Raw genomic sequence first — 49,449 nt, forward strand, 5'->3', positions numbered from 1 at the left:
GCAGAGCCCTATCCTCCCAGAGGGTAAGAGCCATTATAAGGTTAACCATTATTCAACGGAATTACCCATTTACACAAAATAATTTACACTCCCTTTTTTTTAGCTTCTGCAATAACTTTTTCAGCTATATTAGCCGGAACTTCTTCATAAGCGTAGAATTCCATCTTAAATTGCCCGCGGCCCTGGGTCATTGACTTCAAGTCATTGGCATATTTAAACATTTCTGATTGAGGCACGTGGGCTTTAATAGTGGTACCGTCTTCATTTTGTTCAGTTCCCAGCACCCGCCCGCGCTTGGTATTAAAGTCGCCCATGATATCTCCCATAAATTCATCCGGTACGGTAACCTCCACATACATTACCGGCTCCAGCAGTACCGGCTTAGCTTTGGGAATACCATTTTTAAATGCCAATGATGCCGCAATCTTAAACGCCATTTCAGAGGAGTCAACGCTGTGGTACGAACCATCGTACAGTGTAGCTTTTATACCAACTGTGGGATAACCGGCCAACACACCGGTTTCCATTGCCTCACGCAGTCCCTTTTCCACAGCCGGGAAGTAGTTCTTCGGCACAGCACCACCGAATATTTCTTCATGAAACTCAAAATCCCCTTCAGCCAGCGGTTCAAAGCGGATATACACATGCCCATACTGGCCGCGTCCACCGGACTGTTTCTTGTGCTTGCCTTCCGCCTCAACTTTGGCCCGAATTGTTTCCCGGTAAGGAACCTTGACATCCTCAGTGCTCACATCTACACCGTAACGATTTTTTAGTTTATTCATTACAATGTTCAGGTGCGCTTCACCCATACCGGTTAACAACGTCTGCTTGGTTTCAGTATTCTTTTCCATTTTCAGCGAAGGATCTTCTTCAATTAATTTGTGTATGGCATCGCCCAGTTTATCTTCGTCGTTTTTACTCTTGGGTATAATGGCCAGGGTATAGTTAGGTACAGGAAAATCAATGCCTTCCAGCTGTTCTTTGTGATCTTTATCGCACAGTGTGTCACCGGAAACAGTTTCTGTCAACTTAACAACTACCGCCATATCACCGCATGGTACTTCCGGTGTTTGCTCCGAATTTTTACCTCTTACATAGAGCACCTGGCCAACCTTTTCATTCTTTTCTTTATTCGGGTTGTACACCTGGGTATCCCCTTTAAAGGTGCCGCGGAACACCCGGATAAAGTTCATGCGACCGACATAGGGGTCTGCCAATGTCTTAAATACCAGGGCTGCCATTGGGCCCTCTTCGCACTTGGGTGCCGGCATGTATTGAGCCAAAAAGTGATCCAAATTATATACACCAATGTTTTGGATAGCTGAACCGCTGAATACCGGCACAGCTTTAGCAGCAGCAATGGTTTTCTGCAGGCCCATTTTAATTTCTTCCGGAGTTAATTCTTCCCCTTCCAGGTATTTTAAAGTAAGCTCGTCATCGCTTTCAGCAGCAGCCTCTATTAGCATTTCACGGTATTCATCCAGTTGATCTTTTAATTCGCCCGGTACTTCAATTTCTTTCGGCCTGCCGTCATTACCAAATTCATAAGCCTTTTGTTCCAGTATATCTACTATGCCTTTGAAATCCTGAGCTGCCCCTATGGGGAAGTTCACCGGTACAAAGTTGGCTTTGAACCTGCTCTTTAGTTCATCTAATAACTTGTTATAATCGGCATTTTCACGATCCATTTTATTTATAAATACCGCCCGGGGAAGGTCAGATTTTTCGGTCATCTTCCAAATAATCTCATGCTGTACTTGTATACCGTCTACCGCGGAAAAAACAAATAAGCAGCTGTCCGCTACCCGCAGGGCTCCTTTAACTTCAAAAATAAAATCGGAAAAGCCAGGGGTATCCAACAGGTTTAATTTTATGCCTTCCCATTCTATAGGTACTAAACTGGTGTGTACAGTTGACTGACGAGCTGTTTCTTCCGGATGATAGTCCGCCACCGTATTACCTTCTTCAACTTTACCCATCCGGGAAATCAATCCTGTGTTAAACGCCATGGTTTCTATCAGTGATGTCTTACCGGTACCACCATGACCCACCAGGGCAATGTTACGGATTTTGTCCGTTGAATAGTTTTTCAAGTCTACTCCCCCTTTTGTTTCTCCAATTTTTTACTAAATATTTCTCAATTACTTTCTTTATAGTATGACCAAAATTAAACAATTTTGGTATTTGCGTCCAAAATATTTTTTAGTTTTGCAATTTATTAAGTATTTAAATAATTGTACATGTGACATATTCTACAAACTCATATAATTTCCTTGTTTGAATAGAGAATTAATTTATTTATTTTCGACATATTCATCCACATAGGTGCCGCCGGTAAAGCATAGACATTTTATACAATATTGTACAAGGGGTTTAACTATGAAAAAGCAATCTTTTATTTACGGTGCTCTTGTATTGCTGATAGCCAGTATTTTTAACCGGGCCGTCGGTTTCGCCTATCAAATTATCGTTATTCGTTTAATCAAACCCGAGGGAGTAGGCTTATTCAATATGGTATACCCGGTATATGTAATGGTAATGGTTTTGTCCACAATGGGTATCCCGCTGGCCATTTCCAAGCTGGTGGCGGAAGAAATTGCCAGTAATAATACCCGGGGGGCATATAGAATATTTTATATCTGCCTCATTTTATTAATACTATCGGGAACACTATTTACCCTGGGCTTGTTTTTTGCCGCTCCATTACTTGTGAAATACTATTTTCCCAACCCCAAAGTTTATTATAGTTTCCTGGCCCTGATTCCCGGGATATTTATTGTATCCCTGTGCTCTGCCTTCCGGGGCTTTTTCCAAGGTTTACAGCAAATGACCCCCACCGCTGTAACTCAAGTAATAGAGCAGTTGGTACGGGTTACCGCCGGGTTAACAATTGCCTATTTTTTACTGCCCCGGGGAGTGGAATATGCTGCCATTGGTATATCACTGGGAGTGGTGTGCGGCGAAATAACTGGTTTTCTGACCATGTTATTTATATATCTACGTTCCCGCCCCCTGGCTCCCGGTTTCAGCGGCAGCTTTGAAACACTGGGCACATCTCTGCAGCGGATATTTTCTTTAGGTATACCGGTAACACTAACCAGGTTTGTCTCCACTGCACTAATGAGTATCGATGCGGTATTAATTCCCCACCGCCTGCAGGCGGGTGGGTTAACTTTACAGCAGGCCACCGCTTTATATGGACAGTTTGTAGGCATTGCCCAGACTTTACTGCTGACCCCGGGGGTTATTACAGCAGCGCTGGCCACCGCACTAATCCCGGCGGTTTCCGATGCTTTGGCCCAAAACAATATTAAATTGGTACAATCCCGTACTTCTGAAGCAATAAGGCTGACAAATATAGCTGCCTTCCCCTGTATCGTGCTGTTTTTATTTATACCGGAGGAATTATGCAGGCTGCTCTTCGGCTACCAAGAAGCGGGGCAAAGTTTGGCCATTATGGCTTTAGGAGGTTTATTTTTGTACTTTTCACAAACAACCACCGGTATATTGCAGGGCATGGGCGAAGCAATTCGCCCCTTTAAAAATTTGGTTATTGCATCTTCTTTCAAAATAGCGGGCATTTATTTTCTAACAGCCAACGCTGACTTGGGAATCAAAGGTACTTCAATGGCCATAGTGCTGTATTGTGTTATCATGGCCGGTTTAAATTATATTGACCTTAAAAAACTAACCGGTTTTCGAATGTATTTTGTAGTTTCAGTAATAAAACCATTTTTTTCTGCCGTGCTAATGGGTATTACCGTATGGTTTGTTAATAATAATATGTTTGCCATTAACAATTCACCTGCCCTGTCAACCCTCACCTCAATATTTCTAGGTATTTCAGTTTACGTATTATCTTTAATAATAATGGGAGGCGTACCTCCCCAGGACATTGCACGAGTGAAAAAATTTTTTCAAAAAGCATTATCCAGGTAACCCAACTTTTTGGTACTATAATCATTTATCAACCGCAGTATACTATTACAAAATAATATTAAATTTACTAGGAGGGGAAGTACCATGGCCCAATTCACAAATACCAATAAACTGCTGCCGGCTTCTGTCTTGGAGGCGTTTAAATATGAAATTGCCCAGGACATCGGCATAGATAATGAAATAAAAAATCGCGGTTGGGGCGGTATTTCTTCCCGGGACTGCGGCCGTGTAGGTGGTAAAATGGGCGGCAGTATGGTTAAAGTATTAATCCGCCAGGCTGAAGAAGCAATGGCCAATAACCAATTTTTAACTTAATATTTGCTTTAGACTTGAAACCTTATTATAATAAATAAAAATATAAAAAATACATTCCAGGTCAATGATGCCCTACACACTTGTGTACGGGCGTTTTTTTAACACCTGTGTAAAAAACTGCTCTGAAAGAAGGGAGAATATTTGAAAATAGCGCTGGCTCAAATGGAAGTTAGGCCCGGAAGGCCGGACATAAATACAAAAGTAATGTTAAACATGATCAAACGGGCCAAAAAAAACAAGGCCGACATGATTATCTTTCCTGAAATGGCCGTTCCCGGATACCTACTGGGTGATATTTGGGAACGCCAGTCCTTCCTTTTGGATTGTGAAAATTACGGTAAACAGGTTATTGATGCATCGGATGAATTAATAATTTTATTTGGTAATGTGGCTGTAGACTGGCAAAAAAGAGGGGATGACGGAAGGGTTCGTAAATATAACGCCTTTTTCACTGCTCAAAACGGGAAATTGGTCGGCGGTGATAACTTCCCCTACCCTTTTAGAATTAAAACACTGCTTCCCAATTACCGTGAATTTGATGATGAACGTCATTTTTACAGCTTAAGAAAATTGGCCCAAGATTTAGATTGCAGTCCCGAAGATTTATTGCGCCCGGTTTATGTTCAGTATAAAGGTAAAAAACTGGGATTGGGGTGCACCATTTGTGAAGACGGTTGGAATGAAGAATATTCCATTAATCCCATTTCTTTAATCAGTAAAAACGGAAAAACGGACCTGTTTATTAATATATCCAGTTCCCCTTTTACTTTGGGTAAAAACAACAAAAGACACCGCAACTTTTCCCGGCACGCCAGGGAAACCGGGGTACCGTTAATTTATGTCAACAACGTGGGTATTCAAAATAACGGTAAAACCGTATATACATTCGACGGGTCAAGCACTGTTTATAACAGCTGCGGTAATGTTGTTTATTTCTGCAGCCGCCCTTTTGAACAAAGTATGGATATTGTTGATCTGGATACAGCCACCGGTGCTGTAAATCTTCCCCGGTTGAAAGTGCCCAATGATGATAATATAACTTATATTTACCAGGCTATCATTTACGGTATTAAAAAATTTACAGCTTCAATTGGCGTCAGTAAAGTAGTAATTGGTATTTCCGGAGGCATTGATTCTGCTGTAACGGCGGCGCTGTACTGCCAGGCCCTGGGGGCCGGTAACATACTGCTGGTAAATATGCCCAATATTTATAATTCAAAAACCACTAGAAATTTATCCTTAAAATTAGCTAAAAATTTAAAATGTCTATATACCGTGTTACCAATCCAAAAATCAGTTGAACAGACTATTAAGCAAATTGAAAATACCCCGGTGATTAACTATCAGAATAATAAAAAAACATATTTTAAGCTTAACTCTCTGATAGAAGAAAATATTCAGGCCCGGGACCGATCTTCTCGCATTTTAGCCGCTTTGTCCGCTGCTTTTGGAGGCGTGTTTACCTGCAACGCCAATAAAGCGGAATTAACAGTGGGTTATTCCACCCTATACGGTGATCAGGCCGGTTTCTTGGCTGCCCTGGCAGACCTGTGGAAACATCAGGTATATCAACTGGCCGATTATATTAACGAAGAAGTTTATCAGCAGCAGATTATTCCTCAAGAAATTATAGATCTGCCGCCCAGTGCAGAACTCAGCTTTGCGCAGTCGGTGGACGAAGGTAAGGGGGATCCGATAATTTATCCATACCATGATTATTTATTCCGTTCTTTTGTAGAAAGATGGGATAGGGCAACCCCGGAGGATATTCTGGAGTGGTACCAGGCAGGAATACTGGAAAAAAAAATCGGCTGCAAACCCGGTTTGGTCGGGGAGGTGTTTGCCACCCCCGCTGATTTTATCGCCGATTTAGAAAAATGGTGGCGCCTGTATAACGGTATTGCACTGGCCAAAAGAATTCAGGCACCACCTGTCCTTGCCGTCAGCAGAAGAGCATTTGGTTTTGACCACAGGGAATCTCAGGTAGGTGAATATTACAGTCAACGGTATTACCGGTTAAAAGAAAAAATTCTTACTTATTAATGGGCCACTTTTTCAGTTCTTCCAGGTACTGGTAGCTGGTTACGTCTATCTGGATAGGCGTAACAGAAATATACCCTTCTTTCACCGCGTAAACATCGGTTTCCGGGTCATCTTCATCCAGGTTTTCCGGCTCTCCGGCCATCCAGAAGTAGGTTTTTCCCCTAGGGTCAGTACGCTTGTCAAAAACATCAATATAACGCCTGTAACCCAACCGGGAAACCCGGATACCTTTTGGTCTTATGCCATTGGGAATGTTCACGTTGAGCAGTACCCCCCGGGGCAGTTTGCGCTTTATTACCTCGGGTACATATTCCTTAATAAATTCAACAGCATAGGTATAGTCAGGATTTTCCCAGGTGTTTATCGATATCGCCATAGAAGGAATTCCGTTAATAATTCCTTCATAGGCTGCAGATACCGTACCAGAGTACAGCACATCGGTACCTAAATTGGGTCCCAAATTTATGCCGGATATTACCAAATCGGGGGCTTTATCCATTATTGCTTCCAGGCCTAATTTAACGCAGTCAGCAGGGGTGCCGTCTACTGCATAACCAATGGTGGTGCTGTTTTTATACTTAATTTTCTTGGTACGCAGCGGCCGGTACACAGTAATGCCATGGCCAGTGGCACTGCGCTCCCTATCCGGTGCCACCACTGTAACTTCACCCAATTCTTCCAGCGTTTTGCGCAGCACTTTAATGCCTTCGGCATAAATACCGTCGTCGTTTGATACTAAGAAACGCATATGACCTCCTAGGTTTCGTAAATATTTATTGTCATTTTTTCCTCATCTTTGGTTAATCCAAAGATGAGATTTTTTTCTTTCAGTGTTTTATTTAAAAAGTCAACCACTTTGTACATATCTTTATAATGGGAAAAGGACTTATGAGCTATTAGCTCCAGCTTGGGTTCACGTTTTTCCCCTTCAGACATTAAAGGTTCCCTCCTGTTCTACCCTGAAAAATGGTATCTTACTGAGTTCGGCAGCTGCTCACTTAAAAAATGTCCGCTAATGCAAACGGCTGCCGGGGTTCTCATCTCCTGTTGGTGCCATTTATGACACGAGTGTCTATCCTGAAAATAAACTTATCTTAAAATTAGTGAAAAGGCTTCTGCCCTGCTGGCCTGATTTTTTTCAAAAATCCCTCTTACTGCAGAGGTAACTGTTTTTGCTCCCGGTTTACGCACCCCTCTCATGGTCATGCACATGTGCTCTGCCTCTATCACCACCACCACACCATAAGGGTCCAGTTTAGTCATTATACCATCTGCTATTTGTGATGTTAACCTTTCCTGCAGCTGCGGCCTTCTGGCGTAACCTTCCACCACCCGGGCCAGCTTGGACAGCCCGGTTACTTTCCCGTTTCTAGGTATATAAGCCACATGGGTGCGCCCGAAAAATGGAATTAAATGATGTTCGCACATGGAATACAGGGGAATATCCCTTACCAGCACCATTTCTTCATGTTCTTCGGAAAATATTTTTTCCAAATGTTTTAAAGGGTCTTCACGCAGGCCGCTAAAAACTTCTTTATACATTCTGGCCACACGCTGGGGGGTTTCCTGCAAACCTTCCCGGTCCGGGTCTTCACCAATGGCCTCCAGTATCATTCGCACTCCTCTTTCTATCTTAGCCATATCAAATCTTTCAGTCACGAAATGCTCTCTCCTTTAACTGCTATGCTACCCTGAAAAATAGTATCCTGCTGAGCCGGCGCTCGGTCTGCCGGCTCCTATCCGTGTCCGTAAATTCAGATGCGGTGCCGCAGTGCGGCATGAGCAACTTAAAGCACGCCCATGGTCTTATGGGTTTGACCTATTACCCTTACGTCTTTAAGGTATTCCAACCCTTGCTCCTGCCAGTGCAGCAGCTGCTGTGAACTGGGCGGATTTATACCGTTGTGCGGGGTTACCGGTTGAATTACCAGCGTCACACCCGGTGCCTCTTCTTTTAACATCTGCCAAAGGATATTTAAATCTTCTCTGCTTGTTTTATCACTGACCACTACTTTTATATACAAATATATTTCTCTGGATAATGCAATCCTTATAAACTCCCGGTGTTCATTCCAACAAGGTTTAATATTGGCCACACTGGGCAGTTTTATATCCATGCTGATAATATTAACATAATCTATTACCTGCCGCAGTTGGTTGGGCAAAGTGCCGTTGGTTTCTAAAAATATTCCGTACCTGCTGCCCTTTAAGCGGGGCAGCATTTTTCGCAGCAGCCCGTGATGCTGCAGCGGTTCCCCGCCGGTAATGCTCACCGAGTGATGTTTTGACAGGTGATAGTATTTATGAATCGTTCTGACCACCTGTTCCAATTCCAGCGGCCACGGCAGGTATACAAACCGGCTGCTTCCAGAAACAGGTTCAATTTTACACCCTTTCTCACCGACATTAATTGGCGTGTCACAATAGCAGCAGTTAAGGTTGCAGCCGGCCAGGCGCAAAAAAATCTGCCGGCAGCCCAGCAGCGGCCCTTCTCCCTGTACACTGGAGAATATTTCTAACAGCGGTACATGCAACCTCTAATCAACTCCTCTTACTTTACACCGGGCCATTTTTATGCTGTTTATCTCTGCCACATAGCGGGCACATATTTCAGCCGCCAGTTCCTCACTGCGATCTTCCGGCCAGCCCAACTCAGAAATGCTAACCGTCGGTACCGGAGTGTTGTGAGATGATATGTTGATACCGGTATGAATCATTGTGGACACCGGGCTCAGTGTAGCTATGGACACTGAAAGTTTGCGGCTGCCCTGGTATAAATCGTCCCCCCGCCTTATCAGCCGGCAGCTGGTTTCTTCTTCCAATAGTTCTTTAATTATCGATATCAGCAGCCGCTGCCGGGTAACTGTCTTTTCCAGGTCCATATCGAAATGCTCGATTATAAAGTGCAGCATATCCTCACTGTATATGCTGTCTCCTGCCCGTACATCGGCCAGGTCCACCATGTGGGATAATTGAACATCACATGAGCCTCGAAAACTTATAATGCTGTCCCCTTGAATACCAAAATTTCTAAAGGCCCACAGCGAGCTAAGTTGTGAACCGTCATAATGGGTGATTTCTCTAACAAATTTATCAATCAATTTAAAGCCTCCAATAATTACTTGATTATTACATTGGCCTGTTCCAATCCCCGGTAAAAACGGCGGCAGCTTTCACACCGACCGCACATTTCCTCGCCACCGTAATAACAGCTCCACACATGCTGCCAGGGCACCCCCAACCTCTGCCCCAGCTGCACAATTTCTGTTTTGTTCAGCCGCTGGGTATAGCTTACTACCCGCACTCCGTTGGCAGTGCTGTAACTCAAAGCTTCGTTGGCCGCTATAACATATTCTGCACTGTTATCAGGAAATGCTGCCGCCTCTTCGGCATTAAATCCGGTTACCACCAGCTGGCATTTTAGCGTTTCCGCAAAGCCCGCGGCAATATTGATAAAAATACCGTTTCTGTTAGGCACCCAAACTGCAGCAGCAGTTTCCCTGGCCCTGGGCAGGCAGTCTAAACTTTCTTTTTCCGGTGCCGGTATCTGTACATTATCGCTAATTAAAGCACTGTTCTGAAAGTGCTTAAAAAAATCCAGCTTTAAAACCCTGTGCGTTACGTTGTAATGTTCAGCCAGGGCCCGGGCATGTTTTATTTCCTGTTTGGCTGCCCTCTGTCCATAATCAAAGGTTAGGCAGAGTTCCACTTTTGACTCTCTCACAGCCTGGGCCAGGCAAACTGTGGAATCCAGCCCAGCCGAAAGCAATACTATACTTTTCATTTTATTAATCCTCCCAGTAAATGGCACAAGCAGACGGAGACTCCCAAACTTTCACCCGGGACAGTTTTATTTCCGGGTAACTTTTGTTAATTTCATTTTTCACCCGGTTGTATATATACCTGGATAAGTTTTCGGCAGTGGGATTGCTTTCTTCTTTCCCGCCGGCAAAGGCCGGTAATTGGTTGATATAGTTATGATCCAGTTCATCAATTGTTTTTTTGACAATTTTTTTCAGATCTTTAAAATCCATAAGCATGCCGATGGAATTAAGCCTGCCTCCCGAAACGGCAACTTCCACCGTCCAGGTGTGGCCGTGCACCCTGGAGCAATCGCCTTGATAACCGCACAGTCTATGGGCAGCATCAAAAGTTGTTTTTATCAATAACTCATACATAAGGGTTCCTCCTTCAACAGTTAGTATGCTTCAACTGCCCAAGAATTACTATATTCTTCATATCTGCCAATTCTCCTTTTAATAAAATAGAAAACACAGCTATTTCAACACTAACTTTAAGTCGGACCTTATCTTAATTTGTTGGAAAAAAATAGTAATAATTAGCAGGAAAAGGAAGGCAAGGGCAGAAAATATATACTCAACTACGCCAGGAGGGAGAGATACCAGGTGTGGAAAATTGACAAAGCCAAACTACTGCAGGCATTATCTTATACGCTGGAAACATGCGGTGCCTGCCGGTTGGCACTTCGTTACATACAAAAGGCCATTGAAATAAGTCCCCACAACTTTGATCTGCACATGCAGGCCTGCCGGTTATATTTAAAGGGCGGGCAGTTAGATAGTGCTGCCCACCACTGCAAAAAGGCCAACATTGGCGTTGGGCCGGGCGGTTTCTTATACTGGCTGAACAAAGCCTGTAACGATGCATACCTGTCTTCACAAAATAACAATTCGGGTGCCGGTAAAGTTGTAAAAAAAGAAGACGTGGCCAGCACCTTCAATAACACCGGATTGTATTTATTGGAAAGCGGGCGGTACAAAGAAGCAATTGCCTGTTTTAAGCAGGCTATTAAAGCCGGCCGTAAAGACCCGGTGGTGCTTACCAACATGGGGCTTGCTTATACCAAAATGGGCAGCCACAGCAATGCCCTTGCCGTACTGGAACAAGCTCAAAAAATGGGCTACAGCAGTTTGGAATTATTAATTCACAAGGGGTATAATCTTTTCTATCTGAATAAACTGGAAGAAGCGGTTTCCTGTTACGAAAAGGCCAGGGAAATTTCACCTGCAGACCCTTCTGTACTTTGTAATTTGGGTTCCTGTTACCAGCGGTTGAAAAAATATACCGCAGCAGTGGAATGCTATAAAAGGGCCATTGAAGTAAGCCCCGAAGATGCTGCTTTATATAACAACCTGGCCCTGTGCCTGGAAAATCTTAATCAAACAGACGCGGCCATTGATAACTATATTAAAGCTGTGGAAAAAAACCCGGGCAGCGCCACCATCATTACCAATTATGCTGCCTGCCTGAGCAAATTAGGACGCTGCGAAGAAGCACTGCAGCTGTGCGATAAGGCTCTTCAACTGCAGCCGGGCAATTATGAAACATGGGGATTAAAGGGCAACCTGCTGATGGATATAGGTAAAGCGTCCGACGCGGCCGAAGCTTACACCCGGGCATTGGGGCTGGCCGGTTAAATGAAAAGCAATGACACCTTTTGGGCCCAGGTTACTGCCGCACTTCAACGGTTGAACCGTTTTCACCTTTGGTTACCACCAGCTGTACCGGAAAGGCATGTTTTAGTTCTTCAATATGGGTAATAACAATTATTTTTTCAAAGTCACCGGCGATGGCATTGATAGCCTGTACCAACTTCTCTTTTCCCCGGGCATCCTGGGTACCAAACCCTTCATCTATTACCAGGGTCTGCAGCCTGGCACCCGCCCGCCGGGCCAGCAGCCGCGACAGGGCAATGCGCAGGGCAAAGTTAACCTTAAAGGCTTCGCCGCCGCTGAACATTTCATACCGGCGGGTGCTGGACTCATCGGAAATATATATTTCCAGCGTTTCCACCACCCGTTTACTGCTTTTGGCCGCTTTTTGGGTCACCAGCGCCACTGTCAAACGGCCTTCTGAAATTTGCTGCAGTATCCGGTTGGCCTCCTGCTCCAGTTCCGGAATGGCATTTTCAATAATAATGGCCTGGATGCCGTTTTTACCAAAGGCTTTTACCAGCTCGTTATAATAGTTCCTTTCCTTCTGGGCGGTTTCCCTTTCTGCCGTTAACCGCTGTTTCTCCTGTTCCAGCCGCCGGCAGCGGTCTAATTTTTCCTGTACAATGCCCAGACTGCGTTCCACTTCAGAAATGCGCTTCTGCACACCGGCCATTTTATCTTCAGCCGCTTCTAAACTGTGCTGCAGGCCGGTAAGTTCTTTCAGCTTAACGGAATGCTGCTGTATTAACTCGGTTGTGCTGCCGGCAGCCCCATGTAATGAATGCAGGCTTTCTTCAAAATGCCGCAGGTTTTCCCTGCTGCTTTCCAGCGCCGCCCGGGCCCACTGCAGGCTTTGATACTGCTGTTCATAATGCTTTAATTCAGCAATTTGTGCTTGTATTTGGTTGTGTTCGGCGGTGGAATAATTAATTTTTCTAATCTGCTGCCGGAGGTCTTTAATGGCATTTTGCTGCTGCAGGGCAAAATTTGCCTCGTTCAAGATCGCCTGCAGTTTATCAAATTCCCTCTGCAGCTCAGCCTGTTTTTGGGCCGCCTGTTTAGATTCATTTAACCGGTGCTGTAATATTGAGTATTCCTTTTCCAGCCCGCGGCAGTTATTTAACTTATCCTCCACCTGTTTTAATTCATCCTGCGCCTGCCGGCACTTTTCATTCAAGCCGGTTATCTCCTGCCGCAGCTGCTCATGCTGTTCTTTTAACTGCTGCCCCTCTCGAATCATTTCATTTAACACCTGTTCCCGGTGAACGCCGGACAGCTCGGTGCGGCACAGCGGGCAGCTGGCCACCGGTTGACGCAGTAGGGAATACTTACCCCGCAATTCCGATATCTGCTCATTTATCCTGGCGGCCAACAATTCTTTAGCCTTTATCTCCTGGACATGGGATTGTACAGCTTCCTTTAATTCCTGCCGCCGTTCTTCCAGCTGTTTTAACCCGGCAAGCCCATCCTCCAGCAGGGCCAGTTCTTTTTCTAAACCTTTTCTTTGCTGTGAAAGGCTTTGGTAATGGTTTAGTTCACCCTGCAGCTGGACACATTGTTTTTCAATTTTCGACTGCTCATGCTGTACCTGCAGTTCCAGGTTCATCTTTTCTTCATTTAACTGCAGTAACCGGCGGGATTTTTCATTGTATTGTTTGTCCCTTTCCACCAATTGCTGCAGCTGCCGGTAATTGGATTCGATTTCACCGGCCCTGGCCACCAGTTCTTCGCCCTGCCGGAGCTGCTGCCGCAGTGATTTAACCCTCTCTTCTACGGCAGTAATCTGCTTTTGGTAGTCCTTTAACTGCGCTTCCAGTTCCTGCACCCTTTTCTGCACCTGCTGCAGTTCAGAAAGCCTGCTCCGTAAGCTGTCCACTTCTGACTGTACATCCTGGTATTCCCGGTACAGCAGGTTGTACTTTGCTTCCAGTTCTTTCTCCTGCTGCCGGTACCGTTCCATTTGGGAGAGTTCTTCAACCATTTCCTCCAGCTTGGCATCTATTTGGGCACACAGGGCCCCGGCTTTCCCGGCCTCTTCCCTGGCCAGCATTTCCAAGTCTCTGTACACAGATAACCCCAGTATCTCACCCAAAATCTTTTTCCGCTCCGCCGGTTTCATGGATGTAAAACTGTCCGCCCTGCCCTGCAGTATAAAGGATGAACTGGTAAAGGTGTGGTAATCCATGCGCAAAACTTGAATAATCTTTCGCTGGGTTTCACTGATACTGTCCGCCGTGATGGAACGAAAGGCATTCCCGTCGTATACTTGAAATTCCAAAGAGGATTTTTTCCGGCGCTTGTCCCGGCGGCGGCAAACCCGGTAGGTATTTCCTTCCAACAAAAAAGTAAATTCCACTTCCATATCTTCAGCCCCGGAACGTATTAGATCATCTACCCCGGCCCCCCGCTCGTCGGTTCCCCTGGCCTGGCCCCAAACTGCCCAGGTAATGGCATCCAGCAGGGCCGATTTGCCATTGCCGTTATCGCCGGTGAGACAGGCCACATTAAAACCGTCAAATCGAATGGGATCAGATTGTGCACCGTAACTGATAAAATTTCTTAATTTCAACTCCACCGGAATCATCCGTAAATATCCCTCTCTTTCAATTTACGGTATAGACTTTCAGCCCGCTGCACCAGTTCTTCTTTATCACCGTTAACACCGGCAGTTTCCAGGTACTCCTTAAAGGCGGCCAAAGGGTCCAGTTTCTCATTCAGATTGGGGTTGCGTAATGCACCGTCTTCACCAGTCAGTTCACGATTTATCGAAGCCAGGTAGTAATAGTGCCGGTCAATAAACCGGCGCACCTGCCGGTGGTTGATATTGGCATAATCAGCGGCAGTACATTCAATAATCAACCGCAGTATCGCCCGCTGATCGGCACTTTTTTCCACCCGTTCCAGTATTTCCGCTGTGGGGTCTTTGCCCTTGATTTTTACTCTAACGGTAACAAAGGGCCGGGTGGACAGGGGGTAAAAATTATAGCTGCAGCGTCCTTTTTCAACTTCCACCAGCACATAACCCTTTTTCTCCTTTTCTTCACCGAAATCTATGCGATCCAGGCTGCCGCTGTAAACCAGCGGCGGGTTTTCCGCCAGCACCTGCTGCCTGTGTATATGGCCCAGCGCCACATAATCAAATCCCCCCTGCTGCAGGGCAGAGGCAGGTACTGCCAGATCCCGCCCCACCATGATGCAGTGTTCCGAACCGGCCACCGCACCGGTTACCGTAATGTGGGCACACAGCACCGCCGGAATATCCGGTTCCAGTTCCGCAGACAACCGTCGGGCTAAACCGGCAACGTTGGCGGCCATTTCTTCCTCCAGCTGTTCCAAAGTTTTACCGCTATGCCCTTCCCTGCTCAACCACGAGCTGCGGGAAGGATAAGGAATGGCCGCCACCTGCACCGGACCGGATTTAGTATCAATTACGTACACCCGGGGATGGCGCCCCACCGTTATCCCCGGCACCTGCAGGGTACGGTAAATATCTAAAGCGTTAGATTTACCCGCAGCGTTGGGTAAATCGTGATTGCCCACCAGCATAAACACTTTAATTCCCGCATCCGAAAGCTTTTTCAGCCGCCTGGCCAGTGCATTTTGGTGTGTTTCAGAGGGCTCACGATTTTTAAAGGCATCGCCGCAAAAAAGCACCAGATCTACCTGTTTTTCTATGGCATCTTTAACCAGGCTGTCCAGCGAAACTAAAAAATCTCGCAGCCGGCTGTGCACACCGGTTTTGTGATCAATACGCCCGTAATTTTCCACCCCGATATGCCAGTCGGCGGTGTGTAAGATACGTATCATAGAATACCACCCGTTCTAAAAAACTTTTATTACAACTCCAGATCTTCACCGTACATGCCATCTACCATTTCTTTAAACGCATTATCATTCTCCGCATAATCCGTTTCCCCAATCTCATTATAGAACTGTACATCGTAATTCCTGGTTTTTATCACCACCGGCATGGGTACGGCATGTCCCATTATTAACGCCTGCTGCTTGGAATCCAGGCTGTACAGTATATTGCGCAGGTTTTTAGCATTATGTACCCCGGTTAAAAGGGCACTAACATCAGACTCATCGTCCAACTTACAGGCAATTTTGGTGCCAATTTGAGACATCACTTCACTGTCAATACCCGACGTGCGCTGGTCCACCAGCAGCAGCGTCACATTATACTTGCGCATTTCCCTGGCAATGGTGGCAAAAATAGTATCTCTGGAAAGTTCGGGACTTAAAAAACGGTGCGCCTCTTCAATGGTTATCACCAGGTGTGGGGGCTTGTTCTCCTTGGTGGCCTGGTATTTTTCCATCCGCCTGACATACTCGGCGTGAATGCGCTTGGTAAGTATATTGGTTACCAGCATGTAGCCTAACAGTTGGGTACTGCCGAACTCAATAACCACATGCCTGCCGCTGTGAAGATACTGCATTATTTTATCCACCGCATCAAAGGGTACTTTATCCCGCATAAAGGGCAGGTCGTAAACCCGTTTCAACTTTCGCTGCAGTGCCTGCAGCGCCCCCAGGTGAAGACCATGGTCTTCAGCATAGCTTTTTAATTCTTCAGCCCCCATTTCAATTAATAACTTAAACCAGTGCTGGGGGCCCATTTTACCGGACAGCAGGTGCATGGTTTCGGTGGCGGTGCTGTTTAAATTTAACTGGGACTGCAGCAGTAATATGTCCTCCGGGGTAATTTGATTGTACGCCAGGTGTATCTCATGGTCATACTTGGCCCCCCGGCGCCGGCTGGACTGGGAATCCAAAGTGAAAATAACCACCTGAGAAGAAAACAGCTGCTTTAAACCTTTAACATGGGATTCACGTTTTGTACCGTCACCCCGGTCTTCTTCCCTGGTGGCTTCCCAACCGTATTCATTGTGGGCATCAAAGATCAGGTTCACCGCCGCCCGGCTTTTAGTAATTCCAGCCAGTATCAGCCGGGTAAGAAAGGTTTTGCCGGTGCCGGCCTTGCCGAAAATGCCGGTACAGCGCTCCACCAGTTTGGGCAGATTGACACAAACCGGGGTATCCATTTCCAGGGGAGTACCCATGGAAAAGTACACTTTGTTGTCAGGGGCACCAAAAACACGGGCCACATCCTCACTGGTGGCAGTGCGCACCGGGGAACCGTGGGGGGGAATGGTGCGCACCGCCCGCACTTCCCCGGCCAGGTCTTTATCTGCCATCAGCATGGGATTTAAAGATATATTGCCAAAAATACTGTCCCCGATAATAATTTCCCTGGCCAGTTCATCATCCTCTTCGTCAAAGGAATCTACCAGCACAGCTGGGTTGGTGGAGTCTATTTTTACATCCGCCACCAGCGAAAAGTAGCGGTACTTCTGCCCTTCAATAACTGCAAAATTCCCCACTTTAACATCTTCCACGGTATAATGGGGATCTAATTTTACTTCCACCCCTGCACTTAACGACCCCCTGACAACTTTTCCCCTCACTGCCGAATCCTCCTTATGATGGATTTAAACCGCTCGTAATCTGCTGCCAAAAGCCGACGCAGTTCATTGCCCACCCGGCGGTGGTAACCAATGACATCATCCTGATAAGCACTGGAGCTGCGCACCACTGCCGCCACCAGTTCATCTCTGGGTTCACAACCGGAAGCTAAAATGGTGCTGATAAAATTGAGGTTTTGGCCTATCTGCCTGTACTGTTCGCCGGTGCACCGCCGGACAAAGGAATGAATCCGTGCCGGTTGAGGGGGAAGATATCCCAGATATTTATTGTTTTGATAATGTCCCACCACCAGCACATCGAAATAGGTGCGCAGCAAATAAAAAATTTGCGGCTGTTTGCGGCGCAGCTCCTCTTCCGGCTGCCCGTAAGCCATTGGTCTTCGGGCCGGGTCCGTGCTGGCGGTGGTGGTGTTAAACACCACCCCAACAATACCGCCTTCACTGCTGTCCACCTGTACAAAGGAACCAAAATCGGGAGCTTGATGCAGTTTTACCGCCTCACAGGTGAATTGGGTGGTTTTACTTTCTATTACTTCGCCGATATGGTCACTCATTACACCGGAACGCTCCTTTTGCGCATACTTTTACAGGTTATCTCTGATAACAAACCGCTTTCAATCAGTTTTCTATTAACCAGTTCATAAAAAACTTTACGATCGCTGCCGCTTACCACTGCCTGCCGGTGAGCCTCCGCCAGGCACACTGGGTAACCGCCGCCCTTTTGGGCTTGGTCTACCACAACGCTGTGTACAGTATTTATGTACTCGGTATCCAGCGCCACCCACCGGGGCACTTCCACCCGGATAATCTCCATGCCCACGTTAACATAAAAGAAATAAATCCTGTGCTCACCATATTTCTCCAGCACCTTGGAATTAGACTTAAAAAGCGCCGAACGCCGGCCGTACTCTAACCAACCAGCAAATAAAGCGGCATCCCGCAGGCCGGATACCGATTCACAGGGACTGTCAGGCTGTCCCCGGCGGGCACAGTGGTCGCAGTCCACCCGCAGCTGCGGGCACAGCTGCACCCGCAGCATGTTGATAACATCGGTACTGCGGCTCCCGGATATGTAACCGGCCAGCGGCACTCTTCTCTGCCGTAAACTCTCATAGCTGGACACTAACGCTGTTAAAAAATTTTCCGCCCACTTACCCTGCTGCTCTGCCGCCCACTGAATAAGGGTACCATCGGTTAGGGCCACCACGGTGCCTGCCTTACAGCGCCGGGACATTTTCACCAGTGCCTCTGCCTCTTCCAGGGTACGGAGAGCGGATACCCGCTGGCTGTCCACCAGCCTCTTTACTCCATCCTCTTCCATGTATAAATCTTCTTCACGATAATACAATTTGGGCTCGCTGTTTAGTTCCGCCCCGGGGTTATTCCCATATTCCAGGGCAGCGGTGCCAATATTTATTAAATAACACAACACCACCTCATGATGATCGGGAAAAAGCTGTGACCCGTCACTGGCTAAAACCTGATATTCGCCGGGAGGCGGCGGAAGTGGGTGAGTTACAGCCGCATCTTCTACGGGTTCAGCCACCAGCCAGGATGTTTTGCTCTCCTGCACCCGCTTCGCTATTTCTTTCAATCTTCCATTCAACTGGGACAGACTTTGGGCAGCTGCTTTTAACTTTTGTTTGTTATTATCGGCATTTGCCCGGCAATGTTTTACCATCGCCTCTATATGGGGAAAAAGGCCGGATAAATCAAGCATTTTCTAACACTCCCGATAAGCAGAACCATTGTTCGATATATAATAATTCGACGGGCAGCATCTTTTCCCTTCAATATGAGCTTTAAAACTTTAACCACAAATCCGGCCTATACGCGCCACCGCGTCTTCTATAATATATTTTTTATGGTTACCGCTTCCTTTTCCGGTATATGCTGAATCATCAATTTCAGTTCTGATAAATGCCCCAAAGAAAGGTCAATATTTTTTTGGGCAATGTATTCTTTTATCCTGGCCAGGTTAAACTCAATATTGTCAATTTCCTGGTGATCCAGGAACACCGGCCACCAGTTTGCTTTTTTACGCCAGCTGTTCTCCAAAGCCTTTGTTTCTTCACCGGCCCTTTGCCAATCCTCTTTTTCAGCAGCCGTCATTATTTGATCAATATTTTGGGCCAAACTTTCCGCCGCTGCGGCTATGGTATGGTTTGTCCAAATTCCCAGTACAATAAACAGCGCGAATATCACTCCCAAAACTGCCAGTAATCTCATAGCCAACCCTCCATAAACTTTACGCTAACCAACCTTGGATTTTTTCTGATAAAACAATCTACCCCCGGTATCTAAACTGGCAAAAAGCACATCCTTTACATCTTTTACCCCCAATTTTTCCAGTTCCGACTGCAGCCATTCTTCATTTAGGCTGCACTTAGCCAGATTTTCACGCAGTACTAAACCATCGATGATCAGTGTGGTGGGCAGTCCTTCATAGGTGGTGGATATATTCAAATCCTCCGGTATCACCGGCCTCTTTTGAGATTTGGGTATGACACTTAAATCCCCGCTGGTTTCTAATATGGCAAATTCAACGTCAGCAATGTTGGGTACATTTTTTACTCTCAATTGCTCCAATAAATCATTTATGTTGTATCTTAACCGCCGCAGTTCCTGATCAATAATTTTTCCGTTTTCAATTAAAACGCTGGGTCTGCCGCAAATTATTCCCCGGGCTCTTTCACTTTTCAGGGAAAGATACGACAATGTCACCTGAAAAAGTACTAGGGTAATAATGGCTACAATTCCACTAACCAGCGGTACCCCTATGTCTGCCATGGGAATAACCGCCAGTTCGGCCAATAAAATTATAATTACCAGTTCAAAGGGCTGCAGCTGCCCTATTTGTCTTTTCCCCATCAGCCTCAGTGCAACTGCTATCAACGAAAATAAAATTATTGTCCGTATAATTATCAGCAGCATGTATTTATTCCCCTAACCTTTCATGTCTTCGTTTATTTTATTAACTTTCTGATCTATTTTCGGCAGTGATAATTGCTTCCCTGATTTAATTTGTTTTTCTATCTGCTGCAGCTGAAAAAACAGCTTTTTATCCGCTGTCACCCGCACCGTATACCCTTTATTTATTTTTTTAATTTTGTCATGTACCTGCTGTTTTATTTTTTGCAGCCGCAGCCGGTCAAACCCGCTTACTTTAATGGCTGCGGAAATGTTTTTATTAACCACCACCGCTGTGCTGTCTGCCACACCATCCACCGTTCGGACCGTTTTTTTAACCTGCTCGGCCAGCCCGGGATCTACTTTAATCTCTTTAACCGGTACAGCCTGCTGCTGGGGCTTTTCAGCCGGTGCATGCCCCACGGCACACCCGGCCGTTATAAACAATAAAATCAGTAAAACAAGGGTTTTAAGGCTTTTCGCACTGAAGACAACCATAACATCCCCCTCATTCAAAACACATGGATGCTTTTACCTGCCGCTGATATAAAGCGGTAAAATTATCCCTTTGGCCTTACTAACAACGCGGCTATAAAGCCAAAAATTATGGCTGCAGAAATACCGGCACTGGTAACCTCAAAAATGCCGGTAAGAATGCCCACCAAACCGGTGGTTTCTGCTTCAGCCATGGCCCCGTGCACCAGCGAGTTGCCGAAGCTGGTTATCGGCACCGTTGCTCCCGCACCGGCGAAGTCTATTAATGGTTCATAGAGCCCCAGCCCGGACAAAACAGCACCCGATACCACCAGGGTACTCATGGTGTGGGCAGGAGTCAATCTAACCACATCTATCAGCAGCTGGCCGATAACACAAATAATTCCCCCCACCACAAAGGCCGTTAAATAACTCTCCAAGCTAATTCCCTCCCTACCGGTGATACTCTATGGAAACGGCATGAGCTATGCAAGGAATACTTTCCTTTTGCTGATACGATAAGGGTGAAAGCAGCGCCCCGGTGGCAACAATTAATATTTTTTTCAGTTCTCCCCTCTTCATCCTGTTTAATATGTGGCCGTAAGTAACGGCGGCGGAACAACCGCAGCCGCTGCCCCCGGAAAACACAGGCTGCTCGCCGCTGTAGATAAGTAAACCGCAGTCTGTAAATATCTCCCGGGGAATGTCTATATCATGTTTTGCAAACAGGTCGGCAGCAATTTTGTGCCCCACTTTTCCCAAATCCCCGGTGGCGATAAGGTCATATTCCCGGGCCGAAATGCGCAGATCCCTTAAGTGGGCGGTAATGGTGTCCACCGCTGCTGGAGCCATGGCTGCTCCCATGTTGAAGGGATCTGTCATCCCCATATCCACCACCCTGCCTATGGTGGCGGAAGTAACTTTGGGCCCTTCACCATGGGAACTTAACAGCCCCACTCCGGCAGCGGTAACGGTCCACTGGGCGGTGTCAGGCTTTTGAGCCCCGTATTCATTGGGATACCGGAATTGTTTTTCCGCTGCCGCGTTGTGACTCACCGCACCGCAGATAACTTTTTCGGCCGCCTTACTCTCTATCAACAAGGCTCCCAGGGCCAGGCTTTCCATTGAAGTGGAACAGGCGCCAAAAAGACCCAGGTAGGGAAGCGCCAGGGTTCTGGCGGCAAAGCTGCTGGAAACAATCTGGTTCATTAAATCCCCACTTAAAAAGAACTGAATGTCTTCTTTTTTTAACCCGGCCTTTTCAATGGCATTTTCGCAGGCTTCCTCCAGCAGCTTTCTCTCCGCTTTTTCATAGCTGTCCTGGCCGAGCCACAAATCACCGTGCAGAATATCAAAGTCATCGGCCAGCGGCCCTTGGGCCTCAAAGGGGCCTCCCACCACCGAAGAAGAAATAATGGTGGGCCGGTTTGCAAAAACCCAGGTTTGATGGCCGTGCAGCATATCAGGCTCCCCCCAACGCAGCAATGGTTGTCTTTATCAGCGCAACTACAAAGGCGGCAAACACACCATAAGTAATAACCGATCCAGCCAATTTAAACATATTGCCGCCCACTCCAAGCACATAGCCTTCGCTGCGGTGTTCAATGGCCGCCGATGCAATGGAGTTGGCAAAACCGGTTACCGGAACAGCAGTGCCCGCCCCGGCCCACTGGGCCAAGTGGTCGTATATACCTAAGGAAGTTAAAATAACGGAAATCAAAATTAAAACGGCCACCGTGGGATTGCCCACTGTTTTTTCGGTAAAATTAAAATTCCAAAGAAAAAAATCCGAGATTACCTGGCCGAGGACGCAAATCCCGCCGCCCACTACAAAGGCCTTTAGAGAATTTAATGCCAGCGGCCGCCGGGGTTCCCTTTCCTTGGCAAAGGCTTGATATTCCTGCTGTACCGGGGTTAACTTTTTCTTTTTTTTGTTGGACATGTGCAGCACCTCTTATTTCAGCAGTAAAGGTTTTAAATGCTCGGTTATCTCGCTCAACTCTTCAGCTGATCGGGCATACATTTTCTTAGCCTCAGCATCCTTAGTGCTCAGGGCGTAAATCTCACAGTCCGCCTGACATTTCTTTAATGTATAATAGGCCAGTTCCCTTGCTGTTGGTTTCGGTACTTTAACGGCATCATCAAACAGGTCCAAATAAAGCTGCCCCACAGAGTCCACCTGGGCGATAAAAACATTTTCCGGTGCCACCCCGGCCTTCTCCAGCTCTGTATGCAGCCAATTTCTGTTCAGTCCCATTGCCCTCAAAGGTTCATCCATGATAATTCCATCCAGCATTACCGTTTGGGGAACTGTTTCCTCAGCCACATTTATACCCATTGTTTTGGCATTCAAGGGCTGCTTATCTTTTTTCAGGTGTACACTTATATCTCCATTGGGCTCCAGCAGGGCAAATTCCACATCGGCAACCTGAAAGATATTTTTTTGGCGCAGTTTGCTTAATAAATCCTCCGGTGTAAGCCGGGCCTCCATCAGCTTGTCCTCCAGCACTTTACCGTGATTGATTAAGATTGTTTCCCGGCCCTGAACAATATCCCTGACGATCTTATATTTTAAAGATAACAGGGAAATTAATATGGGCAGAACTGTCCATACCGCCAGTGCCACCAGCCCCTTGGAAACAGAAATAATATTTAAAGAAACGGCCGCGGCCAGCACTCCCAGCACAATGGCCGTTACCAAATCAAAAAAAGTTAACTGCGCAGTCTGCCTCTTACCCATCAATCGCACCAGCAGCAGGGTCAGGGCAAATAAAGCAGCTGAGCGAATAAGCACATTTAACCATTCCGGCATAATCAATTACCCCTTATAACAAGCATCTAAAAACCTTTATATTGAGGTTCTTCAAATTCCAAAGTTTTCAACCGGTGCTGAAAATCTTCGATTATGTATTCCAGTTTATCTGCACTGTTTTTTAAAAGCTTTTGAGCCTGTTCCTCCTGTTCCACAGCAGCCATATTTTTCAGCGCCGCCTGGGTACCTTTTAAGCTGGCCAGTGTTTGTTTAACATGTGATGCCACCGTCATTACTGTCACCTCCATAAAAATATTGTGTATGTTTAACAGTGTTTTATACAAAAAACTAGCCGGAAATCAATCCGGCAAACATTACTGTGCCAGGCACTACATTAATTTGGAAATAAACATTGATGCCAGGCTGAAGTATATTGTTAAAGAAAAAATGTCATTCAATGTTGTAATTAAAGGGCCGGAGGCAACGGCGGGATCAATTTTAAAGCGATAAAGCAGCAGGGGAATAATTGTTCCGGCCAGTGTACCGATAATCAAAGTCATAAACAAAGAACACCCCACCACCAAACCGAGAACTGGGTTTCCCCGCCAGATATAAGCAATTACCGCAATCAGCACCCCACACACCATACCAATGATGGCACCGACGCCTATTTCCCTTAATATTAAGCGGGTTACCGTGTGGCGATCAATATCGTTAGACACCAGTCCCCGCACCACCACCGCCAGGGATTGTGTGCCGGTGTTGCCTGTCATTCCGGCAATCATGGGCATAAAAAACGCCAGGGACACCACTTTTTGCAGGGTATCCTCAAAACCGCTGATAATTCTTCCAGAAATGATGCCAATAAACAGCAGCAGTATCAGCCAGGGCAGGCGGCGCATGGAAGCGGTTAACGCCCCTGTCCTAAAGTCTATGGCCTTACCCGAGGCAGAAAACTTTTCTATATCTTCATTGGCCTCCTCTATTACCACATCAATAATGTCGTCAACGGTAACTATTCCCACCATGCGTTTCTGGTCATCTACCACCGGCACAGCAATAAAATCATACCTTTCAATTATCCTGGCCACTTCCTCCTGATCCATGTCAACGGGAACGTAAATTACCCGGCTGAACATAATATCCTCAATTTTATCCTCCGCATCGGCCAGCAGCAGGCCGCGATAAGATACAACACCAACCAGTTTTTTATTTTCATCCAGTACGTAAAGGTAGTATATATTTTCCGCAATTTTAGCAAAGGATTTCAGCTTGTCCACCGCTTCCCTGACGGTATAGTAGCTGCGAATCCACACGTATCTATTGGTCATAATGCCCCCCGCCGTGTCGGGGGGGTAATGCAGCATATTTTGCACCGTTTGAGATTCTTCTCGCTTCATCAGGTTAAGATATTCATCTTTTTTATTCACCGAAAGTTCACTAAGCAGATCTACCAAATCATCATTTTCCATCACATCCATCACGTGAGAAGATTTTTCTACTCCCAGTTTATGTAAAATGTCGATCTGCTTATCTTTTTCCAGCTCTTGAACTAACCTGGCGATCTGTACCGGCGTCAACAGCACAATAAATTTATACCGGTGCTTTTCCGGCAGGTTTATATACAGCTTGGCTATATCATAGGGCTGCAGCTCGTCAATAATATTCTGCAATTCACTTTTATTTTGTTCCTTTACGTATTTGATAACAAGCAGCAGTATTTGATTTTCCGTCATCTGATGAATCATACTTTCACCGCCCTGCATTACCGGTTTGTTAATTTAGTTTGTCCTGCAGAGCGGTAACTAGACAAATAATATTTGAAAAATTAAAAAGCACGGGAAGTATTAACTACTCCCTGTGCTTTTAAGCTGAAACACCTGTTTTTTTTTTAACGGTGCCGCTTTAGCGGCATGTTAAAAACTATACTACTTCGTATCCTTCCTCTTCAATGGCTTTAACAATATCATCCCTGGATGTTTGGCCCGGGTCATAGGTTACGGTAACATTTTTCTCTTCTAAATCAGCAACCGCCTTTTCCACCCCGGGCAGCGCGGTTAAAGCTTTTTCCACCGCAGCGGTGCAGTGACCGCAGGACATACCTTGAACGTTAATTTTTTCTTCAGTAACAGCCATGATAAGTACCTCCCGTTTTGAATTTTATTGTAATTTTACCTTCCTTAATCTTAAGGCATTGGATACCACGGAAACGGAACTAAAGGCCATGGCGGCACCGGCCAGGATGGGACTTAAGAACCCCAATGCCGCCACCGGAATTCCCACCGTATTGTAGACCAGGGCCCAAAAGAGGTTTTGCTTGATGTTGCGCATGGTGGCCCGGGATAATTTAATGCTGTTTACCACTCCCATTAAGTCGCCTCGGATCAGCGTTATGTCCGCTGCTTCCATAGCCACGTCAGTACCGGTACCAATGGCAAATCCCACATCAGCAGTGGCCAGTGCCGGAGCATCGTTTATACCGTCCCCCACCATGCCCACATGTTTACCCTGCTCTTTTAACTGTTTTATTTTTTCCGCTTTTTGATCCGGCAGCACCCCAGCCATTACATTGTTTATACCCACTTCTTTAGCAATTGCTTCAGCGGTGCGCCGGTTGTCCCCGGTAATCATCCATACTTCTATATTCATGTCCTGAAGTTTTTGAATGGCCTCCCGGGAATTTTCTTTTACCGTATCCGAAACGGCCACTATTCCCAGCGGTTGATTTTCCACCGCAACATACATGGCTGTTTTCCCTTGATTTTCTAAATCAAGGGCCTGTTCAACCAGTTCTGTTATATCAATTCCCTGTTCCGTTAACAATTTCTCCGTTCCTATTAGTACCTTCTTGTTCTGCACCTGTACCGATATCCCGTGACCGGGAATGGCCCGGAAATGAGCGGTATCATACAGCTGAATGTTCTGCTCTTCGGCAGCCCTGACAACGGCCCTGGCCAGCGGGTGCTCCGAGGGAGATTCCGCCGATGCCGCCAACCTCAGCAGCTCCTGCGCGCTGATACTGCCAGCGGTAATAATGTCTGTCAATGAAGGTTCACCCCTGGTGATGGTGCCTGTCTTGTCCAGTACCACGGTATCCAAGCGGTGGGCGTTTTCCAGGTGTTCGCCCCCTTTAATTAATATACCGTATTCCGCCCCCTTGCCGGTACCCACCATAATTGAAGTGGGTGTGGCCAACCCCAGCGCGCAGGGGCAGGCTATAACCAGCACCGCAGTAAAATTAATTAGTGCCCTGGTGAAATTACCGGCATCACCGAAGAAATACCACCCGAAAAAAGTCAGTACGGCAATACCCACAACGGTGGGTACAAAATAAGCTGAAATAACGTCCGCCATGCGCTGCACCGGTGCTTTGGAACCCTGGGCCTCCTCCACAATTTTTATTATTTGGGCCAGCGCGGTATCCCGTCCCACCTTGGTGGCTTTATACTTAAAAGTACCCAGCTTGTTTATTGTGGCACCAATAACTTCATCCCCCACGCTCTTATCCACCGGAACACTTTCCCCGGTAAGCATGGATTCATCCACTGTGGAATGACCTTCTTCCACCACACCGTCCACCGGAATCTTTTCTCCCGGTCTGACCACCAGTATATCACCCACAACTACTTCATCAATGGGCACTTCCTGTTCTCTGCCGTCGCGGATCACCCGGGCTGTTTTAGCCTTCAGTCCCATCAATTTGCGAATGGCCTCAGAGGTACGTCCCTTGGCCTGGGACTCCAGCATTTTCCCCAGCAGCACCAGCGTAATTATAATGGCCGCACTCTCATAGTATACCTCATGTATCCCCAACCGGGAGCCAAAGAAAGTTACCACCACACTGTACAGGTAAGCAGCACTGGTACCCAGTGCCACCAGCACGGACATGTTGGCACTGCCGCCTTTGATACTTTTATAAGCATCCCGGTAAAAATACCACCCGGGAATAAACTGTACCACCGAGGCAAAAACGAACTGCGCTTTGGGGTGAAAAATAACCAGCGGCATTAAACCGTGCAGTCTAAATACCATTACCAGCATATACAGGAAAAGCGGTGCAGAGAAAACAGCGGCAGTAATAAAATACAGCCGCTGGCGCTTTATTTCCTGCTGGCGTCGGGTCTTTTCCCGGTCTGCTCCTTCCCCATCATCAATATCTCCCGGTTTATAACCCAGCTGGCTGATTTTTCTTTTTATGTCTGCCGCCTCTAACTGGGCTGGACTGTATTCCACCATCGCTTTTTCCAGTGCCAGGTTAACCGCTGCATTAATTACACCGGGCATTTTATTCAAGCCCCTCTCCACCCGGGCGGAACAGGCAGCACAGCTCATCCCAGTTATCGTTAGCTGAATCTTGTTTAACTGTACACCAAACCCGATACTCTTAATTTTTTCTATAATCTCCCCGGGCTTGACTGCGCTTTCATCATATTCCACCACAGCCTTTTCCAGCGCCAGGTTAACCTGAGCCGAATGCACCCCGTCCATCTTAGCCAGCACCCTCTCCACCCGGGCGGAACAGGCAGCGCAGCTCATCCCGGTTACTTTTAGAGTTAGATTGCTCATATACTCCCCTCCATTATTGGGATTCCTACTTTATTCTATAACCAACTTTAACTCTGTATACAAAGTTATAGATAATGATATTCATTATCAATGTTTTACCAGTATTCTAGCACCTGCCATTTTTACTGTCAATATGTTTTAACTTTTTATCATGTTATCGCTTGAAGCCGGCCAAAATAACTGTAAATATTTCTAAGGAGGAGAAACTATGACCAAGAAAAAAAGAAAAATTGTGCATGGAGATCCTGCCAGGGGCAGTACCTGGGTACGTGAACCAACCGGCTCTGCCACCGCAGTAAATGTAGACGGCACAGAAGATCCCAACGATCGCACAAATCCGGGTAAGTTCAGTCATGAAAACAGTAAATAATAAAAGACACGCCCACTTCAAAAAACAGTAATGAAAACCCCGGCAGCCAATTTGCCGGGGAACAAACTTCTAGCCATTGCCGTAAAATTCCCGCACCCTAAACTCCACTTCCAGTTCTTCAGCTATTTTCCGGCAGGCCTCTATATCCACCCCCGGCCAGTTTACCACTGACAGCACCACTCTCGGTATATACTTTTTACACTGCCGGGCAAACTCCAACACCGCGCTGTAGGCTTCCTCGGGGGAATATTTTACAGGTTGACTCAGTTCCGCATAGGCACCAGCATTTTGAGCATTCAGGCTTATGGAAATCACATCCACCAGCCCCGCCAGTTCGGGCACCACGTTCCTTTGGTGAATTATATTTGCCTGGCCGTTGGTATTGATGCGAATTTGTTTTGCACCCAGTTTTTTAAATTCCGCCGCCGCTGCTATAACCAGTTCCAGTCTTATCAAAGGTTCCCCGTATCCGCAAAAAACCACCTCTTTATACCGGCCGGGATCTCCCACCGCTTCTAACAGTTCCTGCAGGTTGGGTTCACGGGAAAGCCAAAGATCATACCCCACACCTTCTTTGGTGCGGCGAATACAGAAAACACAATTATTGGTACAGCGATTGGTAATATTTAAGTACAATGATTGGCCTATTGTATAAGCTACTGTCATTTGTTTATCCACCTTAACTCTCCTTTGTACCATTATATTCATATTTTATCACAGAACCCCATATTGTTATATTAAAATTTATTGGGGGGTAAAATAAATGCGTTCACCAAAGAGGGAATCCAGTAACGGCCAGAATCCTTCCATCAGCTTTTCAGCCATTTACCAGGGTATACTGGTCTCCCTGGTTGTTTCCGCCGTTCTCAGCGTGCTGGCCGGCGCCATTTATTACTTAACCAGTATTTCTGAAAGCACTTTACCATGGACGGCCTCCGGTATATTATGTATCAGCATATTCACCGGCGGTGTCTTTGCTTCCCAACGGGTTGGGGCCAAAGGTTTATACCATGGATTGGGTATTGGCATCTTATATTTTATATTAATTTGGGTTGTGGCAGGATTTTTTTTACCCGGCCATGTATATTTAGCCGGTTTTGCCACTAAGTTTCTGCTCTCGGTAATGGCAGGCAGCGCCGGCGGAATACTGGGAGTTGGTTTAAGCACTAAGTAACTAATTTAACAGGCTCAAACTATTTGGGCCTATTTTTATTATTCTTTTCAGGAAGTCTTCTGCACCTGATTTATCACCGGCAAATAAACCGTAAAGGTACTGCCTTTATTCCTTTTACTCTTTACCGTAATATATCCACCATGTTTATTTACCACTTGATAGCACATTGTTAAACCCAGGCCAACGTTATCATTTTTACCGCTGTAAAAGGGATAAAATATTTTTTTCATGTCATCACCGGCTATCCCGGTTCCGTTATCTTTAAAGGTTATTTCAAATTCATTGGTTTGTTCATTGTAGGCTACATTGATAGTTAATACACCGCCGTTGGGCATGGCACCGATGGCATTAAGGGCCAAATTTAAAAAAACTTGCTTCATTTGGGTTACATCCATCACTGCCAGCGGCAAATTGGGCTGATAAATTCTCTCCATAGTAACGTTATTAAAAACCGCATCACTGTCAATCAACACCGAAACCTCATCCAGTACATTTTCTATCTGGGTAAAGGTTAGATTGGGTTTACTGGGCTGGGATAACAGCATCATCTCTTTAATTATTGAATTAATAATCTCTGTTTCTTTTAATGCTACCCTAATATGTTGATAAGCTGTTTTATCACCGGCAAAACGTTCAGCCAGCAGCTGAAGCAGTCCCCTGGTGGTGGTAAGGGGATTTTTAATCTCGTGGGCCACACCAGCGGCCAGTTCGCTGATCATCGAAATTTTTTCTGCCTGCTGCATTTGTTCATATACTTTTTTGCGCTCGGTAATATCATAAGCAATTAATACCGCCCCAATTATCCCGTCGTCTAAACCTGAAATTAATTCCGTATTGATTAGTAAAATTTTTTCTTCATCATCATTTAAGTAAAACTGGTATATATAATCTGTCAAAGGTTTTTTGCTGCTTAATGTCTCTAAAAGCAGTTGTATGGGACAGTTGTTTTTTTCATCCGGGGCTGATGGTGGACATTTGAGGCATTGAAAAACCCGCTTAGCTTCTGGGTTGCACATTATAATATCACCTGTACGCTCAACCACCATTACCGGCACGGGCAGTCTGCTGATAACCTGCTCCATAAGTATGTTTTTATTAACATTAAGCATTTTAAATAAATTAACTTCTATATTTTTCTTTTTCCATTCACTGTGTTTTGCAGAGATATAACAGCAAAAATCCAGGGGAAGCTTTTTTATTAACTTGTACAAAAAACCACAAGCCGCGGTCATTATTAATATGTTTATAAAACTGTAAATTAGGGCTGTGTTTTGCAAATATCCTTTCACCCAAAGAACAACGAAGCACATTATACTTATTAAGGCAGAAACAATACAGCAGTATAATAAAATATGTTTTAGATTTAGTCTTTTCAACACAACATACCTCCGCGCAGCAAAGCCTGCTTTAGTTTTGTTAAAATTCCGACTAACTGTTATTCAACAATAATTTACCAATTCCTGCCTTAATTTGGTAATTTTTTTGTCGAAAAAATACAGGGTGGTCAAAGACCACCCTGCCGAATGATAAGGTATATTTTTACTTGATTATTTTCATCAGCAGTGAACGTAAAAAACCGGGCAATTTTACATAATAAACGCGCAAGTCATATCACCCCTCCAGAGTTTTAGGTTACTTTATCTTATTATTGAGGGGTATGAAATGTGCATATGCATTTGAAAAAATTCTCACCTGCCCTGAAAAGGGACAGCACTTACCGCTTGCTGCTGAAAAACAAGAGTAAGGTTTACCGCATACCGGTTAAAATTTGGGCACTGATATTCTGCTGACCATTAAAAATGATAAACCAAGCATCAATACCAGCACCACTCCACCGTTTAAGTTCCTGTCCACCAGCATTAATAAAGCCATCAGCCCCCCGGCAACGGTAATGGGTACACCTTCGAATTTGCCGGAAAACGTTGTGGAATTAAAACGAGCCAGTCTTAGTGCACCGCACACCACAAAAATAATGGCTGCAGCCAGGCCGGGAATTCCCAGGGGCACCAGTGCCACCGCATAAGCTAATAAAGCCGGTGCCACACCAAAACTAACCAAATCCGCCAGGGAGTCCAATTCTTTGCCAAACAATGACGAAGCCTGCAGGCGCCTGGCTACCCTACCATCCATGCTGTCTAAAATTGTGGCCATCAACACCAACAGCGCTGCACCGGTGTAATTGTCCGCCATCAAAAATACCAGGGACAGCACACCGGCAGTAAGATTGACAGCCGTTATTAAATTAGGAATATATTTACTGCTCATCCGGGAGCCTCCCTATAACGGTTTCGCCACCCCGTACTTTATCTTTTTCCTTAACTAAAAGTTCTGTTTCCACAGGCAGATACAATTCCGTACAGGAACCAAATTTAATTAAACCAAATAACTCCCCCCGGCCAAGTTTATCTCCCACGTTGGCCCAGCAGACTATGCGCCGGGCTATAAAACCGGTTACCTGGGTTACCATAACTTTCCACCTGCCGGTGTTAATACCAATATAGCTTTTTTCATTTAATTCCGATGCATGTCCTTTAAATGCCGGCAGAAATTTTCCGGGGCGGTATGAGCGGTATTCCACTTTACCGGCCACCGGGGCTCGATTTAAATGTACATTAAAAATGGATAAGAATATGCTTACCCTTAAAGCTTTGCCCTTGATGTATTTATTTTCCTGTACTTCATTTATGGATAATATAACCCCGTCGGCAGGTGATGTCACTATATTCTCACCCTGGGGGATTCTCCGCTTGGGATTGCGAAAGAAAAATGCCACAAACAGAAATAACACGGCGGGAATAACGGATAAATACGGGTTAATTAAATAAAATATTACTCCCAGTGCGGCCAGCACTGCCAAGTACAGCCAACCGTCCTGGGCAATGGGATATACTTTTTTACTCATTTCTTTTAATATAAAGCCTCCTCAAATAATATCAATACCTACCTATTTTAGCATTAATAATAAAATCATTCTACTTTATAAAGCCAATTTTTTATGTTATTTAACATTTTAATCTTGTTTCCCCGCATGTGGCTGCTTACCGGAAGGGAGTTGAGAAACTTTTGACCGTACCTTTTATTTACTATCCGTTTATCCAGTATTATCACCGCCCCCCGGTCGTACCCCGTTCTAATCAGCCTGCCAAAGCCCTGCTTAAATTTAATTACCGCTTCCGGCAGGCTGAAATGGCGAAACCCGTCTTTATTTTCTTTAGCCAGCGCTTCCAGGCGTGCCTCTACCACCGGAACGTTGGGCGGCCAAAACGGCAGCTTTACCAGCACCACACAGGATAATGCCCGGCCGGGAATATCCAGGCCTTCCCAAAAACTGGCCGCACCAAACAGCACTGCCCGTTCACTTTCTTTAAATTCTTCCACCAGTCTTGTTCTTCCGCCATCTATGTCGTGGCCAAGGAGCAGTATATCCTGTTCTTCCAGCTGAGGTTTTAAACAATAGTACACCTTTTTTAAAACTTTATGCGCGGTAAAAAGCACCAGGGTACGGCCCCCTGAAACGGCTGCAATTTCACCGATCACCTCTGCTAAAGACTGTAAATATTCTTCCTCGGGTACTGTGCCGGGGGCGGGTAAATCGTTTAACACATACAACAGGCTCTGCCGGTCGTAGGCAAAGGGAGAATCTACCCGCAGCGTTTTTAGTTTATCAGGTTTTAGTAAATTAAGTCCACTGCGCTCTATAAAATGATCAAAGGAACCATCCACCGTCAGTGTAGCCGAGGTAAATATCACACAATTCTTCTCGCTGTACAGTGTGCTGTGCAGCAACTCCCCCACTTTAACCGGTACTGCGTGAATGGATATATGACCCGCTCCTTCTTCATTTACCTCGCCCTCTATCCAGTGCACCGTAATATCACTGTTACAATCACAGGTAAATGATATATCAGCCGCCAGTACTAATCCTGCTTCTGCCACCAACGCAGCTTCCCTGGCCACTTCACTTTCCCCGTCAATCATCTGACCTTCTATTTCTGCAGCCGTCTTTTGCAGGTGTTCAGACAGGGAATTGATACGCTGCACCAGGTTTTCAATTTCCACCTGCATAGATGAAAAATCGGTACCTTTTTTCAGCCGCACAGTGCACCTGGTTTGCTCAGGGTTCTGTTTTTTGGCAGCCAGGAAATGGGAAATACCGGCAAAAAATATTTCCGCCGCTTCCCGCACTTTATATTGTAATTCTTTTAAACCGGCCATATTTTCCAGCCACTGTCCCTGCTCCCCGGGTGCAGGCAGCTCTGCCAGCCTGGCGGTGATTTTGGAAACCCTGGTCAACCAGCGCGCTACCCCCGCCCTATTCACCTCTGTACCCAGGTGTTTGGTGGCAGCGTCTTCCAAATGGTGTGCTTCGTCTATTACCAGCACTTTATAAGCAGGTAATACCCTGCTTTCCACCGCAATGTCTGAAAAAACCAGTGAATGATTGGCAATTATTATATCCGCTTGTTCCGCCCGGCGCTTGAGCCGGTTAACAAAGCACATTCTACGAAAGTAACGGCATTTTTTGCCCAAACAACCATCGCTTTCGGCACAAACATTCTTCCACAGTTCAAAATCATCACCGTAGAAATTCAGCTCACTTCTATCCCCGGTATCTGTTAGCGTAAGCCATACTAATATACGGGCGTAGAAACCCGCTTCTTTGGAATTGATATTTTTATCCCCCAGGGCTGCATACCAGCGGCGCAGGCAGAGAAAGTTACTGCGCCCCTTAACCAGGCAGGCTTTAAAATTCATACCGGAAAGGGACTGCAGCAGCGGTACATCCTTATGGCACAATTGTTCCTGCAGGTTTATGGTATGGGTGGACAGCACCACCTTTTGCCTGTTTTTTTTCGCCCACAGGACAGAGGGTAAAAGATAGGCCATGCTTTTACCGGTACCGGTACCGGCCTCTGACAGCAGGTAATGCCCATTGTTCAAAGACCGGGTAACCGCCCTGGCCATGGCCAGCTGCTGGGGGCGGTATTCATAATTTTTTATTACTTTACTCAGCAGCCCATCCTGGCCTAAATAACTGCTCACTTCATTTTCATCTACGGGCTGGAAGCCGTCTTCCCCCTGCCGGTTCCTGTATTGGAAAACCAGCTCTTCTTTCGGCGGCCGCAAACCGGTGATGGTGGCTATCCTGCGGTTGGAAAATTCCTTTGCCTTTCTCTGCCCCACCTGCTGTATTACGGTAAACCAGGGAGAATGGGATTTTTCTAACAGAGTTATTAAGTCCAGCAGCAGGGGAATTTCAAACATGGACAAACGGTGCACCAGTTCCACCGCCAAAAATGCCGCTCCCCGGGCATCTTCCAGTGCCCGGTGCTTTACCGGCAGATCAACTGCGCACAATTTACAAAGGGTTTCCAGCCGGTGGTTAGCGGCATTGGGCAAAACTATGCGGGCCAATTCCACCGTATCGTAAATAACATTATTAATGGGATTGGCCAACGACCTACCCATGGCTGCAGAAATGAAATTTCTGTCAAACTGAACATTATGACCGAGGAGGGGATTATCGCCAATGAACTCTATTACTTCAGGCAAAATTTCTTCTATACCCGGGGCTTCAAGCAGCATTTCATCAGTAATTCCGGTTAACCTCTTTACTTTCACAGGTAATCTCATTCCCGGGTTAACCAGGGAATGATAAGATGCAGTTTCCACCCCATCCACCAGCTTCACCATTCCCACTTCAATTATCTTGTCCTTTTGCGGGTCGGTTCCGGTGGTTTCCAGATCTAAAGCCACATAAGTTCCATACAAAATTCATACACCCACTGTTTCTAAAATTAATACGGTTAGTACTTACTTGCACCCAAACAAGTTTGCTGCCAATTGTGTATCCCGGGCTTAGTTTGGCAGCTGCTGATCCACAGGCGCTTCCTTCTTATTTGTACTGCCGGTATCGCCGCTTTCAGGCCGCTGTTTTTGACCTTCCTCCAGCTGTATTTTCCCGGCATTAAATTTCTCCAGTTCACTGGCCAGCCGCTGGTTTTGGGCAGTTAGTTCACGTATTTTCATCATTGTACGCAGCTGCCTGGGCAAACCAAATAAAATGGTAATCAACGAGCCTCCGGCCACACTGCTTAAAATCACCAGCACCAGTGAAATATCGGAAAAGCGCCAGCCTAAAAATTTAATATCCACCGCTGTGGCGTTTTGTACGGCAAAAACAGCAACTGCCAGGGCAAATACCAGGCCTAACACCACATAAAACTGCATTGCGTCACCCCTAAATTAAAAGAAAGAAATTAATATATTAAATTCGCCTTTTGTTGGCAAATTCCTCTATCGCTGTATTATATATAAGTTTTACCGGCACACCGTTTAATTTGGCTGCTTGCAGACAATCCTCATACTCGGGAGCAATGTTTAAAATTTTATCCTGCTGCCGGGCCACCTTTACCCTCACCGTACCGTAACGGGTTTTTACCGGCACCAATTCTCTCTCCAGCATCCTGCGTTTGGCGGTATAACTGCGGTAGCCGATGGTGGTAGTTTCCTCCAGCAGTATTTGCCCCAAACGCTGCTCCAAACCCGGTGGTGCTATCAGGTGCAGTACCGTTCCGGGACGCCCCTTTTTCATTAGCACCGGAGATATATATACATCCAACGCACCGCTGTCCAGCAGCCGCTGGACAGCGGCGCTGTAAAATTCCGGGTTCATGTCATCTATATTGGCCTCAATCACCTGTACGGTGTCTGTATCATTTTCACTGCTAAAACTGCTTTTCAGTTCGCCTATATGCACCCGCAGCAGGTTGGGGATGGGTAATTCCCGTTCCCCACTGCCATAGCCCACAGCAGAGGTAACCATCTCGGGCATTGGTTCAAATTGTGTACAAACGGTGGTCAATATTGCTGCCCCGGTGGGGGTTACCATTTCCTCTTGAATATCTCCATGGCGGCAGGGTACCCCTTGCAACAGCTCCACGGTGGCCGGGGCAGGCACCGGGATGATGCCGTGGGCACAATGTACAAAACCGGTACCGGTGGTAAGGGGGGACGATATCACCTTTTCAACTCCCAGTTTGTACAGCCCCACCGCGGCACCGACTATGTCAATAATGGCGTCCAGCGCTCCCACTTCATGAAAGTGTATCTGGTCAACGGTGGTGTCGTGGACTTTCGCCTCGGCCGCCGCCAGTCTCTCAAATATTTTCAGCGCCGTTTCTTTCACCGGTTGATCCAACGTGCTGCCATTAATTATCTGCCGGATGTGATGCAAATTGCGGTGGTGATGATGGTGATGTTCGTAATCATGATGATGGTGTTCCACGTGTACAATAAATTTTGTACCGGTTATCCCGTGCTTCTTTACTTTTTTTGCTTCCACCCGCCAGCCATCAAGGTTAAGTTTGTTTAATTCCGCTTTTAATTCTTCTAGGGACAAGCCGGCATCCAGCAGTGCTCCCACTATCATATCGCCGGCAATCCCGGAAAAACAATCAAAATAAGCTGCTTTCATTGTTCAACCTCTCCCAATTTATTTATTAGTGATGCTGTGTAACCAGCACCGAAACCGTTATCAATATTAACAACCGTTACCCCGGCACAACAACTGTTCAGCATAGCCAAAAGAGCGGCTAAACCATTAAAAGCGGCCCCGTAACCAACGCTGGTGGGCACCGCCACCACCGGCTTATCCACCAGACCGCCCACCACACTGGGCAGTGCTCCCTCCATGCCGGCCACCACCACCAGCACCCGGGCCTTTTCCAAAAGACTCCAGTTCATCAACAGGCGGTGCAGCCCGGCCACTCCCACATCATACAACCGTTCCACTTTATTGCCCATTACTTCTGCCGTGACGGCTGCTTCTTCAGCCACCGGCAGGTCAGATGTTCCGGCACAAACCACTAGAATGCTGCCCACCTGTTTTTGTTCCCCCTGGTACAGCGCAATAACGCCGGGCAGGTGGTAGTATTTAGCCTGGGGTATAACCTTTTTAACTGACGCATACATCTCCGCGCTGGCCCTGGTGGCCAGTACATTGCTGCCGCCGGCAGCCAGGCTTTGAAAAATTGCCGTAACCTGCTCCACAGTTTTTCCCGCACAATAAATAACTTCAGGAAACCCCCGGCGCAGCCCCCGGTGATGATCTATCTTGGCAAATCCCAGTTCTTTGTAGGGCATATCTTTAATTAGTGCCAAAGCCTCATCTATACCTGTTTCACCGTTTTTTACCTGCTGCAGCAGTGTTTTCAACTGTTCTCTGTTCATTTTTCACCATCCCGATTCTGATTAATGGCTTTGTTCATACTGCCGCTGCTAAAACCATTTAAATCCACAGTAACATAAGTATAACCGATGGCTTCAAAATGCCGGCAGATATATTCCTTGTTACTAATTAACTCAGCCACCTGCTGCGGCAGCACTTCAATGCGGGCTATATCACCGTGATCCCGCACCCGCACCTGGGTAAATCCCAAGTTGAGCAGTAATTCTTCCGCCTCGGCAATGCGCTGCAGACGCCGGGGAGTAATTGGCTGGCCGTAGGGTATCCTGGTGGCCAGGCAGGACTGGGACGGCGCATTCCAGGTGGGCAGCCCCCACATTTTAGATATCTGCCGCACTTCCGCCTTGGTTAAACCGGCCTGCTGCAGCGGGCTTTTGACATCCAGCCGGCGCACCGCCATCATACCGGGACGATGGTCAGTATTGTCGTCCAAGTTTGACCCTTCCGCCACCACTTGATACCCTTTATCCCGGGCAATTTTTTTTAACCTGCTCAGCCGTAAATATTTGCAGTGATAACAGCGGTCAGGGTTATTGCGTATAAAAGGCCGGTAATCAAGTTCATCACTTTTTACCACCAGGTGCTTTACACCAAGCGCTGCCGCCACCTTGACAGCTCGCTGCAGTTCCCTGCGGGTAAAGGTCTCAGATATTAAAGTTACCGCCAGCACTTTATCCCCCAGTGCTCTTTGGGCCGCTGCCAGCAGCAGGGCACTGTCTGCTCCACCGGAGTAGGCTACCAGTATACTCCGGTATGAAGATAAAATCTGTTTTAATTTATCAATTTTATTGTTAATCTACATCACCACTTTCCTAATTATTATCATACACTTTTTGCCAGGTTAAAAAAAGGAGAAACGTTATTTGATATGGTATACTACTCTGAAAAAGGTTGGTGAAAAAATGATTAAATATTACACAGTCGAAGAAACACAAAGGTCTTTAGCTTATATCGAAGAACTGGTGGGCCAGGGTTGGATGGAAAAATGGGTACATAACATTAGGGATAATCACGGCAGAATGCATCATAACAACATCCCACCACTGGCGGTACGCTGGCTTAAGGCCAGTGATGAAATTGGTTATGCACAGCTTACCGGCTGTCTTAACCCTTCTGAAGAAACATTAAGGTTGGCAAATTTAGGAGAAAACTTATATACCTTAAGAAACACACCGGGTTTTAGGGAACAAATCCCCCTTATTAAAGGTGATATTAATATTTTTCGCCGCCTTTGTTACCGGCTGAGCGTAGCCGCAGATTACGCAGGGCAAAAAATTAAAGTTATTTTACAAAACGGCACGGAAAAACATGATTTGCTGGTACAGGCTGAAGAGAAAAAAACGGTTGTTACCACCGCCCCGCTGATTCAAAACATCAACGAGATTGCTGCCGTTACTGCAGCAGCATTGAAAAGTGCCCTCTCCAAGCTGCCAAACAGCAGGGGCATGGTATATTTAGACCTGCCCCTTCCGGCTGCATTTTCGCCCCAGAAACTGCTGCAGCAGGTTAAAGAACAGCTGCAGATAAACGTTGAAGTGCCGGACAGTACACAGGTTGTACTTTCCACCACCTTTGCGGAAAAAAATGGTGCCCAAATGGGACTGCGCAGGGTTTGGTACGAATGGAATTAAAAGAATAACTTTTTTACTCCTCCAGCATACTATTATTACTTGGAGGTGTAAATTGTGAACGAAACAAACTATGAAATAGCAATTATCGGTTGCGGTCCTGCCGGGTTATCTGCCGCGATTAACACCAAAGTACGGGGAAAAAAGCTGGTTTTACTGGGCTCTGAGTTTTGTACCCCTAAACTGCATAAAGCCCCCCACGTTAACAATTACCTGGGATTTCACAGCATCGGCGGCGAGGAATTAAGGCAAAAATTTTTAGGACATGTAAAAGCCATGGGAATTGAAATACTTCGCAGCCGGGTAACGGGCATAATACCGCAGGACGATGGTTTTGCCATCCAGGCCAGGGATAAGATATTTTACGCCCGGGCAGTGGTGCTGGCCACCGGTGTCAGTGTGGCCAAGCTGCTGCCGGGAGAAGAAGAAAAATTGGGATTAGGTGTAAGCTACTGTGCCACCTGTGACGGCGGGTTGTATAGAAACCGCACCGTGGCAGTGCTGGCTTATTCCCCAGAAGGAATTGAAGAGGCCAACTACCTGGCAGGTATCTGCCGGAAGGTTTATCTCTTGCCCCTCTGCAAAGGCAGCCAAGAAATGCGTTCTAAAATTCATGAGCAGGTAGAAGTTATTGCCGATCAAAAACCCCTATCTATTGAAGGGGATAATTTGGTTTCTGCTTTAAAATTATCCCACCGCACGCTGGAAGTGGAAGGCGTATTTATCATCCGCGATGCCGTACTGCCGGACAAGCTGGTTCCCGGGCTGGAAATAGAAAACGGGGCCGTCAAAATAAACCGCGACCTGTCTACCAATATACCGGGGTTGTACGCCGCCGGCGATAACACCGGCCAGCCTTATCAACTGGCCAAAGCAGTGGGAGAAGGTCAGGTGGCGGCACTAAATGCGGTAAAATACATAGACAACAAATAATCCCCAGCACGTACAGACCCGGCTTTGGCAAAAAAGAGCATCTTAAAAAATGCAGATAACATGTTTTTTAAGATGCTCTTTTATTTTTTAAAAAAGCCCGGCCGCTTCCTTACCTCGTAAAAAACACAACATCACCCAAATCTGCTCCTGCCACCTGGCTTACACCTTCACACTTTATTTTAAGCAGAAAGAAAATGCGATCTTTTGCCAGCTCTTCCTGTTCCAGAGATTCAAAATTAGCCTGTCCCTTTGAAATGACAAGATTTGTATCAGCCAACAGTTCCCTCACTTGTTTTGATATTTTATTGAGAGGCATACCGAGATAGCTGGACCCGGTGGTTATAACTTCTGCCACCCTATCCATTCCTACGTAAACAGCATCTTCCATAGTGGAATCATTTAATACCGGGCCGCCTTTAACAACGTATATCACCCTTTTCCCCATACCTACCAGTTCTTCCACCAGCACTTTATCAAATACTATTTCCCCCGCATTGTCCCCCAAAATGAGTATTTCGTTAACTTTCTCCAGCTTATCAATAAACTTATCATAATCGTCTTTGGAGAAGCCAACTTTTAAACTGTATTTTAAACTGGCATCTATATCAAAACTTCTGTTTATTCCCAGGTCAATCACATTTCCCGCTACAGACATTTTAAGGGCATCATAAAGCCTGTCCTCGGATTCCTTTAAGCGGTCCTTTAATTTCGGGTACAACTCCAGAGCCAGGTCATTTGAATATTTCTTTATTTTTTTATAAGGATCATCGCTGCCAATTTGCTTATATACTTTCATCAGTATTTCTGTTGAATTTTCCGCCGGGGTCCTGTTTCGATCCATAGTCTTTATGTCATCCATCAGGCGGTATAAAATCTCATGCTGCCTGTCTTCATCCACCCCGGCCATGTTCATACATGTCACCGCCTGTTTGAGATAACAATGTATACAATCTATATACGCTTTCATACTGCCCCCCCATTTCAGTATCAACCACTAAATTGAGTTTAAATCCCTTTGTATATTAAGAAAAGCCTTCCAAAATACGGAAGACTTTTTCCACACGGGTAAGCGGGAGAAAAATTGAACTTCCAACCTCTTGCGTGTCAAAGCAAACTTAAATTCCCGGTAAGCCTTGCTGTTATATTATAACACAAAATCAAACTCACCGAACCCATAAGCCAACTTATTATTTTTCAAGCGCTTAAGGTTTACCAGCCCACCACTACTATTGATATATATCCACGCATGGTCTGGATGTAAAAAAAGTTAAGTAATTTTGCCGCCAAACTGAGAGAATTCCAGGACGAATACAATAAAAAACACATAGCAAGCAGCTTTACTACAATCAAAGAACCCAGGAAAGTGAACAATGATGAGCTTCCCCCGAAAAAATAGGCACAACAAAATTTATCGTGTCCATCAAACCGGGGGAAGGGCGATACCTCTCCTGGGTTTAGCTCTTTCATTGGATTCCAACTTTGAAGCATCTATGGCAGCATATTCGTTATTATCAATAACGTTAAGTCCCCGAAGCTTTTCTACAAGGCTTTAGTAGATTCAATATAGAAATAAATTCCAGAGTTCTTATCAATAATATCAGGCTTTACAATTCCTTTTGGTGTTTTGATAGAAATATTTTGATCTTTTGTGATTCCTGTATAAACTGTAAAACTCTTTCCCGATTGTGTTTTAGTGTCCCAGTTTATTTCAGGGGAATAAGCTTCATTATCATTTTTCTTCACGAGAATATCTTGATCAACTTTGTACCAAGCATACTGTCCATTTTTTTCACTTATACTTGCGATTCCCAATCCTAATCCGTCTGGTAAGTTTTTCTTATAAAAAATAAATGTTTCTCCATTTTTTTTGATTTTTCCTATGACATTTTCTTTTGTAATTTTTTCTTCTTTCATACCGTAATCAATTGCAATATTTTCAGTTTTAAACCATTTCAAGCTATCAATGCGATCATTTGTCGATCCAGAACAGCCTGTAACAATATACAAAATCATTAATAAGGTTAGAATTAGTTTCATAAAATCTGGGCAAGAATACCCCATCCATAACACATTGGCGTTCAGTGGGAAAAGAATTGCCCCTTCCTCCTTTAATATTAGAAATAGCTAGAAAAGGATAACCAGGGCCCTAAAGAAAAAAGGCATTGCCTGCAGCAAAAACCGCGCAGCCCGCTTGATGCGTGATAACGGCATTACCGGCAAGACAAAGAGAAAATACAAAGCTACAACAAATTCAAAACATAATTATCCATTTGCTGAAAATCTGATTAATCAAAACTTTAATATTGACCGCCCCAATCAAATTTGGGCAGCCGACAATACCGACGGATGAAGGCTGGCTTTACCTTGCAGCCATAGAGGATCTATTCCGCTGTCTTTGAATATATTGAGTTTTTTTACAATCGCATAAGACTGCATTCCTCTTTGGGATATATGTCCTCACTAGAATACGAGCAGGCTTTTAAAGCAGCTGTCTGATTAATTATATGCTTTTAGGCGAGCCTTTGAGGGTTATCCAATACAAATCATAATGATTTATTTCCTTAAAATTTAATAAACATTGTTAAGAAATTCTATGAAAACAGGGAAAAACACGACGTTTGTTGTGTCTATTTTTTCGGGGGGAAGCTCAATTATAGATCTTTATGGGTGATAGCTTTTAATTTAAACGATTCGGTTTTCCCATTCCAGTGAATATCTATAGTGTAAGTGTCTTCTTCTCTTGGAAGTGATCCATTACCACTAAAGTAACCTCCAGAAACATCATCTTGATTCAAAGTTTGCCCCGTACCAGCGGAACCGTCGCTACATTTATAATCAAAGGTAGTGACACTTTCATTATTACCTTTATAAGTAAGTACTGTTTTTTTGGTATGATAACTATCATAATATATGTTTTCGTCTTCTAAATAGTATTCGTAGTATTTAACTGTAATGTTAGCTTTCCAGTGTTCTCCCTCGCCGGCAAAAACTAATTTCTTTGTATCATGTAATTTTTCAAAAATGATTTTAGTTATATTGTTATAACCAAGAACATGAAATTCATGAACGTTTTCCGCAGCTAATGCTAGCACTATATTTTTAACCTTAAAGTAAGGCGGAGAGAACACATCAAAATTTTGAAATTGAAGTTTATTATCATGTAAATAGTTACTACATTCCTTCGCTTTAGCGAAGGAATTAAAGACATATACAAGTAGGTACTGGTTGTTTAGTGCAGTTGATTGATAAATTAGTGGCTTAACTTCATTTATTGTGAGATGACTTGGTACTTCCTTATCGCTCTTAATTAATTTAACCCCTTCTTGTTTAAATACGTTTAGTACTTGTTCCGGAGTCACGTAACTGTCGGATTTACCACCTTTACCATTACATGCAGTAACAGTAATTAAAATTATAAGGAAAAGTGCTATTAGATAATACCTGATTTTCATATTATCCCTCCTCTTCTATATTGTCATTTTTTGTTCATTTTTACTTGACGGTTACAGCCCCAGGATATTCGCGATTTACTCTTACAAACTCTTTTACATTAAACCTTTCATTTGTTTATCTATGTCATTTCATAAAGCTATTACTTGTCCTTCATAGTTCATAATATATTACCTCACTGTTGTATAAATACTTGTGGAAGTTGGATAATTGCCTTCATTCCTTTTCCTATTTCACTTTCCAGCACAAGTTGACCATGATGTGCTTGGCAAATTCGTGCAACCATTGGCAGCCCCAGCCCATGTCCATTATGAACGAGGCGTTTTCTACTTGATGAATATGGAAGCTCTATTAAATCAGAAAGTTCATTACGCGGCACACCTTTTCCATTGTCAGATACAATAAAACAGCATGTTTGGTTATCTGAAGAAAGACATGTTTTTAATAAAATTTTGCACCCATTTGGATTATGTGTAATACTATTTTGCACTAAATTATTTATAGCCCTAAGAAGCAATTTTTCATCAGCCTTTACTTTGATATTCTCATCAGGAATATCTAAAGTAATCGTAAATCTTTCATCCAACCCATTGTTAAGAAACTCCGAAGCAACCTGCCTTGCAAGCATAGACAAACGAATAGATTTTAAGTTTAACGGCTGCATTTCATATTCCAGCATAGATACAAGGTTCAAGTCACTGACAAGGGAACGGAGTTTTTGAGCCTGCTGCCGGATAATCCCAGCCTGTTGTCTCTGCTCTACAGGCACAGTCATATTTTCCTCCAATTCACTAGCATAACCAAGCACCATCGAAAGTGGGGTACGTATATCATGTGAAATGCCTGCTATCCAGTTAGAACGTGCTTTATCCCTTGCCCTGAGTGCAGCATTTTTTTCTTGCAGCATATCCGAAGTATGATTAATGCTTTCGGCGAGGTCACTGAAAATGCCTTTTACTTCAACATAAGTAGGTTCTTCATTTGAAAGAGCATGTACCCCAGCAATAAGAGGCCTTACAGATTTTATAAGCCTTGTGCCTATTAAAATTGATAAAAATAAAGCCAATGCAATATTTCCTATAAACAAAGTAACTGTCCTCATTGGCAGAGAACTTATCCAACTAACAGGAAAATAAAATTGATATTTAGCATAATTTTCTTTGGGATAACCAATAACAACAAGTCCGTCATTATGCTCCCAAACAAAAACCGGATAATCCATTAGATAGTTTCGTGAAAACTTCGCTGCTTCAATCAGGGTATAAGAAAGTGGAATTTCTTCAGGTAATTTGTAATTCCATCTCACTTTTCCAGTGCTATCTATAAGCATTGCCCATGCGTGTTCTTGCTCTAACAAATTTTTAGCAGACTCACCCAAAACATAGTTTGAGTCCTTACGTTCAAGCTCTAACACTACATTTCTGAGTACATTTTTCGGAGACTGCTCCCCGTACATTCCGTTGAACACAACGGAACCCAGCATAATAAGATTGAATATAAATAGGAAAATGCATATTAAAATTGTCACACCTATAAACCGACGTAAAATACGCGTAATGCCATCCATATTTATTATTCCTTTTTCACCATTAACTTATATCCTAATCCTCTTACAGTAAGAAGACTTTTAGGTTTAGATGGATTCATCTCAATTTTTTCCCGTATCCGTCTAATATGCACCATCAAACTATTTTCATAACCATAATAATCCCCGCCCCATACTGCTTCACATAAAGCATCGCTAGTAACAATACGTCCCCTATTTTCATACAACTTCAAAAGAAGCGCATGCTCTTTCGCTGTTAATGGCTGTTCTCCTCTATTACTACGTACTACAGCGCTTTCTAAATCGATAGTACACCCTTCCACCATGAAAACTGGCAGCTGCTGCGTCACTGTAGTAGTATAAACACGTTTGAGTATAGCCGTAAGTCGAAGAATAAGCTCTCGCGGCAAAAAAGGCTTAACAATATAATCATCCGCGCCCAGTCCAAGACCTAATAAACGATCTTGATCCTCCCCTTTTGCTGTTAGAAAAAATATCGGCATTTGAGAAAACTGTCGTATGGATGAAAGCAGCGTAAAACCATCGCCATCTGGAAGCATAACATCAAGAATTGCAATTTGCGGCTTAATTGAATGACAAATTTTCAAAGTCTCCTCACAGTTTGCAGCAAGATATATACGAAAAAAACCTTCTTTTCGTAAAAAACCCTCTATCATTTTTCTGATTTCAGGCTCATCGTCCACAATAAGTATTTTTTTATTTTTTATATTTTCCATTTTCAACCACCAATTCTATTATACATAAAAATTATAACATTTTTATTAAATTTCCGTATTTAGCATAAATTTAAGGTTACCGTAAGGTTCGCTTTAGATTCAAGAAAGGTGAAGATGCTATGATGATGCTGCATTAATTGCACGAAAAATATATTGGAGTTGAAATCTGAATGAATACAATTGTATCAACACACAACTTGTCTAAATATTTCAATGGCATTTGTAGAGTTAATGAAGTTAATCTGACAGTATACAAAGGGGATATTTACGGATTTCTCGGTCCTAATGGAGCAGGAAAATCCACTACCCTTAAAATGCTGTTAGGACTGGTTAAACCCACAAAGGGAGATGTAATAATTTTTGGTAAGAAATTCAATAAAAACCGTCAGTCAATTTTAAGTCAAACAGGTTCACTTATTGAGTCCCCATCCTATTATGGACATTTAACAGGGTTGGAAAATATGCGTATCCTCCAACGCCTACGCAATGTATCAAATAAAAAGGTACAGGAAGCTTTACATATTGTCCGATTGGAAAAACAACAAAACAAACAAGTAAAGCACTATTCACTAGGTATGAAGCAGCGGCTTGGTATCGCAATGGCTTTAATCAATTTTCCCAAACTTTTAATACTTGATGAGCCAACCAACGGACTCGACCCTAACGGTATTAGAGAAATCAGGGAACTGATCAAATCATTACCACAGCGTTATGGTACCACTGTTTTAATTTCTACTCATCTTTTATCAGAAATTGAACAAATGGCTACCTCTGTAGGCATTATAAATGATGGAAAGCTTTTATTCCAAGGTGATATAAACTTACTGAAGGCAAAAAGCAAATCTTATATTTCCATAAAAACACAGAATAATAAGCTAGCTAAAAAAATATTACTTGCAGAAGGGTATGAACTTAAGCAAAACAATGATCGTTTAATTTTTGAAAATCTACCAGATGCACATATAGCATATTTAAATAAACTTCTTATAGGACAGGGTATTGATGTTATTCGTATTGAGGAACATAGAAAAAGTTTAGAAGATATTTTCCTTGAACTTACAGGAAGGGAGCGATCTCTTTGATTAAAGCTGTAACCTTAGAATTTTTCAAACTACGTCGCAAAAAGATATTTCTAATGATTACCTTATTTTTAGGCTTCGAAATATTATGGGCTTTTATGTCCGTCAGTATTTCTTTGTCTCGTAATCCCAATAGTCCTGTTTGGGAATCTATACTTACAACCACAGCTTCTATGAATGGATTATTTTTACCTATAATATGTGCTATTGTAAGTTCTCGTATCTGCGACATGGAGAATAAAGGTAATACTTGGAAATTGCTGATATCCTCAAACATGAACCGTAAATCTATATACGCATCCAAATATCTATGTTCTTGTACACTACTATTATATGGCATTGTTTTACAAGCCTTTGCTATAACAGTTTTTGGTATTGTGAAAAGTTCTACCGGAATGTTACCCCTATCTCTAATAACACGCTTTATTGGAGGCGCTATGCTAGCTTCTATGATCATACTTGCATTACAGCAATGGATAACACTAGCTATTAAGAACCAAGCTTTTGCTTTATGTTTTGGAATGATTGGTGGTTTTCTAGGAATGACCGCCTATTTTTTCCCTGAGACCGTACGACGAATTATTATTTGGTCTTACTATACTGAACTATGCCCTATTAAATATCATGTTACGAATGGGTCGCTTGAATTTATTAAGCAAAATCCCGGAATAGGTATGCTAACTACAGCTTTTTTATTGGTTATATTTTTTTATATGTCGGGAAACTATCACTTTTCCCGACAAGAAGTTTGAAGGAGGAATTGATATGTTTAAAAAAAGTATTTCGGCTGAATGGTTAAAGCTGCGTCATTCCCGTATCTGGCTTGTGCTTATTACCCTCCCCATTATAAGTGTATTACTGGGGAGCATTAATTACCATTTTAATCAAGGTGTATTACAAAATGAATGGTACAGCCTTTGGACGCAGGTAAGCCTATTTTACGGAGAATTTTTTCTTCCCATTCTTATTGCCATATGTTGTGCCTATATCTGCAGAATTGAGCTGTTTATGGCAGAATAAAAATGTAAGGTTTGGCAGCCAATTTATGTAGGTCAATTACTAGAACAAGAAAGTAAAAACCACTTGTCAACATCCCCTAACCCAAATTACACTTCCTGTATGCGAGCAAAAAGTGTACAGGGGGTTTAAAAGGAGATGTTACAAGTGGCTGAAATAAATTATATCAGGTTTTTAGCAAACAAAAAAGACCACAGCTATGCTGATATTAGCAGGCAAGTCAAAAGAGATCCCAGGACAGTTAAAAAGTACGTAGAGAAAGAAAATTGGAGTCCTAAGAAAAGACCAAAAGAGCAGAGAAAAGCACCGGTAATGGATCCGGTGAAACCTTTAATTGATAAATGGCTGGCTGAAGATATGAAAAAGAACAAGAAGTACCGCCGCACTGCTAAAAGAATATATGATATGCTTTGTGAAGATCATGGTTTCAAAGGTTCTTATCGCAGTGTTAGAGCCTATGTCAGCAAGAAAAAGAAAGAGTTACTTCAGGATAAAGATTGCTCATTACCGTTAGAATCTAAGCCAGGCACAGCACAGGTTGATTTTGGTGAAACACCATTTAAATACAAAGGAGGAACTGTTAAACTATCTTACTTGGTTCTTTCTTTTCCGTACAGCAATTCCTTTTACTTTCAAGTATTTAAGGGACAGAACAAAGAGTGCTTTATGGAGGGGTTAAAGAGAATATTCCACTACATAGGTGGTGTGCCAAAGACAATTCGCTTTGATAACCTATCTCCAGCAGTAGTAAAAATACTACCTAATGGTGAGCGGAAACTTACCGAAGAATTTTACCACTTTGCTTTTCATTACGGCTTTGAATATGAGTTTAGTAACCCAGGTAGGGGAAATGAAAAAGGCCATGTTGAAGCAATGGTTAAGTATATACGAAATAATTTTTTGCTACCAGAGCCTTGTATTAATAACTTAGAAAAGTACAATCAAACTTTGTGGCAGCTAGCAGAAGATGATAGGCATCGATTCCATTACAAAAAGGATAAATTGATTACCAATCTCTTTGAAGAAGATAAAGAACAATTATTAATGCTGCCAGCCAAAGAATATGAAGTTTGCCACTACCAATGGGCAAAAGCTGATAAATATGGCAAAGTAACTGTTGATAAAAAAATCTATTCCACCTCCCCACGCTTTGCCAGAAGCAAAGTGCTGGTAAAAGTAACTTTTAATACAGTGGAAGTTCTTGATGAGAATTACCAGACTGTAGTGTCACATGAACGGCTTTATGGTAGAGAAAAAGAATCCATGCAGTGGCAGCCATATCTGATGTTAATGGCAAAAAGACCAATGGCAATGAAGTATACT

General features: G+C 44.5%; 50 protein-coding genes and 1 pseudogene. 13 read left to right on the top strand and 38 right to left on the bottom strand.

Translation table 11 applies throughout. The features are described 5' to 3' along the window. Positions 1 to 83: 83 nt before the first annotated feature. A complete protein-coding gene (gene fusA / locus JOC37_RS08225; protein WP_204617895.1) occupies positions 84 to 2,096 on the bottom strand; it encodes an elongation factor G in 2,013 nt (670 codons plus the stop codon). A gap of 286 nt (positions 2,097 to 2,382) precedes the next feature. Here fusA and spoVB point away from each other — a divergent pair, with 286 nt between their 5' ends. The 3 genes from spoVB (at position 2,383) to nadE (ending at position 6,300) form a co-directional block, all read left to right on the top strand. Beyond that, on the top strand, positions 2,383 to 3,942 hold the full coding sequence (gene spoVB, locus JOC37_RS08230; protein ID WP_204617897.1) for a stage V sporulation protein B: 1,560 nt from the start codon (positions 2,383 to 2,385) through the stop codon (positions 3,940 to 3,942). An 84-nt stretch (positions 3,943 to 4,026) separates the two neighbouring features. Further along, entirely contained in the window at positions 4,027 to 4,257 is a 231-nt protein-coding gene (locus JOC37_RS08235) for an alpha/beta-type small acid-soluble spore protein (protein ID WP_204617898.1), read from the top strand. A gap of 141 nt (positions 4,258 to 4,398) precedes the next feature. Beyond that, positions 4,399 to 6,300 (top strand): NAD(+) synthase, encoded by a 1,902-nt coding sequence (gene nadE, locus JOC37_RS08240; RefSeq protein ID WP_274380941.1) that lies wholly within the window; start codon positions 4,399 to 4,401, stop codon positions 6,298 to 6,300. On the opposite strand, the gene surE is transcribed toward nadE, so the two are convergent. The 7 genes from surE to queD form a co-directional block, all read right to left on the bottom strand. Further along, on the bottom strand, positions 6,290 to 7,048 hold the full coding sequence (surE, locus tag JOC37_RS08245; RefSeq protein ID WP_204617900.1) for a 5'/3'-nucleotidase SurE: 759 nt from the start codon (positions 7,046 to 7,048) through the stop codon (positions 6,290 to 6,292). The two genes, nadE and surE, sit on opposite strands and share 11 nt — an antisense overlap. Positions 7,049 to 7,056: 8 nt before the next feature. After that, entirely contained in the window at positions 7,057 to 7,236 is a 180-nt protein-coding gene (locus tag JOC37_RS08250) for a YpmA family protein (protein ID WP_204617901.1), read from the bottom strand. Between the two features lie 153 nt (positions 7,237 to 7,389). After that, complete coding sequence (gene folE / locus JOC37_RS08255; protein WP_204617980.1) at positions 7,390 to 7,941, bottom strand: GTP cyclohydrolase I FolE; 552 nt, start codon at positions 7,939 to 7,941, stop codon at positions 7,390 to 7,392. Between the two features lie 146 nt (positions 7,942 to 8,087). Further along, positions 8,088 to 8,834, bottom strand: coding sequence for a 7-carboxy-7-deazaguanine synthase QueE (locus tag JOC37_RS08260; protein WP_204617903.1), 747 nt, complete (start codon positions 8,832 to 8,834; stop codon positions 8,088 to 8,090). Positions 8,835 to 8,837: 3 nt separating this feature from the next. Beyond that, positions 8,838 to 9,401 carry a DUF366 family protein gene (locus JOC37_RS08265; RefSeq protein WP_204617905.1) on the bottom strand — a complete coding sequence of 188 codons (564 nt, stop codon included), beginning with the start codon at positions 9,399 to 9,401 and terminating at the stop codon, positions 8,838 to 8,840. Positions 9,402 to 9,418: 17 nt separating this feature from the next. Beyond that, positions 9,419 to 10,084 carry a 7-cyano-7-deazaguanine synthase QueC gene (gene queC / locus JOC37_RS08270; protein ID WP_204617906.1) on the bottom strand — a complete coding sequence of 222 codons (666 nt, stop codon included), beginning with the start codon at positions 10,082 to 10,084 and terminating at the stop codon, positions 9,419 to 9,421. Positions 10,085 to 10,088: 4 nt separating this feature from the next. After that, positions 10,089 to 10,478, bottom strand: coding sequence for a 6-carboxytetrahydropterin synthase QueD (gene queD, locus JOC37_RS08275; protein WP_204617908.1), 390 nt, complete (start codon positions 10,476 to 10,478; stop codon positions 10,089 to 10,091). Positions 10,479 to 10,706: 228 nt separating this feature from the next. Here queD and JOC37_RS08280 point away from each other — a divergent pair, with 228 nt between their 5' ends. After that, complete coding sequence (locus JOC37_RS08280; protein ID WP_204617910.1) at positions 10,707 to 11,738, top strand: tetratricopeptide repeat protein; 1,032 nt, start codon at positions 10,707 to 10,709, stop codon at positions 11,736 to 11,738. A 31-nt stretch (positions 11,739 to 11,769) separates the two neighbouring features. Here the strand turns inward: JOC37_RS08280 and JOC37_RS08285 are convergent, their stop codons facing one another. From JOC37_RS08285 to JOC37_RS08360, 16 genes are all read right to left on the bottom strand, one after another. Continuing rightward, positions 11,770 to 14,340: an AAA family ATPase gene (locus JOC37_RS08285; RefSeq protein WP_204617912.1), complete on the bottom strand. Its 2,571-nt coding sequence runs from the start codon at positions 14,338 to 14,340 to the stop codon at positions 11,770 to 11,772. Beyond that, positions 14,337 to 15,563 carry a metallophosphoesterase family protein gene (locus JOC37_RS08290; RefSeq protein ID WP_204617914.1) on the bottom strand — a complete coding sequence of 409 codons (1,227 nt, stop codon included), beginning with the start codon at positions 15,561 to 15,563 and terminating at the stop codon, positions 14,337 to 14,339. Before JOC37_RS08290 ends, JOC37_RS08285 begins: the two co-directional genes overlap by 4 nt. A gap of 29 nt (positions 15,564 to 15,592) precedes the next feature. Then, positions 15,593 to 17,224 carry a helicase HerA domain-containing protein gene (locus JOC37_RS08295; RefSeq protein ID WP_204617916.1) on the bottom strand — a complete coding sequence of 544 codons (1,632 nt, stop codon included), beginning with the start codon at positions 17,222 to 17,224 and terminating at the stop codon, positions 15,593 to 15,595. Continuing rightward, complete coding sequence (locus tag JOC37_RS08300; RefSeq protein WP_204617918.1) at positions 17,221 to 17,796, bottom strand: HAS-barrel domain-containing protein; 576 nt, start codon at positions 17,794 to 17,796, stop codon at positions 17,221 to 17,223. The genes JOC37_RS08295 and JOC37_RS08300 overlap by 4 nt, the downstream gene beginning before the upstream one ends. After that, positions 17,796 to 18,962, bottom strand: a complete 1,167-nt coding sequence (locus JOC37_RS08305; protein WP_204617920.1) for a DNA double-strand break repair nuclease NurA — start codon at positions 18,960 to 18,962, stop codon at positions 17,796 to 17,798. The genes JOC37_RS08300 and JOC37_RS08305 overlap by 1 nt, the downstream gene beginning before the upstream one ends. Positions 18,963 to 19,090: 128 nt before the next feature. Beyond that, entirely contained in the window at positions 19,091 to 19,471 is a 381-nt protein-coding gene (locus JOC37_RS08310) for a DUF4363 family protein (RefSeq protein ID WP_204617922.1), read from the bottom strand. A 24-nt stretch (positions 19,472 to 19,495) separates the two neighbouring features. After that, on the bottom strand, positions 19,496 to 20,176 hold the full coding sequence (locus tag JOC37_RS08315; RefSeq protein WP_204617924.1) for a YetF domain-containing protein: 681 nt from the start codon (positions 20,174 to 20,176) through the stop codon (positions 19,496 to 19,498). Positions 20,177 to 20,188: 12 nt separating this feature from the next. Continuing rightward, positions 20,189 to 20,650: a YhcN/YlaJ family sporulation lipoprotein gene (locus JOC37_RS08320; RefSeq protein WP_204617926.1), complete on the bottom strand. Its 462-nt coding sequence runs from the start codon at positions 20,648 to 20,650 to the stop codon at positions 20,189 to 20,191. Positions 20,651 to 20,712: 62 nt separating this feature from the next. Next, positions 20,713 to 21,066: a stage V sporulation protein AE gene (spoVAE, locus tag JOC37_RS08325; RefSeq protein ID WP_204617928.1), complete on the bottom strand. Its 354-nt coding sequence runs from the start codon at positions 21,064 to 21,066 to the stop codon at positions 20,713 to 20,715. 13 nt (positions 21,067 to 21,079) lie between these two features. After that, positions 21,080 to 22,087, bottom strand: coding sequence for a stage V sporulation protein AD (gene spoVAD / locus JOC37_RS08330; protein ID WP_204617930.1), 1,008 nt, complete (start codon positions 22,085 to 22,087; stop codon positions 21,080 to 21,082). 1 nt (position 22,088) lies between these two features. Then, positions 22,089 to 22,568 carry a stage V sporulation protein AC gene (gene spoVAC / locus JOC37_RS08335; RefSeq protein ID WP_204617932.1) on the bottom strand — a complete coding sequence of 160 codons (480 nt, stop codon included), beginning with the start codon at positions 22,566 to 22,568 and terminating at the stop codon, positions 22,089 to 22,091. Positions 22,569 to 22,580: 12 nt separating this feature from the next. Then, entirely contained in the window at positions 22,581 to 23,438 is an 858-nt protein-coding gene (locus tag JOC37_RS08340; RefSeq protein ID WP_204617934.1) for a DUF421 domain-containing protein, read from the bottom strand. A gap of 26 nt (positions 23,439 to 23,464) precedes the next feature. After that, positions 23,465 to 23,671: a DUF1657 domain-containing protein gene (locus JOC37_RS08345; RefSeq protein WP_204617936.1), complete on the bottom strand. Its 207-nt coding sequence runs from the start codon at positions 23,669 to 23,671 to the stop codon at positions 23,465 to 23,467. Positions 23,672 to 23,767: 96 nt separating this feature from the next. Continuing rightward, complete coding sequence (gene mgtE, locus JOC37_RS08350) at positions 23,768 to 25,126, bottom strand: magnesium transporter (protein ID WP_204617938.1); 1,359 nt, start codon at positions 25,124 to 25,126, stop codon at positions 23,768 to 23,770. Between the two features lie 175 nt (positions 25,127 to 25,301). Next, a complete protein-coding gene (locus tag JOC37_RS08355; RefSeq protein WP_204617940.1) occupies positions 25,302 to 25,514 on the bottom strand; it encodes a copper ion binding protein in 213 nt (70 codons plus the stop codon). Between the two features lie 24 nt (positions 25,515 to 25,538). Then, positions 25,539 to 27,944 (bottom strand): heavy metal translocating P-type ATPase, encoded by a 2,406-nt coding sequence (locus tag JOC37_RS08360; RefSeq protein WP_204617942.1) that lies wholly within the window; start codon positions 27,942 to 27,944, stop codon positions 25,539 to 25,541. Between the two features lie 208 nt (positions 27,945 to 28,152). On the opposite strand from JOC37_RS08360, the gene JOC37_RS08365 reads away from it, so the two are divergent. Continuing rightward, the gene (locus JOC37_RS08365) at positions 28,153 to 28,314 is read left to right on the top strand and encodes a hypothetical protein (RefSeq protein WP_204617943.1); all 162 of its coding nucleotides are present in this window, start codon (positions 28,153 to 28,155) and stop codon (positions 28,312 to 28,314) included. Positions 28,315 to 28,383: 69 nt separating this feature from the next. On the opposite strand, the gene JOC37_RS08370 is transcribed toward JOC37_RS08365, so the two are convergent. Continuing rightward, on the bottom strand, positions 28,384 to 28,980 hold the full coding sequence (locus JOC37_RS08370; RefSeq protein ID WP_207754958.1) for a TatD family nuclease-associated radical SAM protein: 597 nt from the start codon (positions 28,978 to 28,980) through the stop codon (positions 28,384 to 28,386). Between the two features lie 97 nt (positions 28,981 to 29,077). Between JOC37_RS08370 and JOC37_RS08375 the strand changes: the two genes are divergently transcribed. Then, positions 29,078 to 29,488 carry a TIGR04086 family membrane protein gene (locus JOC37_RS08375; RefSeq protein WP_204617947.1) on the top strand — a complete coding sequence of 137 codons (411 nt, stop codon included), beginning with the start codon at positions 29,078 to 29,080 and terminating at the stop codon, positions 29,486 to 29,488. A 47-nt stretch (positions 29,489 to 29,535) separates the two neighbouring features. On the opposite strand, the gene JOC37_RS08380 is transcribed toward JOC37_RS08375, so the two are convergent. The 8 genes from JOC37_RS08380 to larE all read right to left on the bottom strand — a co-directional run bounded on the left by JOC37_RS08380 (position 29,536) and on the right by larE (position 38,532). Further along, complete coding sequence (locus tag JOC37_RS08380) at positions 29,536 to 30,699, bottom strand: two-component system sensor histidine kinase NtrB (RefSeq protein WP_204617949.1); 1,164 nt, start codon at positions 30,697 to 30,699, stop codon at positions 29,536 to 29,538. 550 nt (positions 30,700 to 31,249) lie between these two features. Further along, positions 31,250 to 31,753, bottom strand: a complete 504-nt coding sequence (gene pssA / locus JOC37_RS08385) for a CDP-diacylglycerol--serine O-phosphatidyltransferase (RefSeq protein WP_204617950.1) — start codon at positions 31,751 to 31,753, stop codon at positions 31,250 to 31,252. After that, positions 31,743 to 32,390, bottom strand: a complete 648-nt coding sequence (locus JOC37_RS08390; RefSeq protein ID WP_204617952.1) for a phosphatidylserine decarboxylase family protein — start codon at positions 32,388 to 32,390, stop codon at positions 31,743 to 31,745. The genes pssA and JOC37_RS08390 overlap by 11 nt, the downstream gene beginning before the upstream one ends. Positions 32,391 to 32,455: 65 nt before the next feature. Next, positions 32,456 to 35,260 carry a helicase C-terminal domain-containing protein gene (locus JOC37_RS08395; protein WP_204617954.1) on the bottom strand — a complete coding sequence of 935 codons (2,805 nt, stop codon included), beginning with the start codon at positions 35,258 to 35,260 and terminating at the stop codon, positions 32,456 to 32,458. Between the two features lie 87 nt (positions 35,261 to 35,347). Next, the gene (locus tag JOC37_RS08400) at positions 35,348 to 35,719 is read right to left on the bottom strand and encodes a LapA family protein (protein WP_204617955.1); all 372 of its coding nucleotides are present in this window, start codon (positions 35,717 to 35,719) and stop codon (positions 35,348 to 35,350) included. 37 nt (positions 35,720 to 35,756) lie between these two features. After that, complete coding sequence (larC, locus tag JOC37_RS08405) at positions 35,757 to 36,965, bottom strand: nickel pincer cofactor biosynthesis protein LarC (RefSeq protein ID WP_204617957.1); 1,209 nt, start codon at positions 36,963 to 36,965, stop codon at positions 35,757 to 35,759. Further along, on the bottom strand, positions 36,962 to 37,720 hold the full coding sequence (gene larB, locus JOC37_RS08410) for a nickel pincer cofactor biosynthesis protein LarB (RefSeq protein WP_204617959.1): 759 nt from the start codon (positions 37,718 to 37,720) through the stop codon (positions 36,962 to 36,964). Before larB ends, larC begins: the two co-directional genes overlap by 4 nt. Continuing rightward, positions 37,717 to 38,532 carry an ATP-dependent sacrificial sulfur transferase LarE gene (gene larE, locus JOC37_RS08415; RefSeq protein ID WP_204617982.1) on the bottom strand — a complete coding sequence of 272 codons (816 nt, stop codon included), beginning with the start codon at positions 38,530 to 38,532 and terminating at the stop codon, positions 37,717 to 37,719. Before larE ends, larB begins: the two co-directional genes overlap by 4 nt. 67 nt (positions 38,533 to 38,599) lie before the next feature. Here larE and JOC37_RS08420 point away from each other — a divergent pair, with 67 nt between their 5' ends. Together JOC37_RS08420 and JOC37_RS08425 are read left to right on the top strand one after the other, a co-directional pair. After that, positions 38,600 to 39,367, top strand: a complete 768-nt coding sequence (locus tag JOC37_RS08420; RefSeq protein WP_204617961.1) for a hypothetical protein — start codon at positions 38,600 to 38,602, stop codon at positions 39,365 to 39,367. 54 nt (positions 39,368 to 39,421) lie between these two features. Continuing rightward, positions 39,422 to 40,297, top strand: coding sequence for an NAD(P)/FAD-dependent oxidoreductase (locus tag JOC37_RS08425; protein WP_420797286.1), 876 nt, complete (start codon positions 39,422 to 39,424; stop codon positions 40,295 to 40,297). A 109-nt stretch (positions 40,298 to 40,406) separates the two neighbouring features. On the opposite strand, the gene JOC37_RS08430 is transcribed toward JOC37_RS08425, so the two are convergent. Together JOC37_RS08430 and JOC37_RS08435 are read right to left on the bottom strand one after the other, a co-directional pair. Then, the gene (locus tag JOC37_RS08430; RefSeq protein ID WP_204617963.1) at positions 40,407 to 41,264 is read right to left on the bottom strand and encodes a damage-control phosphatase ARMT1 family protein; all 858 of its coding nucleotides are present in this window, start codon (positions 41,262 to 41,264) and stop codon (positions 40,407 to 40,409) included. A 572-nt stretch (positions 41,265 to 41,836) separates the two neighbouring features. Further along, the gene (locus JOC37_RS08435; protein WP_204617965.1) at positions 41,837 to 42,358 is read right to left on the bottom strand and encodes a hypothetical protein; all 522 of its coding nucleotides are present in this window, start codon (positions 42,356 to 42,358) and stop codon (positions 41,837 to 41,839) included. A gap of 70 nt (positions 42,359 to 42,428) precedes the next feature. Between JOC37_RS08435 and JOC37_RS13270 the strand changes: the two are divergent. Next, positions 42,429 to 42,793 (top strand): annotated as a pseudogene (locus JOC37_RS13270) (IS3 family transposase); the annotation flags it as partial. A gap of 155 nt (positions 42,794 to 42,948) precedes the next feature. Here the strand turns inward: JOC37_RS13270 and JOC37_RS08450 are convergent. From JOC37_RS08450 to JOC37_RS08460, 3 genes are all read right to left on the bottom strand, one after another. Beyond that, positions 42,949 to 43,749, bottom strand: a complete 801-nt coding sequence (locus JOC37_RS08450; RefSeq protein WP_204617966.1) for a hypothetical protein — start codon at positions 43,747 to 43,749, stop codon at positions 42,949 to 42,951. A gap of 173 nt (positions 43,750 to 43,922) precedes the next feature. Continuing rightward, a complete protein-coding gene (locus JOC37_RS08455; protein WP_204617969.1) occupies positions 43,923 to 45,314 on the bottom strand; it encodes a sensor histidine kinase in 1,392 nt (463 codons plus the stop codon). A 5-nt stretch (positions 45,315 to 45,319) separates the two neighbouring features. Then, positions 45,320 to 46,030: a response regulator transcription factor gene (locus JOC37_RS08460; RefSeq protein ID WP_204617971.1), complete on the bottom strand. Its 711-nt coding sequence runs from the start codon at positions 46,028 to 46,030 to the stop codon at positions 45,320 to 45,322. Positions 46,031 to 46,200: 170 nt separating this feature from the next. On the opposite strand from JOC37_RS08460, the gene JOC37_RS08465 reads away from it, so the two are divergent. The 4 genes from JOC37_RS08465 to istA form a co-directional block, all read left to right on the top strand. Continuing rightward, positions 46,201 to 47,112, top strand: coding sequence for an ABC transporter ATP-binding protein (locus tag JOC37_RS08465; protein WP_204617973.1), 912 nt, complete (start codon positions 46,201 to 46,203; stop codon positions 47,110 to 47,112). Further along, positions 47,109 to 47,861, top strand: a complete 753-nt coding sequence (locus JOC37_RS08470; protein WP_238480834.1) for an ABC transporter permease — start codon at positions 47,109 to 47,111, stop codon at positions 47,859 to 47,861. Before JOC37_RS08465 ends, JOC37_RS08470 begins: the two co-directional genes overlap by 4 nt. Before the next feature lie 13 nt (positions 47,862 to 47,874). Further along, positions 47,875 to 48,129, top strand: coding sequence for an ABC transporter permease (locus JOC37_RS08475; RefSeq protein ID WP_204617975.1), 255 nt, complete (start codon positions 47,875 to 47,877; stop codon positions 48,127 to 48,129). Positions 48,130 to 48,264: 135 nt separating this feature from the next. Further along, a partial coding sequence (gene istA / locus JOC37_RS08480; protein WP_204617977.1) for an IS21 family transposase occupies positions 48,265 to 49,449 on the top strand: 1,185 nt, incomplete at its 3' end.

Source organism: Desulforadius tongensis (assembly GCF_016907915.1).
Classification (GTDB): Bacteria; Bacillota; Desulfotomaculia; order Desulfotomaculales; family Desulfohalotomaculaceae; genus Desulforadius; species Desulforadius tongensis.

Bases quoted from the DNA above. Each gene is read 5' to 3' on its own strand.
- JOC37_RS08320 (WP_204617926.1), bottom strand. From the start codon at position 20,650: ATGGTTGTCTTCAGTGCGAAAAGCCTTAAAACCCTTGTTTTACTGATT.
- JOC37_RS08430 (WP_204617963.1), bottom strand. From the start codon at position 41,264: ATGAAAGCGTATATAGATTGTATACATTGTTATCTCAAACAGGCGGTG.
- mgtE (WP_204617938.1), bottom strand. From the start codon at position 25,126: ATGATTCATCAGATGACGGAAAATCAAATACTGCTGCTTGTTATCAAA.
- JOC37_RS08305 (WP_204617920.1), bottom strand. From the start codon at position 18,962: ATGCTTGATTTATCCGGCCTTTTTCCCCATATAGAGGCGATGGTAAAA.
- JOC37_RS08360 (WP_204617942.1), bottom strand. From the start codon at position 27,944: ATGAGCAATCTAACTCTAAAAGTAACCGGGATGAGCTGCGCTGCCTGT.
- JOC37_RS08300 (WP_204617918.1), bottom strand. From the start codon at position 17,796: ATGAGTGACCATATCGGCGAAGTAATAGAAAGTAAAACCACCCAATTC.
- folE (WP_204617980.1), bottom strand. From the start codon at position 7,941: ATGGCTAAGATAGAAAGAGGAGTGCGAATGATACTGGAGGCCATTGGT.
- JOC37_RS08455 (WP_204617969.1), bottom strand. From the start codon at position 45,314: ATGGATGGCATTACGCGTATTTTACGTCGGTTTATAGGTGTGACAATT.
- JOC37_RS08250 (WP_204617901.1), bottom strand. From the start codon at position 7,236: ATGTCTGAAGGGGAAAAACGTGAACCCAAGCTGGAGCTAATAGCTCAT.
- JOC37_RS08285 (WP_204617912.1), bottom strand. From the start codon at position 14,340: ATGATTCCGGTGGAGTTGAAATTAAGAAATTTTATCAGTTACGGTGCA.
- JOC37_RS08375 (WP_204617947.1), top strand. From the start codon at position 29,078: ATGCGTTCACCAAAGAGGGAATCCAGTAACGGCCAGAATCCTTCCATC.
- larB (WP_204617959.1), bottom strand. From the start codon at position 37,720: ATGAACAGAGAACAGTTGAAAACACTGCTGCAGCAGGTAAAAAACGGT.
- JOC37_RS08370 (WP_207754958.1), bottom strand. From the start codon at position 28,980: ATGACAGTAGCTTATACAATAGGCCAATCATTGTACTTAAATATTACC.
- JOC37_RS08465 (WP_204617973.1), top strand. From the start codon at position 46,201: ATGAATACAATTGTATCAACACACAACTTGTCTAAATATTTCAATGGC.
- spoVAD (WP_204617930.1), bottom strand. From the start codon at position 22,087: ATGCTGCACGGCCATCAAACCTGGGTTTTTGCAAACCGGCCCACCATT.
- JOC37_RS08475 (WP_204617975.1), top strand. From the start codon at position 47,875: ATGTTTAAAAAAAGTATTTCGGCTGAATGGTTAAAGCTGCGTCATTCC.
- JOC37_RS08345 (WP_204617936.1), bottom strand. From the start codon at position 23,671: ATGACGGTGGCATCACATGTTAAACAAACACTGGCCAGCTTAAAAGGT.
- queD (WP_204617908.1), bottom strand. From the start codon at position 10,478: ATGTATGAGTTATTGATAAAAACAACTTTTGATGCTGCCCATAGACTG.
- JOC37_RS08315 (WP_204617924.1), bottom strand. From the start codon at position 20,176: ATGCTGCTGATAATTATACGGACAATAATTTTATTTTCGTTGATAGCA.
- JOC37_RS08355 (WP_204617940.1), bottom strand. From the start codon at position 25,514: ATGGCTGTTACTGAAGAAAAAATTAACGTTCAAGGTATGTCCTGCGGT.
- larC (WP_204617957.1), bottom strand. From the start codon at position 36,965: ATGAAAGCAGCTTATTTTGATTGTTTTTCCGGGATTGCCGGCGATATG.
- JOC37_RS08290 (WP_204617914.1), bottom strand. From the start codon at position 15,563: ATGATACGTATCTTACACACCGCCGACTGGCATATCGGGGTGGAAAAT.
- JOC37_RS08365 (WP_204617943.1), top strand. From the start codon at position 28,153: ATGACCAAGAAAAAAAGAAAAATTGTGCATGGAGATCCTGCCAGGGGC.
- surE (WP_204617900.1), bottom strand. From the start codon at position 7,048: ATGCGTTTCTTAGTATCAAACGACGACGGTATTTATGCCGAAGGCATT.
- JOC37_RS08340 (WP_204617934.1), bottom strand. From the start codon at position 23,438: ATGCCGGAATGGTTAAATGTGCTTATTCGCTCAGCTGCTTTATTTGCC.
- JOC37_RS08450 (WP_204617966.1), bottom strand. From the start codon at position 43,749: ATGAAAATCAGGTATTATCTAATAGCACTTTTCCTTATAATTTTAATT.
- JOC37_RS08460 (WP_204617971.1), bottom strand. From the start codon at position 46,030: ATGGAAAATATAAAAAATAAAAAAATACTTATTGTGGACGATGAGCCT.
- spoVB (WP_204617897.1), top strand. From the start codon at position 2,383: ATGAAAAAGCAATCTTTTATTTACGGTGCTCTTGTATTGCTGATAGCC.
- JOC37_RS08435 (WP_204617965.1), bottom strand. From the start codon at position 42,358: ATGGGGTATTCTTGCCCAGATTTTATGAAACTAATTCTAACCTTATTA.
- spoVAC (WP_204617932.1), bottom strand. From the start codon at position 22,568: ATGTCCAACAAAAAAAAGAAAAAGTTAACCCCGGTACAGCAGGAATAT.
- pssA (WP_204617950.1), bottom strand. From the start codon at position 31,753: ATGAGCAGTAAATATATTCCTAATTTAATAACGGCTGTCAATCTTACT.
- JOC37_RS08235 (WP_204617898.1), top strand. From the start codon at position 4,027: ATGGCCCAATTCACAAATACCAATAAACTGCTGCCGGCTTCTGTCTTG.
- JOC37_RS08390 (WP_204617952.1), bottom strand. From the start codon at position 32,390: ATGAGTAAAAAAGTATATCCCATTGCCCAGGACGGTTGGCTGTACTTG.
- queC (WP_204617906.1), bottom strand. From the start codon at position 10,084: ATGAAAAGTATAGTATTGCTTTCGGCTGGGCTGGATTCCACAGTTTGC.
- JOC37_RS08400 (WP_204617955.1), bottom strand. From the start codon at position 35,719: ATGCAGTTTTATGTGGTGTTAGGCCTGGTATTTGCCCTGGCAGTTGCT.
- JOC37_RS08310 (WP_204617922.1), bottom strand. From the start codon at position 19,471: ATGAGATTACTGGCAGTTTTGGGAGTGATATTCGCGCTGTTTATTGTA.